The organism is Bartonella grahamii ATCC 700132, from assembly GCF_000518085.1.
In the GTDB taxonomy this organism is placed as follows: domain Bacteria; phylum Pseudomonadota; class Alphaproteobacteria; order Rhizobiales; family Rhizobiaceae; genus Bartonella; species Bartonella grahamii.
The window spans coordinates 1-57,671 of sequence record NZ_JACX01000004.1 but is presented as its reverse complement, the minus strand read 5'-3'; the positions used below and the strand labels follow the sequence as shown (position 1 = coordinate 57,671).

Sequence of the window (57,671 nt, the reverse complement as noted above, 5' to 3'; positions counted from 1 at the left end):
CAGAACCATCTGTTGAACTTTTCTTTGCAATCTCTTCAAAATTTTCGCCTTTATTTAAATGCTTAATGATAGCTTCTGCTTCTTTTCTCGTTTTGACCAAAATATGGCGCGCTTTAACCTCATCTTCTTTAGGTAAAGCAGCGACTTCTTCCTTATAAAGAGCTTCCAAATCAGTATCCGAGATTTTGTCAACAATCGCCTGTTTAAAATAAAGCTGTTGAAGAACATTGTCACGCATGACTGCCATACGTTTATCGTAAGCTTCTGTCTTATCAAGACCTTTGCTTCTTGCTGCTTTTGCAAGTGCCTGCATATCTAAATAAGCTTTTAGAACCATCATACGGCGTTGTTCATCAGGAAAACGTGCTAAATTAGGATTTATTTCAAGCGCTAAATCATCCAATTGGCCTGCTGTAATATTTTTCCCATCAATAACCGCCATAACATGAGAAGGAGAAACGGCTTTTTCAGAAGCTTTCTCCAAAGTCTTTAAATCATTCGACGATGAATTCAAACCTTCTTGGGCTCTCACCCCTAAACTTGTACTTGCCAATAAAGTTGATGCTAAAAAAAGCGTGATAAAGTTAAATTTCATAAATATACTCCTTAAAAATGAAGGCAGGTTCAAGATTCCAATTTTCTTTACCATAACACTTTAACCTTTAAACATAGAGAAATAAATTAGTAATTTTATTTTAAAAAAGTATAAAATTGTCCTTTTATCTGAGTTGCTCCAATCCTATCTAATGCAGATGAAAACATGATAATAGAGAAAAATGACATATTGTATCTTAAATTACTTTGTATTGTATCAGTTAAATAGCGTACCTAAAGTTGACATAGAGCGCTTAGCCTCTTATCTCTACTTTACAATTAAAGTGAAAAATTGCACACCAACAAGTATAATGGTACCATCTGCATTCCATGATGTCTCTAATCATATCAGATAACTTGAAGAAAATGTAGAGTATGGGGAAAGCGTATGAATTACCCAACAAGAGTGACAACAATTAAAAGAAAGGGCCAGAGATGGTCAGTTTAGGTGTTTTTGCCCGTAAGTTTTTTGGTTCAGCTCATGAGCGACGTCTCAAAGCACTCCGCCAAAAAGTTGCACAAATTAATGCTTTGGAAGAACAATTTGTAAAATTAAGTGATGAGCAGCTTTGCCAAAAAACAGATGCCTTTCGTAAACGTCTTAGTGAAGGTGAAAGTGTTGATTTGCTCTTACCAGAAGCTTTCGCAACTGTTCGTGAAGCCGCAAAACGTGTTTATGACATGCGTCCTTTTGACGTGCAACTTATTGGTGGAATGGTCCTTCACGACTGTGGCATAGCTGAAATGCGTACTGGTGAAGGTAAAACATTAATGGCAACTTTACCAATTTATCTCAATGCATTGGAAGGTAAAGGCGTTCATGTTGTGACAGTAAATGATTATCTCGCCAGTCGTGATGCTGAAACAATGGGGAAAATTTTTAGTTTTCTAGGGCTTACAACAGGCGTGATTCTTCATGATCTTGATAGTGATGCCCGCCGAGAGGCCTATGCATGCGACATCACCTATGCCACAAATAATGAACTAGGTTTTGATTATTTGCGTGATAATATGGCCTTCGATCGTAGTCAAATGGTCCAACGTGGACATCATTACGCAATTGTTGATGAAGTTGATTCGATTCTTATTGATGAAGCCCGTACACCCCTTATTATTTCTGGTCCTCTAGAAGATCGTACTGACTTCTATAACCTTATTGATACATTTATTCCTGCCTTAACTCCAGAAGACTATGAAATAGACGAAAAACAAAAAACAACGACTTTTACCGAAGTTGGTACTGAAAAAATTGAAAAAATGCTCGAACAAGCTGGACATCTTAAAGGTGAAAGCCTTTATGACATAGAAAATGTCGCTATCGTTCATCATGTCAATAATGCTCTAAAAGCTCATAAACTGTTTGCTCGCGATAAAGATTACATTGTTCGCAATGATGAAATCGTTATTATTGACGAATTTACAGGGCGAATGATGCCTGGGCGGCGTTATTCTGAAGGACTTCATCAAGCGTTAGAAGCTAAGGAGCATGTTGCTATTCAACCAGAAAACCAGACACTTGCTTCCATCACTTTCCAAAATTACTTCCGTATGTATAGGAAATTATCTGGAATGACTGGAACTGCAACAACAGAAGCCGAAGAATTCAGAAATATTTATGGTCTTGACGTTGTTGAAGTCCCTACAAATTTGCCAATACAACGTATTGATGAAGATGATGAAATTTATCGAACAGCAGAAGAGAAATATCGGGCAATTGTGCGTGATATCCGTCAAGCACACGAAAAAGAACAGCCTATTCTTGTTGGAACAACCTCTATTGAAAAGTCAGAACAATTGGCAGAGCGTTTGCGAAAAGAAGGCATTACCGATTTTAGAGTCTTAAATGCTCGCTATCACGAACAAGAAGCATACATCATTGCGCAAGCAGGAGTTCCTAGAGCTCTCACCATCGCGACCAACATGGCAGGACGCGGTACGGATATACAACTTGGTGGTAATGTTGAAATGCGCATCCGACAAGAGTTACAGGATATCCCCGAAGGTCCAGAGCGGACAGCTAAAATTGAAGAAATAAAAAAAGATGTTCAGAAGCTTAAAGACAAAGCTTTAGCGGCTGGTGGTCTTTACGTCATTGCGACGGAACGTCATGAAAGCCGTCGTATTGATAACCAGCTTCGTGGACGTTCTGGTCGCCAAGGCGATCCAGGTCGCTCAAAATTCTTTCTTTCTCTTCAAGATGATCTTATGCGTATCTTTGGCTCCAATCGTATGGATGGTATGCTGCAAAAACTTGGATTGAAAGAAAATGAAGCTATTATCCATCCATGGATTAATAAAGCCCTTGAAAAAGCACAAAAAAAGGTCGAAGCACGAAACTTTGAAATTCGTAAAAATCTGCTAAAATATGATGATGTCATGAATGATCAACGCAAGGTTATTTTTGAACAGCGTATGGAGATCATGGACGCAGATGATTTATCAGAAATGATCCTTGAAATGCGCAATGAAGTTGTAGAGGATCTCGTAGAGGCTTATATTCCATCAGGGACATATTCTGAAAAATGGGATGTAAAAACTCTCGAAGAAGAACTTCAACAACTCTTTAATCTTGAGCTTCCAGTGGAAGAGTGGGCAAAAGAAGATGGAATTGCCGAGGAGCAAATTTTGGAGCGTGTATCAGATGCTGTTACAAAACTTGAAAATGAACGTACTGAACGCTATTCTCCAGAAGTTATGGCTTATTTTCACAAGGCAGTATTGCTCGAAACTATTGACACGTTATGGCGTGAACATCTGGTGAGTTTAGACCATTTGCGTTCTGTTGTTGGTTTTCGTGGTTATGCGCAGCGGGATCCGCTCAATGAATATAAGACAGAATCTTTTGAACTCTTTCAAAGTATGTTGAGGAATTTGCGCCGAATTGTCACTTCTAAGCTTATGCGCTTTGAAATCATTCAACAACCTACAGAACCGACCATGCCTGAGCAAACTGATGCTGCTTCTTCTGTCTTTAATGATAAAAGTCAAGAAAATGCTCCCACCTTATGGGCACGATCACAAGAAAATAGATTTGTTAATCCACAAGATCGTGACCCTAATGATATAACCACATGGGGAAAAGTTGGACGTAATGAGCGTTGTCCTTGCGGTTCAGAGAAAAAATACAAACACTGTCATGGAGCCTTTGTTTGAAAAGCAAACTATGAAAATGAATAAAAAGCGAAATTATGAGCAAGAATTGCGCACAGCTGGTTTAAGAGTAACACGTCAACGACGAGTTATTCTTGATATTTTGACTGACACAAATGACCATCCCAATGCATTTGAAATTTTTCAGCGTGCAAACAAAATAGATTCGAGTATTTCACTCTCAACTGTTTATCGAACCATGAAAACATTAGAAGGAAATGGAACAATTCATCGCCATAGCTTTAGTGGTGGTCCATCTCGTTTTGAGCAAGCAGATGGGCAACATCATGATCATCTCATTGATATAGAAACAGGACAAGTTATCGAGTTTCATTCTGATGTTATTGAAAAGCTGCAAGAGGAAATTGCAAAGTCCCTTGGCTATGATATTATTCATCACCGCCTTGAACTTTACGGAAAAAAAAACTCTTAAAAAAGTGATTATATATCATTAGATAAAATACCTCAGGGAAATCAAGTTTTATAAAAATTTACCTTTAAGATATAATAGTTTCCATTGGCAAAAAAATTTTTTTGCTCTATTACCCCTTTTTGTATGATGCTATACGGTAATTCATTGTCAGTATTATAACAAAAAATCATTGCAACAAAATATTATAAAAATTGTATTATGAAAAATTAGGCCAATATTATCATGGTTTCTTTGCCACAAGATCGTATGAGACAGCTTGAAAAGCGCTTTGAAATAATTGAACGCCAAATGACGACTAATCCAAATGCTGAAACATATGTCAAATTAGCTTCTGAATATGCAGAACTACAACCCGTTATTGCCTCTATACGCGCATTAAATGCTCTTTACAAAGAGATTACAGAATTAGAAACAATTATCAATGATAAACAAACAGACGTAGAGATGCGTAATCTTGCCCAAGAAGAGCTACCATTGTTATATAAAAAAGTAGAGCAATTTGAAAAAGAACTCCAAATTCTGCTTTTGCCTAAAGATGTTGCTGATGAAAAAAACGCTATTGTTGAAATTCGAGCAGGAACGGGTGGATCAGAAGCAGCACTTTTTTCCGGTGATCTTTTCCGTATGTATGAACGTTATGCCCATGCTCACCATTGGAAAGTAGAAGTTATTTCACTCAGTGAGGGAGAAGTTGGCGGATATAAAGAGATTATTGCTACTATCTCAGGAAAAGGTGTCTTTTCTAAATTGAAATATGAATCAGGGGTTCATCGTGTGCAACGCATCCCCGAAACAGAAACCGGTGGACGTATCCATACATCTGCTGCTACCGTTGCAGTCCTTCCGGAGGCTGAAGAAATTGATATTGATATTCGCCCTGAAGATATTCGTATTGACACAATGCGTGCATCTGGAGCAGGAGGACAGCATGTTAATACAACGGATTCAGCTGTTCGTATCACGCATATTCCAACAGGAATTATGGTCGTACAAGCAGAAAAATCACAACATCAAAACCGAGCACGAGCCCTTCAAATTTTACGGGCACGCTTATTCGATATCGAACGACAAAAAGCGGAAAGTGAACGTTCAGCTTCTCGTAAAAGCCAAGTTGGTTCTGGTGATCGTTCAGAACGTATTCGTACCTATAATTTTCCACAAGGACGTGTCACAGATCACCGTATTAATCTAACCTTGTATAAGCTTGATCGCATTCTAGAGGGAGACCTTGATGAGCTTCTTCATGCACTCATCTCAGATCATCAAACAACACTGCTGATGGAAATGGATAATAATTGAGCAAATATTCTTTCAAGAATGTCATCCAACAAATGCAAGAAAAATTGCGCACGAAAGGAATTGCTGAAGCCGATCTCGATGCGAAAATACTCGTTGAATGGATAACAGGAATAAATGCTGCTGAAAGAATTTCTAAACCAGATATGCATCTGTCTTCTGAGCATATTATACAAATAGAACAGGCTTTACAACGGCGTATTGCAGGCGAACCCGTCTATCGTATTATAGGAGCACGAGAATTTTATGGTATATCTTTTACATTGTCTCAAGAGACGTTAGAACCTCGTCCTGATACAGAAACGCTGATAGATCTTGTTCTCCCTTTTCTCCAAAAACAGGTCGAAAATTCGGGAAGAACAACATTCCTTGATATGGGAACAGGAAGTGGCGCCATTGCCATTACACTCCTTAAACAAATTCCCCAATCCTATGCGGTGGCAGTCGATATTTCTGAAGATGCCCTTAAAACAGCGAAAAAAAATGCAAAGAATGCTGAAGTAGCACACCGCTTCACACCTCTTCTTAGCGACTGGTTTGATGCTGTCGCAGATCGCTTTGATTTCATTGTTTCCAATCCACCTTATATTCCCGCACAAGATATCAAAAAACTTGCAAAAGAAGTGCGCTTATATGACCCATTGCGCGCTCTGATGGGAGGGGAAGATGGACTTTATTTTTATCGAAAACTCGCCCATGAAGCAGCCAACTACTTAAAAGAAAACGGCTATATCGCTGTTGAAATTGGTTACTCTCAAGAAAATGAAGTCTGCAATTTATTTAAAAAAAATGGTTTTCAATGTTTAGAAGTGCGTAAAGATCTAAGTGGAATACCCCGCGCACTTCTATTTGCATGCAAACATTAAAATTCCCAATCATCATCCGTGGTAGCAACCGCCTTGCCAATGACATAAGAAGAACCTGCCCCTGAAAAAAAGTCATGATTTTCGTCAGAGTTTGGTGATAAAGCTGCCAAAATAGCGGGATTAACACGACAAACCTCAGGGGGAAAAAGAGCTTCAAAACCTAAATTCATTAAAGCCTTGTTAGCATTATAATGAAGAAAAATTTTAACATCTTCTGTCAATCCAAGTGCATCATAAAGATCTTCAGTATATTTGCACTCGATATTATAAAGGTCAAAGAGCAGGTTAAAAGCAAAATCTTTAATTTCTTTCTTTTTGGCTTCATCAAGCTTTGCAAAGCCCAATTGGAATTTATAACCTATATAATAACCATGGACTGCTTCATCACGAATGATTAATCGAATGAGATCTGCTGTATTGGTCAACTTAGCGCGACTGGCCCAATACATGGGCAAATAAAAACCAGAATAAAATAAAAAGCTTTCCAGCAAAGTCGAAGCAATTTTTTTCTTAAGTGGATCATTTGCTTCATAACGCTCAAGTACTAATCTAGCCTTTTTCTGCAAATGAATATTTTCTTCTGACCATCTAAACGCATCATCAACTTCTACCGTCGAACAAAGGGTTGAAAAAATAGAGGAATAAGAACGTGCATGAACCGCTTCCATGAAAGCAATATTCGTCAACACTGCCTCCTCATGCTCTGTTATTGCATCAGCCAGAAGCGAAATGGCTCCAACAGTATTTTGAATTGTATCTAAAAGCGTTAGTCCTGTAAAAACACGAATTGTTAATTTACGTTCTTCATCTGTTAAGCTTGACCATGAGGGAATATCATTGGAAAGTGGAACCTTCTCAGGTAACCAAAAGTTCCCAGTTAAGCGGTTCCATACTTCAAGATCTTTCTCATCATGTAATCTATTCCAATTAACAGCGCACACAACAGGATTTTTGGTTGTAATCTTTGTCATATGATGATCTCCTATAAACTGCACGAAACACAGCCATCAACTTCTGTTCCACTTAATGCTACTTGCCGTAATCGTACATAGTAAATACTCTTTATACCCTTTTTCCAGGCATAAATTTGTGCGCGGTTAATATCACGTGTGGTAGCGGTATCAGGAAAAAATAATGTTAATGAAAGACCTTGATCAACATGCTGTGTTGCAGCAGCATAGGTATCTATAATTTTTTCAGGACCAATCTCATAAGCATCTTGGTAAAAATTCAAATTCGTATTATCCATATAAGGAGCGGGATAATAAACGCGCCCAATTTTTCCCTCTTTGCGAATTTCAATTTTTGAAGCAATTGGATGAATAGAAGAAGTGGCATGATTAATATAGGAAATAGATCCCGTAGGTGGAACTGCCTGCAAATTACGGTTATAAAGCCCATACTCAATGACTAATTTTTTAAGTTCCTGCCAATCCTTTTGATCTGGGATAACAATATTGTTCCGTGCAAAAAGCTCTTGCACAAGCGCAAATTGCGGTTTCCATTCTTTTTCAATATATTTTTCGAAAAAACGTCCATCTGCATAAGCTGATTTTTCAAACCCTGAAAACATTTCTTGACGTTCACGTGCAATCAAATTGGAAGCTCGTATGGCGTGATATGTCACAATATAAAAATAGATATTGGTAAAATCTATCGCTTCTGGAGACCCATAATAGATCTGTTCACGCGCTAGAAACCCATGCAAATTCATTTGTCCCAAACCAATCGCATGACTTTCAGCATTGCCTTTCGCAATGGAAGGCACACAAGCAATATTACTCATATCCGAAACCGCAGTAAGAGCACGAACAGCAGATTCCACGGTCTGTCCGAAATCAGGACTTTCCATTGCTTTGGCAATATTCATGGATCCAAGATTACAGGATATATCACTTCCAATCGTGCGATAAGTTAAATCTGTCTCCAGTTCACTTGCCTCACTCACCTGCAAAATTTCTGAACATAAATTGCTCATACTTATGCGCCCAGCTATTGGATTCGATCGATTAGCAGTATCCTCAAATAAAATATAGGGATAACCCGACTCAAATTGAATTTCTGCTAATGTCTGGAAAAAAACGCGTGCACTTATTTTCTTTTTACGAATCTTTGCATTATCAACAAAAGAACGATAATGCTCCGTTAAAGAAATATCGCTAAAGGGCTTACCTGTCACACGCTCGATATCATAAGATGAGAAGAGATACATGTCCTCATTATTCCGTGCAAGCTCAAAAGTAATATCAGGAATAACGACACCAAGCGAAAGCGTTTTGATTCTAACTTTTTCATCAGCATTTTCACGCTTTGTATCCAAAAACTTCATAATATCTAAATGGTGAGCATGCAAATAAACAGCTCCAGCCCCCTGTCGTGCCCCAAGCTGATTGGCGTAAGAAAAAGAATCTTCCAAGAGTTTCATCACCGGTAAGACTCCTGAGGACTGATTTTCTATTTGCTTAATTGGTGCCCCAGCTTCCCGCAAATTCGTTAAACAAAGCGCCACACCTCCACCACGTTTTGAAAGCTGCAAAGCCGAATTAACCGAACGACCTATCGATTCCATATTATCTTCAACACGTAGCAAAAAACACGAAACCAATTCACCACGTTGTTTTTTCCCAGCATTTAAAAATGTCGGTGTTGCCGGCTGAAACCGTCCTGTAATAATTTCATCCACAAAACTTTCAGCAAGAGCTTTATTCCCTTGTGCCAAATATAAAGCTACAAGACAGACACGATCTTCATAACGTTCAAGATAACGTTTCCCATCAAAAGTCTTTAATGTATAGCTGGTATAGTACTTAAATGCGCCTAAAAAGGTAGGGAAACGAAACTTAAATGCATAAGCACGTTTAAAAAGCTTTTTAATAAAAGAAAAATCATAAAGCTCAAATAAAACTTTTTCGTAATAACCTTCTTCAATTAAGTAGTCTATTTTTTCCTTCAAGTTATGAAAAAAAACTGTATTTTGATTAACATGCTGAAGAAAATATTGCCGTGCGGCAAGCCGATCCATATCAAATTGAATATGACCATTTTCATCATAAAGATTAAGCATTGCATTCAGCGCATGATAATCAGTAATCTGATCCGATTTCTGCGATTGTCCTATACCAATTGTTTCCAAAATCTTTCCAATCCCTTTTTTACATAAAGAACGTCTTCATCAGTTCCACGCAGCTCAAAACGATAAAGGCAAGGTACACAACATTTTTCAGCAATGATTTTACTTGCTAAATTATAATAACAACCAAAATTACGATTCCCACCACCAATGACACCACGAATTAATTTTCGGTTCTCGGCTTCATTAAGAAAATGGATAACGGCTTTCGGCACTGCCCCTCTTCCTTCACCATCTGCATATGTAGGAACAACCAGTACATAAGGTTCACCAACCAATGCAGAAGGCTTTCTTTTATCAATTTTGAAGAGTCGTTGACCAAGTTGCGAGACAAAATGTTCTGTATTACCCGTTGCACTCGAATAATAAACAATAAGCCCCATTAAGCACAAAGACCACTAATCATATCTGGTCTAAAACCAGACCAATGATTTTCACCACAAACAACGACAGGAACCTGACGATACCCCAGAGATTGAACAAAACTGTATGCTTGTTCATCACAAGAAATATCAACAACGCGATAATGAATGCCTTTTGCATCAAAAGCACGGCGTGTAGCATCACATTGGACACAAGATGGTTTGCTATAAATAGTGATCGACATTTTCTTCAACTTTCACAATTCCAAATAATCAACCCTAAAGGGTCAATCTAATAATTTTATAAGTACTCAAGAATAACAAAAAAACAGAAATTGTACGCAAAACATGTGGTTATTTTCAAATAGTACACAGCTTCCTGAACATAACAGAATTCCTCATCAAATAACTTCAAAGACTATGATGAGAATAAGCGATCATTCTATAACTTAAATGGCAAAGCCCCCCAGTTATAAAACAATCTTTTTCTTGCATTACAATTCCCTCCTGCTGTCTAAAAAACTAACGTTCTAAACTACCGTTTTTCAAGAGCTCTGTTTTACTCTTTTACGGCAAAAATCAATTACAAAAACGAAAGGAATCCTTCCAAAAGAGATCCTTCAGCAAAAATACTGCTATGCCCTTGGTCAATAAACTCTTTACAATAATGGAAATAACTTAGATACCAAACGAAACACACTAACACCCTCTCTTGTGCTTATTTAGAATCACCAATCATTTTGATACTATATATAGTATATACTCTCTCTCTTTCGTCAAGGTGAATTCAATTATTATTTTTAATTTTCCACGATCTTCACACTAAAATTTTCAGTCCTCAAAACTATGTAATAATATAACATTTTATTGACAAACGTTATATTATTACATAGTTTCCAAAATAATAAGCAACGATGGTAAAAAATATGGATCTGCACTTCAATAAGACAACATTAGGCTATGGAAATAGAATAGCAATAAAGAACTTTTCAGCGAAGTTAAAAGCTGGTTCATTGGTCGCAATAACAGGTGATAATGGCGCTGGAAAATCAACACTGCTAAAAGCCATCGCCGGATTGATTAAACCTCTTAAGGGAAAAATTACAAAACCAAAAAAAAGCCGCATTGCTTATCTTTCTCAGCAATGTGATGTAGATCAAACATTTCCAATTGATGTGAAAACGCTTGTAAAAACAGGACTGTGGTCTTTTTGTGGATTATGGAAAAGCCAGCGCCCTTATGATTCTAAGATTCAAAATGCGCTTGAAATGGTTGGGCTTACAGAACTCGCACCCCGTTCGCTTGAAACATTATCAGGCGGGCAATTACAACGCGCTCTTTTTGCACGTATCATTGTGCAAGATGCCAATATTATTTTGCTTGATGAACCTTTCAATGGTGTAGATCATAAGACCCAAAAAGATCTTCTTGCACTGATTACATACTGGCAACAGCAAGGACGCACAGTTCTCACAGCACTCCATAACCCTCTCATCGTGCAAGAATTTTTCCCCCAAATGATTCAAATTAATCAACAAAACACCTTTTATGGAGAAACAACACAGTTTTTAAACAACACTATTCATCACGTTATGCCACCTCTCACATCCAATTCTTTTCCTATTAGCGCACAAAAACAAAATCTTCCCATCAATGATCCTCTCTTTCTTAGGTTATAAGACGTGTATGCATTTTTTTTTGCCCCCTTTGTTGATTTCCAATTTATGCAAAACGCCCTTATCGGTTCTATTTTCCTGTCTATTAGCGCTTGTCCTGTTGGTGTATTTTTGATGCTCCGTGGAATGAGCTTGACAGGAGATGCTATCTCTCATGCCATTCTTCCTGGTGTTGCAACTGCTTTTCTGATTTGTGGCTTTTCCCTCATATCTATGACACTTGGTGGCATCTTCGCTGGTATTATTGTTGCTTTAGCAACCATTTTAATTTCACGAAATAGCTTTCAGAAAGAAGATGCATCCATGACCGTCTTTTATCTTATTGCACTCGCGGCAGGTGTCATTATTATCTCTCTAAAAGACTCAACAATTGAGCTGCTTCATCTCTTATTCGGATCGGTTCTTGCACTTGATGCACAAGCCCTTTGGTTAATCACTATTATAATGCTGATTACACTATGCAGCCTTTGTATTTTTTGGCGTGCACTTGTTTTAGAAAGCTTTGACCCCCTCTTTTTTAAATCACTCTCTCCGTTGAGTAAATATATTCATATTTCATTGCTTGGACTTGTGGTGTTGAATCTGGTTGGAGGCTTTCAATCACTAGGAACATTACTTTCCGTTGGCATTATGATGATTCCAGCTATTACAGCCCGTTTTTGGTTTTCACGGCTAGGCCCTATTTGCGCGCTTTCCACTCTTTTTGGAATCATTTCTAGCGTATGTGGTCTCCTGCTTTCTTTTCATCTTTCTCTTCCCTCCGGCCCTGCTATCATCATTGCCGCAGGATTTATTTATCTTTTTTCCTGCTTGATAAGTCCACGTGGCTTTATTGTAACATGGTTTCCCCACCTCTTTTATACCTCCTCACTTTAAGGAAAAAATGTGCCTAAGTTTACTCAAAAATTTGTTCTTCTTGGAGCTTTATTGCTTTCCCTTTCTCCATTTTCTGCTTCTGCAAACAATAAAATCAAAGTTGTTGCGAGCTTTTCTATTCTCGCAGATCTCGTAAAAAATGTAGGAGACAACCATATCTCTATGACCACTTTTGTAGGTCCCAATGCGAATACCCACACTTATGAACCTACCCCCCATGATGCTCAAGCTCTTAGAAATGCTCAAATTATTTTCATCAACGGACTTCATTTAGAAGGATTCATTGATCGCCTCATTACAGCAAGCGGTACAAAAGCACTTCTTGTCAAAGTTAGCGCTAACATTCCCTCCCTCGAAATGAAAAATCAAGAACATAATGCCCATCACCACCACAGCGTTATTGATCCACACGCTTGGCAAACAATTCCCAATGTCAAAATCTATGTGAAGAATATCGCTGCTGCTTTTTGTAAAATCGATCCACAATCCTGCACCAGCTACAAAAAAAATGCCGAAACCTACATCCAAAAACTTAAAATAGCACAAGATACCCTGAAAACAAAAATTGCTACCATCCCTAAAGATAAACGTATCATTATCACATCTCATGATGCCTTTGGCTATTTTGCCAAAGAATATGGTTTTACTATCCTTGCTCCCCAAAGTGCTTCAACAGAAGCTGAAGCAACCGCAGCCGATGTTGCTAAACTTATCAAACAAATTAAGGCGAATAAAGCAGCTGCACTATTCGTTGAAAATATCTCTAATCCCCGGCTCATAAAACAGATTGCAAAAGAAACAGGTTTAAAAATTGGTGGGACACTTTATTCTGATGCATTGTCAAATAAAAATGGCCCTGCAGCAACTTATCTCGATATGATGGAACATAATGTGAATACCATCATTGATGCCATCACAAAACATTAAGATCTTCTACAAAAGAGATAAAAAAGCGTTCATAAAATCGTAAGTCTATGATTATATTACTAATGATACCCAACATCTATAATTGATAATATTGATATAAAAAAAGTTACTTTTACAGAGAAATTTATACTCAATAGATGCTAAGATAGATAAAGTAAGTGGATTTATTGCCTCATGGTGCCCAGATCGTCAGCGGCATCATTCTATTTTCCAACGCTTCTTTTACAATAACTCTCGACACTTGAAACGATTCATAAGAAGCATTTGGGTCTCTTTCTTAAAGTATTTTTATCTACCCAACTCCATTTATAACACGCAAGTAGAATGAGTGTATGAATAAAAACCACTTGAAGAAAAAATGCCTCTTATGAAGAGTCTCAACACAATAATTGTTGCAATGTTGGAGACTAGCAGAGAGTGTGATGATGGCCCCAGCTTGCATTTTTATAAGTATAAAGATGGCGATACACAATGGATTTTATGTTATACTACTCATAAACGACTGCGTGAAAAAACAGTTGGAATAACCTTGCAAAATATTTTTTAAAACAAGTGCGTGAATTGGCAACCTAATAGCCTTCTGTTTAGGTATTCTGTTTTGTATGAGAGATGTAATTCTATTCAAAGAACGTAATAAAAAAATGTGTTCGGCAATGCGCAGTCTCCATTATGTAAGAGACATTGGCCCAGATGTTTTTGAAAGTCGCAATATTAAATTAAAAGATGATGCTAAAGATAGAAACTATTTTTTATCTTTCTGCTTTCATATTCCCCCTAAACTAAGCTGTCTCCTCATTTTAGAAATTACATAAGAAGATAAGCTTATTCCACTCTGATATACAAAAACTGAATACAACACTGAGCCGTCTTCATATTTGTCTCAAACATACTGCTGTATAAAGTTTAGGTTGATTTATAAGCAACAAAAAAGCACGCACTTTATAAGAAAGCAATACCATAAAATCATTAATAGACTGGCAATATATTGAAAAAATATACCAGCTTTCATAAAATGCTTTGCAAAACAACAAGATAACTGTCTTTGTCCCTGCTGATTCTTATAGGTGTTCGCACCAATCCCTTATGTCATATTCATAAAAATATGTTTAAGAATGGTCTATAGGCAATTTTTTAACTCAAGAATATAGAAAGATCGATGGGATGTTACAGATGTGTTTCATCTTCTTTTATCATTAAAAGTAATGAAAATTGTAAAACAAGCGCGCCTTCTATCTCTCAGTGATTTCTTTTGCAACTGATCGGATACCCTCGCTGAGAATTGCATAGTGATTTACATGAGAAAAAATAAACTTGCAGCATGCGCGTGCAGATTTCTCTCTAATTTATGTAATTGGTAAAAAAACAGATGCCTCTTATAGGATCTCTGAAACCATTTAAGATCATATGGTCAGCAGTAAAATAGAATATGCCTATTCTCGTACAGACTATTTAGAACAGCGTCGTATTTTTTGGATCAAATAGACTTCTTATGTTAGGGATCAAAGCTACGATATGGGGCGCATCCCCTCTCATCTGTGAATTATTGTTTCCCTCTATTTCTCTCATTTACTTTTTATAAGTTACATAAATTATTACATCAAGAAACATATGATAATATATTGTTTTTTTATGAAAAAATTTATAAATTAGAAAAATATAGTTAATCAATGGTTATTTTATATTGATATTTTTTTATAATAAAAATGATTTTATTATGTTTGAGGTTTGAAAATAATATTCTTCTCACAGACCGTGAAAATGCACATTTTCTTCATATAAATGTTTTGACATTCTCAGCGCCATGGGACAATGGGTCATTACCAAAACTTTTAAAATTTTGTTTTTAATCCCATCGGTTACAACCTGATTTTGTAAATACAATCGAGAAAATCGAAACGCAACATAAAAGAAAGTCGTGTCACATCAATTAATGCTTACTTATTATTTGTGCGCTTTCCAGTGTTTTTGTTAAAAGTATGAAAATTCTGATGAGCGACAGTGAAACTTAGTTTTTGCCCATAGTCGTGTGTCAAGCGTTCTTTTATTTCAATCGTAAAGATGATATTATTCCAACGCGTTAAAACATGGCAACCTGTTCCAATAGGCTTGATAAGCTCAATTTTTGTGTGAAAGACAGGTCCTTTATCTGGATGTTCGCCCAATAAGATTATTTCAGGTCTGAATGCTAAAAGATCAGTTTCTTTGCCATAAGAAAATGAATGCCCTAAATGTTGTTCTAAGACATGGCGATCAAGAAAATTCATAGGAGGAGAACCAATAAAATCAGCAACAAATGTTGTTGCTGGAGTGTCGTAAATTTCCATTGGTGTTCCAATTTGCTCGATAGCTCCTTTATTCAAAACGACTATTCTATCAGCTAATGTCATAGCTTCTAGTTGATCATGGGTAACATAGAGGCTGGTCGTTCCTAATGAACGCTGTAGTGTTTTTATTTCAATACACATTTGCGCCCGCAATTTTGCATCAAGATTTGAAAGAGGTTCATCAAAGAGAAAAACACGAGGTTGGCGTACAATCACACGCCCCATTGCAACACGCTGACGTTGTCCTCCTGATAATTGTCGTGGCTTACGATCAAGAAATGATTCTATCTCCAAAAGTTTTGCAGCATGTGCGATGCGTTTTTTAATTTCTTCTTTAGGAGTTTTACGATTTTTAAGACCATATTCTAAGTTTCCACGAACTGTCATATGGGGATAAAGAGCATAATTTTGAAAAACCATAGCAATATCACGATCAGCTGGTTCACGATCATTGATACGTTCGTTATCAATACATAGTTCACCTGAGGTAACTTGTTCAAGTCCTGCTATAATACGCAATAAGGTTGATTTTCCGCACCCTGAAGGACCGACAAGAACAAGAAGTTCTTTATCTGCAACAGTTAAGTTTAAATCATCAATGACCAGAATGCCGTTGTCATACCGTTTTTTTATATTTGATAACTGGATTATGGCCATAATTACTTCTCCGTTTCAATAAGGCCTTTGATAAAAAGCCGTTGCATGAAGATAACAACAAGAACAGGGGGAACCATGGCAACAACCGATACTGCCATGAGTATATTCCATTGAGGATCATGTTGAAGTGATTCGACAATAAGCTGTTTTAAAATAATAAGGATCGTTTGATGATTTTGATCCGTTGTGATGATAAGAGGCCAGAGATATTGTATCCATCCATAAATGAACATAATGATAAATAAAGCAGCGATATTGCTTTTACTAAGAGGAAGAAGAATATCCTTAAAAAATTTAACTGGACCTGCACCATCAACACGTGCCGCCTCTAAGAGTTCATCTGGAATAGTCAAAAAAAACTGGCGAAATAAAAATGTAGCGGTTGCAGATGCAATAAGTGGAATAATCATTCCACTATAGGTGTCGATCATCCCCAATTTCGCAACAACCTCATAGGTTGGAAGAATACGAACTTCGACAGGGAGCATCAATGTAACAAAAATAAGAACAAAAGCAGTTTTTCGGAAAGGAAAACGCATGTAAACAATTGCATAAGCAGACAAAAGTGAAATAATAATTTTCCCAATACTAATCCCAAGAGCCATAATAAGTGAATTCATTAAGAGTGGCCAAAGGTTGGGAAGACCGAGTTGTGCAAGGCCATCACCAAAGATTGTTTTATAATTTTCCAAAGTATATTTCCCAGGTAAAAGAGGAAGTGTTCCTGAGTTGAATGCTGCTGAACTATGGGTTGATGCAATGATAGCAACATAAACTGGAAAGAAAATAATGATAATGCCAACAATGAGAGTAAGATGGGTCAGAAATTTCAAAATAGGGCGATTTTCAACCATAATTTACTTCCTAATATTGTACACGGCGCTCAATCCAGCGAAACTGAATAAAGGTTAAGACAATAACCATCAACATCAATATTGTTGATTGTGCTGCTGATGCACCGATTATTTGATTTCTAAAGCCATCGTCATATACTTTATAGACGAGGATGCTCGTTGCACGCGCAGGACCTCCAGAAGTTGTATTATCAATAATACCAAAGGTATCAAACATAACATAATTGACATTGACAATAAGAAGGAAAAACGTCGTTGGTGAAATTTGCGGGAAGACCACAGTCCAAAATCGTTTAAAGGGACCAGCACCATCAATGGCGGCTGCTTCTATTTGAGAACGCGGAACAGACTGAAGCCCCGTAAGAAAAAAGAGAAAATTGTAAGAAATTTGTTTCCAACTAGCTGCTATGACAATAAGAATCATTGCTTGAGTGCCATTAATACGATAATTCCATAGCACCCCTATTTTCTCGAGAAGAAAAGGGATAATTCCGATAGTGGGATGAAAGATAAACAGCCATAATATACCTGCCAATACTGGAGCAACAGCATAGGGCCAGAGCAAAAGCATTGTATAAGCCTTTTTTGCACGGATGACACGATCAACACAGACAGCTAAGAGAAGTGATATTGTCATTGAAGCGACAGTAACTGAGATGGAAAATACTGCGGTTGTAAGAAGTGATTGCAGATAAGTAGGATCAGAAAGAACGGTTAGATAATTTTCAAAACCAATAAAGGTTGTTGTAAAGCCAAAAGGGTCTTCACGCTCAAAAGATGATTTTATTGCTTGAGCAGCAGGCCAAAAGAAAAATAAAAAAGTCACAAGAAGCTGAGGAAAAAGCAGTCCGTAAGAAAGTAGACTATTTTTAAAATATGCATGTTTTTCTTGCATTCGTAGGGCTCTTTAAATGTAGAGACTTAAAAAAGATAAACAAAAAGAACTCAACTGTTTTTGTTGAGTCTTTAATGTTTAACAATAAAACGAGATTAATGATTAGATTTTTCAAATTCACGCAAGAGTTTATTTCCACGTTCAACGGTCTCATCTAAACCATCTTTCGGTGTTTTTGAACCACTAAGAACAGCTTCCAACTCTTGATCAAGAATGGCACGGATTTGTGGTAAATTACCAAATCTTATCCCTTTCGAGTTAACTGTTGGTGGATTAAGATTAATCTGTTTGATAGCTATATCCGCACCTGGCGTTTTTTCATAGAAATGTTGTTTTTTGCTCAATTCATAAGTCGCTTTTGTGGTTGGAAGATAACCTGTTTTCTGATGCCATTTTGCTTGGTTTTCAGTTTTTGAAAGAAATTTAAGAAAAGCGGCTGCCCCTGCATATTCCTTTGGGGTATGTCCCTTGAACGCCCAAATAGAAGCTCCACCAATAACTGAATTTTGTGGTGTTCCTTCTGCATCCTTATAGTACGGCAGCATACCAACTCCCACATCAAACTGAGCTTCAGAAACAATTCCAGCATGTGATCCTGAAGATTGCATAAAAATTGCACAATTTTGTGCCATAAACATTGGTGTTGAATCCAATGCGCCCGCTGGACCACCATAACGGAAAATACCTTGATCAGACCACTTTTTCAGGTCAGACCACATACGCACTTGTAAAGGTCCATTAAATGTAAGTTCTGAATCAAGTCCTTTAAAACCATTCTCCTTGGTTCCAAAAGGAACATTATGCAACGCTGAAAAATTTTCTATACCAATCCATTGAGCGGCATAAGTCATTGTAAAACCGCAAGTTGCCGCTTTAGTCTCAAGAATTTTTTTGGAAAAGTCTTCTATATCTTGCCACGTTTTAGGAGGCTGTTCCGGATCAAGCCCCGCTTTTTTAAAGATATCTTTGTTATAATAAAGAATGGGAGTTGAAATATTGAATGGCATAGAGATGATACGTCCCTGTTCATCGGAGTAATAACCACTAATAGCAGGGAAATAATCTGTAGGATCAAATTCTTGTTTCGTATCAGCCATAAGTTGATAAAATGGATAGATTGCGCCTTTTGCAGCCATCATAGTTCCAGTACCAACGTCATAAATTTGGGCAAGCACTGGCTGTTTCTTTCCACGAAATGCTGCAATGAGTGAAATCAACCCCTCTTCATATTCGCCGCGAAATGAAGGAACAACTTTATACTCAGATTGACTTGCATTAAAATCGTTAATGAGACTTTCAGTTTGCTTTCCTAATTCACCACTCATCGAATGCCAAAAGCTGATTTTTGTCTGCGCAAAACTTGCTGTTATTCCCGCTGTAGACATTATGATAGCAACCGTGGCCGCTATGGAAAGATAAAAACGACTCATGGCTCACCCTTTCTGAAGTGATGGAATACAAACTACCCCTAAATTTATAGTATTACACATGAATATGCTATGACAGTTTTATTTCAGAAATATATTCTCTCATTTAAACAGGAACCACAAAAAGGTCAAATGAATTTGTTTAAATTTATTCGTTTTCTTTTATAAGCTTTCTGATGTATTAACGAGATACGCATTTGTAGCTATCTGAAAAAAGTGAGATGGCTTAAATAAGCAAAGTCAATTGGTAAAAATATAGATCGTAAATGTCATTCAATGACTATTTTAATATCTGGATTTACTTTTTTTTAAAAGAATTGTTTATTCTTTTGCTATTTGTCTTATAACTTTCGGCTTATAACTTTAACACGGTGTTGCTACTGAATTTAACGAAGAGACAAATAGAATTTTTCTTAAAACTAAGAAAATCATTTTGAAGCGCTTAATAGTCCCCTTTCCTGTAGTGAGATCACGCCCCTCACGCAAAACAAAATGACATTATATTACCAATTTTCATGCTGTAAAAAAATCTTTCAATACATCTACATTCCATGATAGCTCCTATAAAATAAGCCATAAAGTCTCTCCACTAAATTATATAAGACTTTTTGTATGCCATCATATGAGACCCTAATGCTTCAAAAAATCTTGCATTTGAAATACGTTAAATGAATATTTTTATTCTTTTCTCAATAACTTTTTATCCACACACCAACCCTGCTTGTAATGTGCAAACGAATGATTTGAATTGATTCATTGTAAAAAGATTTGAAATAAGAAAATCTTACGTATTAAGGTCTCTTATTCACATAAATAAACCATTAATTATCATTATAAATCAATGTATTATTGTTATATATTAGATAATTTTTCTTCTTTCATTACGCTAGCTTTATGAGGATATATAGTTCCCTTTGTATTGATGTATTTTTACCTTTGTGCACGCAATTGCAATGCGAGATCGGGTTGATCTGTCGTAATATAATGTACAGGCATGTCAAGCCAATGTGATAACCGAGCTTTTCCATTAATTGTCCATACCCCTACAGTAAAACCAGCCTCAAGAGCTGATTCAATAAAGTCCTGTGAAACAATAGAGCCATCTAAACTTAGATCAGAATAACCTAATTGCTTCCATTCAGAAAAATGAAGGTACATATCACCTTCAAAATTATCAACACATGGACCAGATGGTATTCCTGCTTCAATAAAAGGACGAAGGATCAAAGGATCAAAACTAATTGCAGAAACCCGTTCTGATAAATTTCGGCTTTTTATTAGCGCAAGCGCTTTTTGGGATAATATTGTTTCACGCTCCACTTCACCACATGTCTTGATTTCAAGATGCAATGCGATATTCGTTGGTGCTAAAAGATCAAGCACCTCTTCTAATAAGGGAGGTGCTTCTTGGCTTCCTTTTACGCAGAGTTGTTTGCGTGTTTCATTATCAATGTCGTGAATATACCCATTTTTTCCAACCAATTGGTCTAGACGGAAGTCGTGAAAGACAACCACTTCACCGCTTCTCAGCAAATGGACGTCGCACTCAACTTCATCAACACCTAACGCTATAGCATTATTAAATGCCGAAAGAGTATTTTCAGGATAAAGATGAGCTCCACCACGGTGTGCAACAATTTTTTTCTCAGACATGCAAAATTCCACACTTCTCAATTTTAAACGATATTAGCGTACAGATTGCCAGATAAAGGCTTACATCATATGAAAATACACAATCATTTTTAAATGATTTTTTCTACACTTTTCGAATATCAAATCCTCCGTCATATTTTATTCTTAAAAAGACTTATCCTTCATTTTAATTATTCCCATTCAATAGTACTAGGAGGCTTTGAAGTTACATCATATACAACACGATTAATCCCTCTAACTTCGTTAATAATACGTGCTGCCGTCTTACCTAAAAACGCCATATCATAGGGATAAAAATCAGCAGTCATTCCATCTACAGATGTGACGGCACGAAGAGCACAAACAAATTCATAAGTGCGACCATCCCCCATCACGCCAACAGTTTGAACAGGAAGAAGAACAGCAAAAGCTTGCCAAATTTCGTCATAAAGACCGGCTTTACGGATTTCCTCAAGATAAATAGCATCTGCTTCACGTAAAATTTCTAATTTTTCACGGGTCACAGTACCTGGACAGCGAATTGCAAGACCTGGACCTGGAAAAGGATGGCGACCAATAAACTGCTCTGGTAATCCTAACTCTCGCCCTAGCAAGCGAACCTCATCCTTAAAGAGCTCACGCAACGGTTCTACAAGTTGCATATTCATCTGTTCTGGCAGCCCACCCACATTATGATGGCTTTTAATGGTTACCGTTTTACCAATAGCAGATACACTCTCAATAACATCTGGATAAAGTGTTCCTTGTGCTAAGAACTCTGCACCTCCTATTTTTTTAGTTTCTTCTTCAAAAACTTCAATAAAAAGGCGACCAATCGTTTTGCGCTTTTTTTCTGGATCTGTCTCACCCTCTAAAGCATTAAGAAATATATCGGCAGCATTAACGTGAATAAGCTCTATATTATAATGATCACGAAAGAGCGTGAGAACTTCTTCAGCTTCATTCTTGCGCATCAGCCCATGGTCTACCAGAATGCATGTCAGTTGATCTCCTATGGCTTCATGAAGGAGTACCGCTACAACAGATGAATCTACCCCCCCTGAAAGACCACAAATCACACGACTTTTCCCAACTTTTTGTCGTATCGTAGCAATTGCCTGCTCACGATAAGAAGCCATTGACCAACCACCTTTAATAGCAGAGATTTTATGAATAAAGTTTTGCAAAAGTTTTGTACCATCTGGTGTATGGATAACTTCAGGATGAAACTGTACTGCATAAAAACGTCTTTTTTCATCAGCAATAGCCGCATAAGGAGCTCCGTTTGAGGTCCCTATGACACGAAAACCTTCTGGTAAAGCTGCCACACGGTCACCATGGCTCATCCATACTTGATAACGAGAACCTTTTTCCCACACTCCATCAAAAAGAGCACTCTCTTCTTGCACTTCCAAAAAAGCACGCCCAAATTCACGCTCATGTCCAGCTTCAACCTTTCCTCCAAGCTGAACACACATGACTTGTTCCCCATAGCAAATACCCAGAATCGGAATACCCGCCTCAAAAATTTCCATTGGAGCACGCGGAGAGCCCTCATCAATAACGGAATAAGGACTCCCTGATAAAATAATAGCTTTAGGATTTATGCGTCGCACAGCTTCTAAAGCCAATTGAAAAGGAGCAATTTCACAATATACCCCCATTGCTCGTACCCGTCGTGCAATAAGTTGTGTAACTTGTGAACCAAAGTCAATAATAAGAACCGTATCTGGATGTGATATGCTCATAGAAAACCAATCAACAATTGTAAAAGAAAACTTATGAGAGTTATGTTTCAATCTTTCTCTTTTCACAAGCCTGTTTTCTTAAGAAAAAGATTATTCTCGTAAAATTTATGATAAAAAATGCAAAAATATGGATCAATGTTTTTTTTGCAACACAGATAAAAAGAACCCATCTGTTTGTGTTGTGGCCGGCGACAAAGTAAGTCCATAATTTGAAAAAACTGGTTGCACAGGAAAAAAACTAAAATGTTTCTGCCAAAGCGCTGGCATATCTATTGGAGCAAAATGAGAATGTTGTTGAAGGAAACGGGAAATTTGTTCCTCATTTTCATCTGTAAAGAGAGAACAGGTAATATAGACTAGGCGCCCATTTGGCTTAAGATAAGCTATCGCTTCATTCAAAATAGACCTCTGTTCTGTTTGGCGTTGTTTCACCTGTTCTAATGTTAAACGCCATTTCGCATCTGGACGACGACGCCATGTTCCTGTCCCACTACATGGTGCATCTAGTAGAACTCTATCCATCTGACCTGTTAATGGTTTTAATTCTTCTCTTTGCACTCGTGTTTGTACATTACGAACACCAGCGCGTCGAAGACGATCAAAAATAGGAGCCAAACGAGCTTTGTCTGAATCATAAGCATAAATTTGCCCACGATTGTTCATATCGGAAGCTAAAGCTAATGTTTTACCCCCAGCACCTGCGCAATAATCTAATACCTGCATGCTTTCTCGCGCTTCCACAAGATGAGCAACAATTTGAGATCCTAAATCCTGTATTTCAAAATGTCCTTTTTGAAAAGCTGGTTCCACTTGAACATTAGGATGACGGTTAAACTTTTCAATCGGTGCAATTCTCAAAGCTTGCCCAAACCATGGCAAAGATTTAAGTTTGGTTTTTGCTAATTCTTTCAACACCTTTTCTGGTGTTGCCTTTAGGTTATTTACCCGTAGGTCTAAAGAAGGACGCGTTGCTAACGCAGCCGCTTCAGTGATCCAATTATCACCAAATAAAGGACGCAGATGCGCTTGACACCATTGTGGAATATCACCACGAATATAGTCTGGAGCATCCACTAATTGCTGACCTTGCCACGATTTACGCTGTTTAGCTCCTAATAACTGCGGCGCAAACCGATCTTCTGCTAACTCACTGTCAATTTGCTCCAGCGTCATTTTTCCAGAATCTAATAAGGCACCAAAAACGATATCTCGGATATCATCACTCTCCATACGCCATTGTAAAGAATAGCGTCGTCTTAAAACATCATAAACGATTGTACCAATAGCTGCGCGATCACCTGCTCCAGCAAAGCGATGAGAAAGACCCCAATCCTTTAAAGCTTCTCCTACTGGGCGATGCTTCATTTCTATCTCTTTGAGAACATCTATTGCTGCTTGCAAACGCCCACCTAATCGCATTCATTTCTCCCATTAAAATAATAAAATTTTAAATCATCTAAAAAAATAATATTATCTTCTTCTTGCCAATAAAACCTTCTCAAAGCCATTAAAAATTTACATTCAACATTAAAATGATCTGATCATACTTTTTATAAGATCCAATATTAGAGTATCTAGATTTTTCCTTTCATCTTCTGCCCATTCACTTTTTATCCCTCTACCTCTTATACTAAAAGATACGCAGTTATCCATAAAGACCTTATTTCCGCCATGCATTACGAAAAAAATAAACTCTTTAAATAAAATTTATGAGGATTATCTGAATAACAGAAAAAATCAAATATCTCCCATCTTTTATGGCTATCCTTCTGAAAAAATAGAAAAAATCTTCTCATAAAATTAAAAAAGTTTATCTTACGTTCACCAAAAAATTAACTTTTTAGAAAATGCTTGGAACCACTATTTGGCATGACCGTTTTTACTCTACTGGCAACTGCCAGACAATTTAAAAGGAGAAAATAATGACTTATAATAATGAAAAAACAACTTCATCTAAAAGCCGTCATAACACAATGCCCTCAAACAACGGAAAGAAATCCGTCCAAAGTGATCAGACAAACACTCGCCAACGTGCGTCAAAAACAGGACGGAAGACTACAAAAAGTTAATTCTAATTTTATATAACTTATTTCATATAGTCTTAACAGAAAGAGTTAGAGTTTTGACCTCTAATTCTTTCCTTTTTGGGATTATTACACCAAATCACAAACAGAAAAAAGTGCAGTCTCTTTTTCTTGTTCTCGAAAGATTTTATATTTATGCGATATGACATTATGCTCTTATATCTTTAAACTGGCCCACGATAGTTGGGACTCTCCCGTGTAATAGAAACATCATGCGTATGACTTTCATGGAGTCCCGCATTCGTAATACGTACAAATGTTGCTTTTTCACGAAACTCTACGAGATCTTTTGCTCCAACATACCCCATTGAAGCACGAAGTCCACCAGCAAGCTGATGTAGAACTGATGCTATAGGACCTTTATAAGCCACCTGCCCCTCCACACCTTCAGGAACCAACTTAAGTTCATCACGAACATCATCTTGAAAATAGCGATCTGCCGATCCTCGTGCCATAGCACCAACAGATCCCATACCACGATAGGCTTTAAAAGATCGACCTTGATAAAGATAAACTTCACCAGGACTTTCTTCTGTACCTGCTAAAAGAGATCCAATCATCGCTGCACAAGCCCCACCAGCTAAAGCTTTAGCAAAATCACCTGATGCTTTGATTCCACCATCTGCAATAATGGGAATGCCCGCTTTTTCAGCAACTTCTGCGGCATTCATAATGGCTGCAAGTTGAGGAACACCAACACCAGCAACAATACGCGTTGTGCAAATAGAGCCAGGACCAATACCAACTTTTACCGCATCTGCACCACTGTCAATCAATGCCTGCGTTGCTTGAGCGGTTGCTACGTTCCCAGCAATAACAGCTGGAGAGGAAGCCATCTTTTTAATTCGTTCAACAGTTTCTAGCACATGTTGAGAATGTCCATGCGCTGTATCAATGACCAACACATCAACACCCGCGTCTATGAGGCGTTCAGCACGCTCAATCCCTCCATTCCCAACACTACTGGCCGCTGCAGCACGCAAGCGCCCTTGAGAATCTTTAGCAGCATTTGGATTTAATTTTGCTTTTTCAATATCCTTAACTGTTATCAGTCCGACACAACGATTTTGTTCATCCACAACTAATAATTTTTCAATACGATGATGATGTAAAAGATATTTTGCTTCATTAAGTTGGACATTTTCACGCACTGTGATCAAATTTTCATGCGTCATTAATTCATAAATTTTTTGTTTTGGATCCGATGCGAAACGGACATCTCTATTGGTCAAAATGCCAACAAGTCGTCCCGCTGTTTCACCTTTAACACTATTTTCAACAACCGGAATACCTGAAATGCCATGAGAGCGCATCAAAGATTTCGCTTCTTCAAGTGTTGCATCTGGTCCAATTGTGACTGGATTAACAACCATTCCAGATTCAAACTTTTTTACTTGTCTGACTTCTTCTGCCTGCTCTGCAGGAGACATATTACGATGAATAACCCCAAGTCCTCCAGCCTGAGCCATAGCAATTGCCAAACGCGATTCTGTTACCGTATCCATTGCAGCAGAAAGCAATGGCAAATTGAGCTTAATATCCGCTGCAATGCGCGTACTGAGATCCACTTGACTAGGCATAACAAGAGAATGACCGGGCTGTAAAAGTACATCATCAAAAGTCAGTGCCAATGCACCTGTCCCCGTTTCAACAATCTTTGCCATAGCAAAATTCCTTTTATAATAAAACACCGCAAGGAGCTTTAAAATACAACTGCGGTTCTCATACATGGTAGATTGGCAAAAAATTATGCCATGCTACAAACAAAATGAAAAGAAAAATAAATATTTTTTTAAGTGTGGTTTATAAAAATTTACAATTGTGATTCAATAGGTAACCAACTTATTATTTTTGCAAATGCGCGACGCCAAAAATTGCTTTCTGGCTCATGGTCAATGCTATATTTTTTTTCATTTTCAATAAAATCCCAATAAATACGATTATTATTACCAAGACGCAGATGATAGCTCATTTCCCCTGTAGTTTCTTCAGAAAACAACAAATCTAATCTTGCTGTAATGGGAGCACATTCAAAAAGAATGCCCATTTCTGTATTTAATGATGCTGATCTGGGATCAAAATTTAAAGATCCAATAAAAGCTGTTTTACGATCAATTAAAAAAGCTTTGGCATGTAAACTTGCCTTACTCGATCGAAACAACCGTAACCCATGGGTGTTGCCCTCCGCTTTTAATTCATAAAGCTTAACACCACTTTTCAACAACGCCTTACGATACGATACATAACCACCATGCACCAATGCTACATCAGTAGCTGCTAAAGAATTCGTCAGAATTTTGACATCAACACCCTTTGAAACCAAATTACTAAAATTCTGCGTTCCAACCTTACCAGGAACAAAATAAGGTGACGTAATCTGAACCGTTTTTTGGGCATTTCCAATAACCTTTGAAAGCGCCTTCATAAGCCAATTGCTTGCTTTTTTACGCAATGCTTTTTCTGGAGGGTCAGAAAGAACAACAACTTTGTCTGCTAAAAATAACCGCCTTCCTGTTTGAATAAAACAATCAAAATTAATGTGCTCTTTGACATAATCTAAATAAACTTTTGCAACCTTGGAATCCCGAAATTTTTGTAATTTATCCCTCCAATAGCTAAGATCACTTGCGCTTTTAGGAATAACCAAAGTATGAATTGGCAAAACAACAGCACTATTCCAAAAATCATCAAAAATACTTTCCACCTTTTTAACAGAGGGTCCGATTAACATCAAATCTAAATCTCGAAAATGGGATTCTTCACCAGCATCAAAATAAGAATCTGCAAGATTACGTCCTCCTACAAAAGCGATCCTACCATCAACAATAAAAGCTTTATTATGCATTCTACGTGTAACAGTAATCGCCCGTAATATAATCTCTAAACCACGGCGTAATCCACCTTTACGCGATCGTCCTGGATTAAACACTCTCACCTCGATATGAGGATGTTTATCTAGCGCAATATAAGCTGGATCACGTGCTTGAGCGTTAATATCATCCAAAAGAAGTCGTACCCGAACACCCCGATCCGCTGCCTTAACTATTTCACTTAATAATAGACGCCCTGTTAAATCATCATCCCAAATATAATACATCAGATCAAGGCTACGCCCAGCCTCTGCAGCTCCTATTGCACGAACACAAAACGCATCCAAATTGCTGATAATGAGGGAAAGGGCATCTTTATCAATTCCCAATCCATTTTCTTCCTCAGCTAATTGACTAATGATACGATCAAGCTTAGTTTCATCTTTCTGAATAGGTAGCGCATAAGAACATTGCCCCCTAGCATTTTTCATAAAACGCCCATAGGTGTAGATTGCCAACATAGATGCAATTAAAAAAAAGAGGACAAAACCAATAACAATATGTAAAAGAGTCAAAGAGGACAAACTTTCTATTTTAAGCTATCGCATCATCAGTAATGCAAACAATAATACCAATCACTTTATCTTAACCGTGTAGCAGATAAAATGCCACCTCTTGCTTAAGAGAGTATAAATTTAATATTGATGATACAAAAATTTTAGCGGTAGTATTTAAAAGTTTTTAAAAATGCCTCTCTGCTTTAATAAATGTAAACTCAACTAAAATTGTATAAACTGAAAAAGACGATTAAAATAGTCACATAAAATTTATATTTGATTTAAATCTACAAAATCATCCTCTATAGATAAATTTTACAATAAATGATTGTTTTCTTAAGCCCCCCCACGGACTTTATCAAAATCCACTCTATTTTTTTTGAAACTCATACTTGTCATGAAGAGAGATTTGTTATGAATTTTACTTTCGTTCTTGATTTCTTATTGCTCGCAATTCTTCCATTTTTCTATAAAGTGTAGAGCGACCAATATGAAGGCGGCGCGCAATCTCACTCATATGTCCTTTATAATGTTTAACCGCTTTCTCGATAATATCATGTTCCATCTCTGCAAAAGTACGCACATGCCCATCAGTATTCAAAAATTTTATAGATTCTTGTTCATTATCTTCTTGCATATTATCCTCAATGATATTGGGAACATTCATTAATGGATTTCCCATTAATTGCGGAAAATCTCGAACAGTTAATAACGGTCCTTCACTGAGTAAAATCGCACGAAATAAAAAGTTTTCAAGCTCATTTCTATTGCCAGGCCAATCATACTGCATAAGCAAGGAAAGAGCAGATCCTGCTAAACCATGGACATGTGACCGCCCTGTTTCGGTGATAATGCGATCAATCAAACGTTGTGTGATCTCTGGAAAATCATCCCTTAATTCTCGTAAAGCAGGGACGCTAATAGACAAGTGAGAAAATTGTTCAAACAAACTATGCAAAAAAAAGTTCTCTTTAACCAAATCCTTTAAACGCGATGTTGAAATAGCAATGATCCGAAAAGGGAAAAACTCTCCTTTTGTATCCCTTTCCCTTTCTTTAAGGTAATGAGCAAACCGTTTTTGCTGTATGGGCTCAAGTCGATCAATATCACAAAGGCAAAGTGTCCCTTTTTCAAGAGAAGAAACCAATGGTAGGAATTCTTTAAACCACTGCTGATTTTCTTCTTCTGGATCAACGATGGCTGAACATTGAAAGCGAATAAAAACACCTTCTGAGAATAATCCCTCATGATGAATAATCCGAGCTAATGTCTCACGTCCTGTTCCAACTTCCCCCTCTATCAAAAGATTCTGTAAAGAAGTTGCTGCTTGTCTCGATTGTTCTAACACTACCTGCATAGCTCTACTTTTTATGCAAAGATCAGAAAACCGTAAATGATTCTCTTTTTTTCGCCGAATATCTCGAACTTCATGCTCCAAGGCAGAAATAAGAGCAAGAATATCCAAAGTAACCCTTACGCGTAATAATGTTACTGGGTGGATCCAATAATCAATAGCTCCAGCTGTTAAAGCTTTCTGGAGTAAATTCTGATTCTCTTGTTGTGCTATAACGACAATAGGAACAGAAACACCAGCAACTCTAATCATTTTAATCAAATCGCTCACACTCAAATCACTCATAACGACATCAAGGAGTGCAAGCACAATGTTTTTACGCCTGTGTAAAAGATCAATCGTACGGAGACCATTTTCTGCTTCAATGACACGATAACCAAAACCTCGCAACATAGCAGAAAGTTCTATACGTCTTCCATAATCTTCACTCGCAACAAGAATGGGACCAACCATAATGTCAATAATCTCCTTTGAGACTACTCAGCAGCTTAATATAAAAATTGTTGTAAACCATAAGAAATATTTCACCTCTTGTGTTTCACTTACGAACTTCATCAAGCTGTTAATTAAATACAACATTAAGGCATTTTTTTCCATTTTTTTGCTTTTTCATTGATTTTCATTAAATTTTTCATATTGACTCATGGGAGAATTTAATAATGTTATAAAAACTAGAGAGCAAAATAATCTAAATAGAGTGCAATAAATGAAACATACCTATCATATTTTATGTCTTACAATTACCACCTTGCTGTTAAGTGCCTGTAGCTTTTCGCAATATTATAACTCAAATATGCCAACTGGAATTGATGGAAAATGGGTTGATGAGAATGGTATTATTTCTTCTTTCCACAATGGTGTTTTTGAAACGCGTGCAGCAGATACAGAAGAAAAACTATCAGAAGGGGCATATAATTATCTCAATGCCCAAAATATAGAAATTGAAATACGCTCTATTCTCCGTGGAACAATTTCTAGAGTCAATTGTACAGTGTCATATGACGCCACACAACTTCTCTGCACATCACATACAGGAGCACAGTTTTTCCTTAAGCGGAAATCTTAAACAAAGTACAAGGAAAGTCTCTCTTAAGAACAGAGGGAGCACATACATTAAGCAGGAGGTGATCTTTTCTCCTCCTGATAGAAGGTCCTCTCTAAAATACGCAAAGAGACTGATATAATCTTTACCTTGAAAATTTTCTAAACATTATGAAATGCGTAAAATAATCATTTTCTTCCACAAAATATCCGTAAAGCCACCTTACAATAAAATTGTTACTTTGTACCATTCAATCTATTTTAACCTAAAATAACATTTTATTTGATAGAGAACTTTAATCTAAGCAGCGCCAATGCGCAAAAGATCATGAAAATGAACAATTCCTATCGGTTTTTTATCTTCAACTACGAAAAATGCACCAATATGATGATCATTAATAAAAGCTGTTGCTGCACCAACAAGTGTATTTGGTTTTACAACTTTAGGAGCCTTGGTCATCACCTCGTCAACATTAAATTTTGATAAATTAAAATGCATGTTACGTGCAAGATCGCCATCGGTTACAATTCCGATTAGTTCACCTTCTTGATTCACAACACCAACACAACCAAAATGCTTTTCCACCAAAACATTCATCGCTTCAGTCATAGATGTTCCCTGCATAACCAAAGGAATATTATCACCCTCATGCATAATATCACACACGTATTTAAGGCTTGCACCAAGAGAACCACCAGGATGATATATTTTGAAATCCGTTGCGGTAAAACCACGCATTTCTAAAAGAGAAACCGCTAATGCATCTCCCATTGCCAATTGCATAATTGTTGAAGTTGTAGGAGCAAGCCCATGGGGGCAAGCCTCTTCTATCTTTGGTAATAATAAAACAATATCAGCTTGTCGTCCTAATACAGAGTACTCACTTGATGTCATCGCAATAAGGGGGATGCGAAAACGCGCCGCATAACTCATGATACCACTTAACTCTTGAGTTTCACCAGACCATGATAAAGCAAGAATAACATTATCAGATCCAATCATACCAAGATCACCATGATTGGCTTCTGCAGCGTGAACAAAAAAGGCAGGCGTTCCAGTTGAGGCTAGGGTTGCTGCAATTTTTGTCCCTATATGACCACTTTTCCCAAGACCAGTAATGACCACATGTCCACGAGCATTTCTAATAGTTTGAACGGCCGCTTCAACAGAAGAAGAAAGAGTTCCCAGAAGAGATTTTTCAAGGGCTTCAAGCCCCTGCTTTTCACTGGCAAGTGTTTTAAGTGCTGATGCAACTGCACCTTGCAAAGCCATATGAGTAGAGGGTGTTATCATAATAAAATTCGATCAATAAAATTAAATGAGAGATCTATATCATTTTTCAACATTAATGGTTTCCAGTAAATTTTTCAATGAGGCAGAAACATGGCTGTGCATATCAGCGCGTGCCAAAGAAAATGCAACGTTGGCTTCAATGAAACCAGCTTTAGAACCGCAATCAAAAGTGCGCCCTTCTATTTGCAAACCCCAAAAATCTTGCTCATTTGAAAGCCGTATCATAGCATCTGTTAATTGAATTTCATTTCCTGTTCCTCGTTCTTGAGTGGAAAGAATATTAAAAATTTCTGGCTGCAAAATATAACGTCCATTGATGTACAAATTTGATGGTGCCGTTCCTAACACTGGTTTCTCTACCATTTTTGTGATTTTAAAACCATTTGCAATCTGTTTACCTTTGCCAACTATACCGTATTTATGTGCTTCTTTAAGATCGCATTCCTGAACGGCAATAATATTTCCCCCACCCACCTTTTCATAAAGACTAATCATCTCAGAAAGACATCCCTTTTTGGCTTGAATCAGCATATCGGGTAATAACAAAGCAAAAGGTTCCCCTGCAACTAATTCACGCGCACACCAAAGAGCATGCCCTAATCCCAAAGGTTGCTGTTGCCTAGTGAAAGAAGTTGACCCTGGTAATGGCTGTAAACGGTATAAATGTGCAAGATCTTCTTTCTTTCCACATTCAGCCAGTGTCGTGTATAATTCAACTTGCGCATCAAAATAATCCTCAATGACTGCTTTGTTACGTCCGGTCACAAAAATAAAATGCTCAATACCAGCCTCCCTCGCCTCATCCACAACATATTGAATGACAGGTTTATCAACAACTGTTAGCATTTCTTTAGGAATTGTTTTTGTCGCAGGAAGAAAACGCGTACCAAGACCTGCTACTGGAAATACAGCTTTCCGGATTTTACGCACACTCACCCTCCTCAATGAATTCATATATTTTTTGTTTTATTTAACATATGTTTTTACGAAATGGTAAAAAAGATATCTTATTGTTTTGATTATCATTATAATGGACAATCAAAAATGTAAAAGAGAATATGAAAATTTATTGCAAGGATTAAAACGAATTATTTATTTCAGTTTTCTCCTCTTCTTGATCATATTATCGATTAAACTAAATACAAAATAAAGTTATTGCACACCTAATAAATTGAATATTAATGGGGATTTCAAAATGCAAAAAACAGAATTGAAGACTTTCTCTTTTTTAGAGAAGTCAAGAACTTGGAGGACTCTTCTCACTGGCTCTGCCGTTATTTTTTCTGCTTTTTTAATGTTTTTTGTATCCCTTTCATATGCTGATAGCGGATTTAAACACTGGATTAAAGAATTTAAAAAAATAGCTATTGCTCACAATATTACCCCTTCTACGTTTCATATGGCATTTAAAGGTGTTAATGCCATTGATCCAGAAGTTCTAAAAAGCGCCGCATACCAACCGGAATTTGTTGCTCCTTCATGGAACTATTTCGATAATCGCGTCCATGATATTGCAATTGTAGAAGGACGGCGCCAAACTCAAAAATGGAACAAATGGCTTCTTCAAATTGAAAAACGTTTTGGTGTTGACCGCAATATTCTGCTTGCTATTTGGTCAATGGAAAGCAACTATGGAAAAGTTTTAGCCAATAAAAGTGTAATGCGTGATACCATTCGCTCTCTTGCAACTCTAGCCTATGCTGATAAAAAACGTGCAAAATATGCATATACACAGCTGATTGCTGCTATGAAAATTCTACAAAGTGGCGAAATTAAACGCTCTCAACTCACTGGATCTTGGGCCGGTGCATTGGGGCATACACAATTTATTCCAAGCAGTTATCTCGCCTATGCAGTTGATATGGACCAAGATGGACGGCGTGATATCTGGAACTCTGTTCCAGATGCTCTGGCTACTGCTGCTAACCTTCTCCACAAAAATGGCTGGCAACCTAATCTTATTTGGGGAGTAGAGGTAAAAGTGCCGCAGGGGAAAAACCTTCCTGAAGGGTGGTATTCCTTTGAACAATGGAAAAAATTAGGTGTAAAACACGCAAATGGGCGTCCTCTTCCTACATTAGCTGAACAAGCAATATTAAAATATCCAGATGGAGCAAAAGGACCTATATTTTTAGTCACAAAAAATTTCTTTGTTCTGAAACATTATAATAATGCAGATCGTTATGCGTTTGCTGTTGCTCTTCTAGCTGATCGCATCGCTGGACATCCTGGATTGGTGCATGATTGGCAAAGACCTTTTCAACCTCTTACTTTCCAAGAATGCAAAGAACTGCAATCTCGCTTAAGTGCACTGGGCTATTATAAAGGGAATGTTGATGGAAAAATCGGAACAGCTTCTCGCAAAGCAATTAAAGCCTTTCAACTACGTCACGGTCTAAAAGCAAATGGATATCCGTCATCTCAAGTGCTTTTTCTCCTTCGCAAACAATAATGGAGACTACGGTTTTGTCTTCTGTTCGCCTGATATACTTGACATTATTGCTAGTTTCACTTTCTATTGTGGGGATCATACAGCCATCCCCAAGTAAAGCAACGAACTTCTTCAAATGGTTATCACAACATAACAAACAGACGCAACAACCACCGCAAATTATAGAACAAAAAATAGACAAGCCGCAAAAAAAGATCGTAACACAAAAAAATATACAAAAGCTAAAAAATGAGAATGCAAAGCGCATTCTTGTCATAGGGGATTTTACAGCTTCTGCTGTTGCCGATGCACTTAAGAAGTTTTTTATAAATAATAGCGATATCGTTATCATGAACAACACAATGCCAGCTTCCGGCTTAGTTCGAACGGATTATTATTCTTGGCAAAGCAATATTTCTAAACTCATTGATCAAAATAACCCCGATGTTATTATCATGATGATCGGTGCAAATGATAATCAACCAATCACAGACTCTTATAGCACAATTAACACAGATCAATCAGAATGGATGCACATCTACAAACAAAGAATTATCGAAATTGCTGAAAGTCTTCATGCCTCTAGAAAATCATGGATATGGATAAGTCAACCTGCCTTTAGAAATGACCTTTTGACACAAAAAATGAAAAATTTTAATGCGCTCTATAAACAAGAAACAGAAACAGCAGGAGGATATTTCCTCGATATCTGGAGCGGCTTTAGTGATGAAGAAGGAAATTTTTCTTTTTCAGGCTATGATATTAATGGAAGAATAACCAAATTACGCACCAATAATGGCGTGCATTTCACCTCTGAAGGAAAGAAAAAACTTGCCTCTTATTTAGAAAAACCATTGAAAAATATTTTAAATTTTTATGCCTTTTCTCATGAAAATCCTTACTCAACCGATCAAGCTATTCAAAAACTTATACAAGAATCAGAGAATAAAGTGCAGAGTAATATTATGCGTCAGCCTCCAATGAGCCTCGATGATATGGCACAACAAAACACTCAGCTTTTAGGCAAAAGAAAGTCAAGTTTTATAAAAAAATCATGGTTTCCACCAAATGGGCATCAAAAAGATCGAGCTGATAATTTTTCTTTCCCATAATGTCTCTTTAAAAGACAAATTCTAATTTCCTCCATAAACAAAAAGCGAATAAGGTAAAAAACACTGTTTACAGAGCTATAATGAAGAGAATTTTTGCATAAATCACAACTGCATTTTTCGAATAATATGAAAACGGCATGGTATTAACCATACCGTTATATCTTATAGTCCACGTTTGTTAATCATTGCCTCTGGTAAAGGCATCCGTCCCCGAAAAGCTTTATAAAGCTCCTCTGGATCACGACTTCCCCCAGCAGAGTAAATAAAACGTTTCAACTTATCAGCAAGCTCTGAATTAAAAACATCTCCCGTTTCTTCAAAAGCCTGAAAAGCATCAGCATCAAGGACTTCCGACCACATATAAGAATAATAACCAGCGGCGTAACCATCACCTGAAAATACATGCGTAAAATGTGGAGGACGATGGCGCATAATAATTGTATCAGGCATTTGCAGATTTTCTAATTCTTGGCGTTCAAACACTGTTGGATCAGTTACCTTTTGTCCTTTATGAAAAGCCATATCTACAAGAGCTGATGAAGTAAATTCAACTGCAGCAAAGCCAGCATTAAATGTCTGTGCTGACAAAACCTTATCCATTAATGCTTGCGGCATAGGATGTCCTGTTTTTGCATGCGTAGCATAAGTTTGTAAAATCTCTGGTACAGTTAACCAATGTTCGTAAAGTTGAGAAGGCAGCTCAACAAAATCACGCGAAACCGATGTTCCCGATACAGATGGCCATGTGACATCAGAAAGCAAACCATGCAATGCATGCCCAAATTCGTGGAAAAGCGTACGCGCATCATCGAGTGATAAAAGAGCAACCTCCCCTTTAGAAGGTTTAGAAAAATTACAAACATTGTAGATAATAGGCTTTTGTCCGCCATCCAATTTATATTGTGATTGCAAACTACTCATCCACGCACCGGACCGTTTTGAAGAACGTGCAAAATAATCACCAATGAAATGCCCAAGTAGACTTCCATCAGACTTTTTTACTTCCCACAAACGTGCATCAGGATGCCAAAGTGCAACAGCGTTTTTTTCTTCAAATGTAATGCCAAAGAGTTTTTCTGCTACCCCAAAAGCCGCTTTAATCATACGATCAAGCTGAAAATAATATTTAATCTCAGCGCTATCGAAAGAAAGTTGTTCAGTGCGAAGTTTTTCAGCATAATACCGCCAATCCCAAGCAGCTAAAGATTCATTGCTGCCCTGATTGTTGGCAAAATTTTGTAATTCAATTTGCTCAGTAGAAGCCTTCGCTCTTGCGCGCTCCCATACAGGCATAAGCAAATCCATAACGGCATCAACACTTTTAGCCATGGTATTATCGAGTTTCAAATCTGCGAAAGATTTATATCCTAATAATTTAGCCTGCTCATCTCGAAGCGCAACAATCTCTACAATAATTGTTTTATTATCATTCTTGTTATTATTTTCACCACGTTTAGCCCAAGCTTGGAATGCAACCTCACGCAAATCACGACGATCAGAGAATTTTAAAAAAGGTTCAACAATCGAACGTGCTAGTGTTAATGCATACGCTTCTTCATTACCTCTTTCACACGCAATTTCCTTCATTGAATCAATGAGATCTTGCGGTAAACCAGATAAGTCGGTCTGTTTAAAAAACAGAATCCATTCAGCTTCATCATTTAAAACATTTTGTCCAAAAGTAGCATTTAAAAAAGCAAGTCTTTCATTAATTTCCAAAAGCCGTTTCTTAGCTTTTTCATCGAGTTTTGCCCCATGACAAACAAACTTTTTCCACCATAATTCAAGAACACGTGTTGTTTCACTCTCAAATATGCCCAGCTGCGACTGTTTATAAAGCGCATCTATTTTCGCAAATATCCGTGCATCCATCATCATTTTTGAAGAATACCGAGAAAGTTTTACAACGAACTCTTGCTCTAGCTGTTGAATTAATACATTCGTATGAGCACTGGTGCGCAAGAAAAATATTGAACAGACACGATCAAGCGCTTTGCCACAAAGCTCAAAAGGCTGCAAAAAATTCTCAAGCGTTGGTGGTTCTTGCACCATCGCAATCGCCTCTAGTTCTTCTTCGGCTTCTTGAAGTGCCTGTTCAAAAGCGGGTTTAAAATCTTCATCACTGATAGAAGAAAAATCAGGAAGACCTGAAAATCCCTTCCAGTCCAGCACTGCTGCTTTTGTCATAATACTTTATGTCTCCATTATAAATTTAAGCTGTAATGATTATCTTTACGACACAAATTGATAATATACTAAAACTATTTCGTGAGTTTCAAAACGGCCTTTCCAAACGCTATTGAATAAAAAACCTAGAAATCGTAAAATTCTTTCATTTCAAAACATATTATATTGGAGAAATAAAGATTATTCGCTCGCACACCACAATAGAATTGCATATTAATAAAAACACTTGAAGAAAGGCATAATCTCCACTCTTTACAAAATATTGCTGTAGATTCTTTTGAAAATCACAAAACTACATTAAAGAAATGATGGTAAAAATCAGAACTGATTTTTATATTATATTATCCTCAAATTAAGCTGTATTCTCGTTTTAGTGATTCAGAAATTTGTTTATAACTTATAATTCACCCTTGACTTTACTTAAAATATTAACAATTGGGAATATAGCTGGGGAGTTTTTTTAAATCTTCCATAAACTTTTATTTTTATCTCATCTATTATCTAGATTTACAACTCTCCAACTCTTCAGGAGGTACTTTATCATGACTGAAATTAAAACGACCTTCGACTTCAAAAATTTTTCTCCTGAAGCTCTCGCTGAAAAGTTAAAAAATCAGCATTTTGCAGACTCTATTGATATCATCAATGACCTCGATATCATGGAACGTGTAACCATTCTTAGTCTTCTGCCTCTTGATTATGTTATCGAACTTTTTGATAAACCAGAGCTTGAGCAACCTGCTTCTATCCTAGAACTTCTCCCTATAAATCGTGCTGTTGAAATTCTTGATGGCATGTCTGCCGATGCTGCTGCAGACGTCTTTCAAGAAATGGATAAAGAAACCCGCACACGACTTTATGCCTTGCTTAAACCCTTAACGCGCGCTGAACTTAAAAAACTTACCAGTTATCCTGATCATACAGCAGGGGCACTGATGACAACAGAATTTATAGCCGTTCCTTCAAACTGGACTATACAAAAAACTTTGGATCACATTCGTGAGGTCGAGCGAACACGTGAAACCGTTTATACCAGCTATGTAATTGACCCTAAAACAGGTATTCTTCTCAAAGCTGTTTCACTGCGTAACCTTATTCTTGCCTCACCTGATGAACAAATTCTTAATGTCCCTACCCATGACTCGCCCATTACAATATCGCCCTTCACACATCATGAAGATATCGCACGCCTTTTCCAGCGCCATGATCTTCTCTCTGTGCCTGTAGTTGATGAAAGTAACCATGTCATTGGCATTGTAACCGTCGATGACGTGCTTGATACTATGGTTGATGAGATGAATGAAGATGCCTATAAATTTGGGGGTATGGAAGCGCTTAATAAGCCCTATATGCAAATTAAGTTTCCTGAAATGATGAAAAAACGCGGCGGATGGCTCGCTTTACTCTTTGTCGGTGAAATGCTGACAGCAAGTGCTATGCAACATTTCGAAACAGAACTCGAAAAAGCGATTATTCTTACACTGTTCATACCTCTCATTATGAGCTCAGGAGGAAATTCCGGCTCACAGGCTACATCCCTTATTATCCGTGCATTGGCTTTACGTGAACTCACGTTGAAAGACTGGTGGAAAGTGTTCATTCGTGAAATTCCAACAGGACTATCTCTTGGTCTCTTACTCGGAATTATTGGCATTACGCGCATTGCTCTTTGGCAACAATTCGGTATCTACGACTATGGGCAACATTGGATTGCTGTTTCGACAACAGTAGGTACAGCTTTAGTCGGAATCGTTACCTTTGGTTCTCTTTCTGGATCTATGCTGCCTTTTATTCTTAAAGGTTTAAAATTTGATCCAGCAAGTGCTTCTGCGCCTTTTGTGGCAACTTTAGTAGATGTCATGGGCATTATAATCTATTTTTCTGTAGCTTCCATCATTTTGTCAGGAACTCTTCTTTAAACATGTAAAGTAAAAACTCTTTCTTCTGGAAAGACTTTGTCATGTAACCTAAGATCTTTCCAGAAGAGAATAAGCTCCATTAATTTATTTTCTAGCGCACCGCTCCATAGACAATTTATTATTTTTATTGAATAACAGCTCCGAATATCGTAAATTTGCCTCATCATAAAGCTTCTCATATTAAATGAATTAAAGTTATCTTCTTGCCTGTCACAAACGGGATTGGTGTATAGCTAAAAACTATTCAAGAAAAAATTAAATACTTCTTATATCCTCTCTCTCTCGCATCAAAAACTGTTGCAATATTGACAGTGGAGAAAGAATAATAATGATATGCTCAATAGGCTTTATATTTCTTCACAACGGTGTTGATAGTATACTATTCGCGTATATTATATCATTTATGAGCCCTATCATGAAATGGATGTAGTGTACGTTCAAAAATCTCTCTTAAGTACATGAATATGCAACAACAAGTCTAGTCTGTTTAAAGCGTTCTGTTTGGCATGAAAAGCATACTCCTATTAGAGAATGCGATTAACAAAAGTGTGAGGCAATGCACTATCTTCATGGTTTTAAAGATATTGCTTAGATGCTTTTGAAAGCATAAATTTGTCTTAACGGCAAAGATAAGAATTTTCTTTTGATGCCTTCATATTCCTTCTAAATAAGACTGTATTCCGGTTTCATAAATAAATAAAACAGATATAACTCTTGCCCTAATCTGGCATACAAAAGCTAGAACTTCTTATAAAATGCTTAATCATCTCAATATTTACCTCAAATACACGGTTGCATTAGATCTGGATTTTGATTGACAAGTTATAGAATAAGAAAAAGCTTTGTTAGAATAAAAATGTCGTACAGTCGTCAATAAATTAGCTATGGATTGAGAGATCTTCCGGATTTTTATCAATCTCTTTGCAAAACGACAACAATAAATACAGCTAGCTTTATACTTACTTATTCTTACAAGCGTTCATATAAATTTCTTACATCATATTGATAAAAATAAAATTGACAGTGATTTTTATGGACAATTCTTAGCTCGAGAATAGAACATCCGTACTATAAAAAACTTTTTACGAAGCTCCAGCAATTGAAGCTTAATAGAGCCTTAAAGACTTGGATGAGTAGTTTTACCATAAAAATATTACCTCCATCTTCCAAAATTATAAAAAAACATGTAAAAGGTTTTGTAATAGTCAGGCAAAGAATGTAAAGACTCTGCCTCAAATGAAATTTCATTAAACGAAAAGAAGAAAATTTATGCAATTGCGTAACATTGCCATCATTGCCCACGTTGACCATGGGAAAACAACGCTTGTAGACGGACTACTCAAGCAATCAGGAAACTTCCGTGATAATCAGCGTACAAGCGAACGTATGATGGATTCAAACGATATTGAAAAAGAACGTGGTATTACAATCCTAGCGAAAGTGACATCTGTTGTTTGGAAAGATACTCGAATTAATATTGTTGATACACCAGGACACGCCGACTTTGGTGGAGAAGTTGAACGCATTCTAAATATGGTTGATGGAGCCATTGTACTTGTTGATGCTGCTGAAGGACCAATGCCACAAACAAAATTTGTTGTTGGCAAAGCATTGAAAGTGGGGTTGCGCCCTATTGTTGCTATTAATAAAATTGACCGACCTGATGCACGCGTTGATGAAGTCATTAATGAGGTTTTTGACCTTTTCGCTGCTCTTGATGCAACCGACGAACAGCTTGATTTTCCTATTCTTTATGGATCTGGACGCGATGGATGGATGGCTGAAGCCCCTGAGGGACCAAAAGATCAGGGATTAGGTCCTTTATTTGATCTTGTGACGCAGCATGTCCCTTCTCCTAGTGTAGCAGAAGGACCGTTTCGCATGATTGGAACTATTCTTGAAGCGGATCCGTTTTTGGGACGAATTATTACAGGACGGATTCATTCTGGCTCTCTAAAACCCAACCAAAATGTCAAGGTTCTTGGACAAGATGGAAAACTTTTAGAAACTGGGCGTATTTCAAAGATTTTGGCATTTCGTGGCTTAGAACGGCAACCTATTGAAGAAGGAAGTGCTGGTGATATTGTTGCGATTGCAGGTCTACAAAAAGGTACCGTTGCTGATACTTTCTGTGACCCTACTGTTAATGAACCACTTACTGCCCAACCAATTGATCCTCCTACTGTTACTATGAGTTTTCTCGTCAACGATAGTCCCCTTGCTGGAACTGAAGGCAATAAAGTAACAAGTCGTGTCATTCGTGACCGATTGTTAAAAGAAGCAGAAGGCAACGTCGCTCTTAAAATTGAAGAATCAGCCGATAAAGATTCTTTCTACGTTTCAGGACGAGGAGAATTACAACTTGCAGTTCTCATTGAAAATATGCGCCGTGAAGGATTTGAGCTTAGTGTTTCACGCCCACGTGTTGTTATGCAAAAAGATGAAAATGGAATAACTCTTGAACCAATCGAAGAAGTTGTTATCGATGTTGATGAAGAATATTCCGGTACTGTTGTACAAAAAATGTCTGAACGTAAGGGCGAAATGGTGGAATTACGCCCTTCTGGGGGTAATCGTGTCCGACTCGTTTTTTATGCGCCAACCAGAGGACTCATTGGTTATCAATCTGAACTTTTAACGGACACACGTGGTACAGCAATTATGAATCGCCTTTTCCATGCTTATGAACCTTATAAAGGAGACATTGCTGGTCGTGTTAATGGTGTTATGATTTCAAATGACAATGGTGAATCTGTCGCTTATGCTCTTTTTAATCTTGAAGATCGTGGACCTATGATCATCGATGCGGGTGTGAAAGTCTATCAAGGTATGATTATTGGCATCCACTCACGAGATAATGACTTAGAAGTTAATGTGTTAAAAGGAAAAAAACTCACCAATATGCGCGCTTCCGGAAAAGATGAAGCCGTAAAGCTAACGCCCCCCATTAAAATGACATTAGAACGTGCCTTATCGTGGATACAAGATGATGAACTTGTAGAGGTAACCCCTAAAAATATTCGTCTCCGCAAACTCTATCTTGATCCTAATGAACGTAAACGTTTTGAAAAAACACGTGCATCAATTTTAAGCTAATTTCATAATCTCTTTGGTAAAATATTTAATTGTATTGAGCCTCACTATATCCCAGAAAGGATGTCTCTATGAATATTAAGGAAATACCCGTAGGCAAAAATCCACCAGAAGATATTAACGTTATTGTGGAAGTCTCCCTTGGTGGTCAACCAATAAAATATGAGATGGATAAAAAGTCGGGCGCATTATTTGTTGACCGTTTTCTTCATACATCAATGGTTTATCCTGGAAATTACGGTTTTGTCCCTCATACACTTTCAGATGATGGTGATCCTATTGATGTCCTTATCTGTAATACCCGTCCACTTATGCCTGGTTGTGTTATCAATGTTTGCCCCATCGGAGCTCTGATGATGGAAGATGATGGTGGTAAAGATGAAAAAATTATTGCCATTCCCACTCCAAAATTAACAAAACGCTATATCAATATTCATGACTATACCGATCTTCCCGAGATTACACTCAAACAAATTGAACATTTCTTTAAGCATTACAAAGATCTGGAACCTGGAAAATGGGCTAAAATTGAAGGATGGCGTGATAAAAACTTTGCTCATGAATTAATTAAGCAAGCTGTTGAGCGCAATAAAAAAATATAACGATTTTAATAAAATAAAGCCTGTTTTTTAAAAAGCCTGTTTTTTTAATAGGCTTTATTATTTATTTTTTCTACGAGATGCAATCTCTAAAGGATTGCCATATCTGCTTTAGCTCTTCTAAATGTGTTGAAAAGTAAAGTTGTTTGTAGCGAGATATTGCGCCGTTTTTCAGAGAAATAGAAGAAGATGGTATTTTCCACTGCTTCGCAAGAAATTTAATGAGAGCTTTATTCGCTTTTCCATCTTCAGGAACAGCACGAAGGCGTATAACCAGATATTGTTTTTCACCGTCCCTACATTCAACCCCTATTATTTTGTCAACGGATGATTTAGGAATGAGATATACAAACAAAATCAAGTTATTTTTATCAACTTGATAAAACATGTATTCGCCTCAAGTAATATTTCTATAAATACATGTTTGCGTAAATGCGCCACATGAAAGTACGAATAAAATAAATAATAACGAACACTACAATAGGTGAAATATCAATTGTTCCAAAATTTGGTAAAATTTGCCGTACACGGCTTAGAACAGGATTTGTAAGACGATTTAGAAAGCTTCCTATCAAAACAACAAAGCGATTGCGCGAATTTATGATATTAAAGACATAAAGCCAAGAAAAAATGACACTAGCGATTAAAATATCAATATAAATATCAAAAATCAAATCAATCGTTCGAAGCAATGCATAAATCATGCGTCATCCCTTTCAATCAAGGAAACAGAAGAGCGTATAGAAAACCTTCATTAAAGCAGGTTTGTGTATCAAAAAATGGTTTTATACTTCAATACTCTTTTTCTTGAATAAAAACCAGACATCTAGATTCTTCATCTCTCTATTTAATGACGATGCAGCTAGAAAACAAATATCAAAATTAAAAATAGCATATGAAAATAGAAGAAACAGCAAAAAATCTGAATATCCCTTATAGGATTAATCTTAAATCTCATCGTTTTAATTATTAATATATAAAAAACAAACAAACTAAAAACGGCCTTTTAAAGGCCGCTTTTATTTTTAAAATTATTTCTGCAAAGCAGTCAAACGGTTAAGAGCACTGCTAAAACCATTGAGCTGAACAAATAAATCATTCAAAGCTGGTTCACCTGCAGCAGCAATTGTCATTGCCAACTTTAACTGTTTTCCAGAACGTAAAGCTGCTACGTGATTTTTGTCAAAAACGACAGGAACCATGCAACCTGCTGGTACACAAGTCCGAATACCAGTTTCGATAACAGCTTTTCCCTCATCAACTTGTAAACGAACAGGCTTAGAAACCAAAATACCAAAAGGAACTGTTAAATTACCAGATACAACACCCTCAGCATTGAGAATAAGGCTCATAGCCACAACAACACGCCCCTGCTCATTTACTTCTTGACGGTGCATAAAACAAATTCTTTTCCCTTCTTGTATACCACAATTAATAGTCCACAAACCGTAGGTTTCAGTCAAAGAAGAAGCTCCATTTGGCAATGTCGCTGCCGCATCTTTTGATGCAGGAGTTTTTGAATTTGTCGCAAATGCAACAGATGAAATACTCAAGAGAGTAAAAACTATAAGTAAATTAAATAATTTTTTCATTTTATATTCCTGTTCTTTACATAAAAGAGAAACATGTTTATTATTTATAAATGGTATAAAGCGTCTTAATAAAAAAGCTTTCTCATAATCATATAGCTTTTATAATGGTCTAAGGCTACCTCGAAATTCGCTGACAACTTTCATATAGACATGCTTTTTAAAAGAAACAGCGATCAACGGAAGGTTTTCTAGATCAATCCATTTCCATTGATCGAATTCCGCTTTATTGCCATCTGGTGGCGGATTAATCGCAATTTCAGAAAGCTTTCCCGTAAACTGGAAAGCAAACCACTTTTGTATTTGTCCACGATATTTATTGCTTAATGTACACCCAATAAGTTCTTGTGGAAAATCATAGTGGAACCAATTTTGTGCTTCTTTAATCAACTTTACAGATCGAATACCCGTTTCTTCATAAAGTTCACGATATGCTGCATCTAACGGTTTTTCATCTTCATCAATCCCTCCTTGAGGAAGCTGCCAACGATGAGATATGTCAATATCTGCATGAATGGGCGTCATTAAACGACGCCCAACCCAAACTTTACCCTCATGATTAAAGACAACAATCCCAACACATTTGCGATATGGAAGAATCTTCAAATTAATACCTGCATCCATTTAATATTCCTCAAAATCGCAAGCTATAGATATCATTTCTCACTTTAACACATCCTTATTGGGATCTGGTGGAAATGCTGCATTTGCCATTTCACCTCGTAACAGCTTATAGGCCTCATTCAATTGAATATCATCTTTAGGATCTTTCGGAACAAAAGCAGCTGAACCAGATCCTTTATTACTCTCTCGTTTTCCTTTGATATGTCCTTTTAATGCAGACTCACCAACTTTTACATCATAACCCTTATATTTTTCAGGGAGTGGTTGCTCTACAATAATATCAGGCGTGATCCCTGTTCCTTGAATAGAAGTGCCAGATGGCGTGTAATAAAGTGCTGTTGTTAAGCGTAAAGCTCCATTTTCACCCAAAGGAATAATTGTTTGAACAGATCCTTTACCAAAAGACTGCGTCCCTAAAATTGTTGCACGACGATGATCTTGTAATGCACCCGCAACAATTTCAGAAGCACTTGCCGAACCACCATTAATAAGGACAATGAGCGGTTTTCCATGGATAACATCACCTGGCTTCGCATCAAATCTTGTCACATCACTCTTTTTGCGCCCACGCGTCGACACAATTTCACCTTTATTGAGAAAAGCACTCGAAACATTAACAGCTTGATCTAAAAGCCCACCAGGATTAAGTCGCAAATCAAGAACGTAACCTTTTAGCTTATCTTCAGGAATTTTAGATTGGATATCTTTAATTGCCGCCAGAAGATTACCTAATGTCTGCTCAGAAAACTGGATAACTCTTAAATATCCAATATCGCCCTCAACCCGATACTTCACCGCTTTTACCTTGATAATATCACGAACAATCTTCACTTCAAATGGCTTATCAACGCCAGAACGAATAATTGTTAAGGTAATTGGTGTTCCAGGAGCACCTCGCATCTTATTAACAGCTTCGTTCAATGTTTGACCATTCGTTTGTACATCATCAATTTTTGAAATAAGGTCTCCTGCTAAAATACCTGCTTTTGAAGCGGGAGTATCATCCATTGGTGAAACAACTTTAATCAAGTTTTTTTCCATAGTGACCTCAATACCAAGACCTCCGAACTCTCCTTTCGTAGAATCCCGCATATCCTTGGCTTCTTCAGCATTCAAATAAGATGAATGAGGATCCAGTGATGTGAGCATGCCATTGATAGCATTTTCAATGAGCTTTTTATCATCTGGAACTGTAACGTACTGCATACGCACGCGCTCAAAAACATCGCCAAATATAGCTAGCTTTTTATATGCATTATCTTCATTATTCGCAGCAACAGACTGCACCATAATCATTGAACAGGCGCCGAGCAATACCCCAGCGACCAAAAGAATAACTTTACGAATCATTTTGGCTCCTTCTTATTTTTTCAGTCTGCCACCAAGGAGTTGGATTTACAGGTTTTCCCTGCTTTCTAAACTCAATGTAAAGCATTGGAGAAGTTTTTCCTATATCCAATGCAACACTGTTTGAAATAAATTGCATCTCCATTATACCCAGAGGCTCACCAGAAAGGACAAACTGCCCCTGTTTTACATTAATTCTCGACATTCCAGTAAGAATAATATGATAACCATTTCCAACATTAAGAATAATTAACTGTCCGTAAGAACGAAATGGCCCAGCAAAAGCAACAAAAGCATCTACAGGTGATATAACAACAGCTCCTGACTCTGTTTCTATCGTTTCACCAAAGCGCGTAATCTGCGAATTTTTGTTAGAGCGATGTATTCTTTTTCCTGAAACAGGAAAAAGTAAAGAACCTTTTCGGCTTTCAAAATTGGACTGTTCTAACAATTGCAAACTTTTCCGTACCTGTACTGATGCATCAGAGCTAAGTTTTGACTGACGGTCGAGCTCTAAAATCAATTCTTCCAAAGACTGCGCTTTTTTAGCAAGAGCAATATTTTTTTGTTGCTGTTCTGTAAGTTCTTTTTCTGATTTTTTTTGTAGTTTGTTTTTTTTGTCTAATAAAAGCTCTAGACGTTTTCGCTGCTCTGCTTGATTTTGCAGTTTTGTCTTTAATGCCGTATATTCCGTAGTAATGGAATTACTCAAATTGGTCAACTCCTTGAGTTTCTGTGTTAAATCTCGTGTTTTCTCTTGCATCTGAGGAATAACAGTACCTAATAAAACAGAACTACGTATAGAAGCCAACGCGTCCTCTGGCTGTATCATAAGAGCAGGAGGCGGATTCAGTCCCATACGTTCCAAAATTGCAAGAACTTCCGCAAATTCAGTGCGACGATTTTTTAAACTTTGATAGACTTGTACCCGCTCTTCTATCATTTTTTTAAGCTTTTCTTCCCTTTTAGCAATATCATCTGCTACTGTACGTTCTTCTTTAGCCGCCTTTATGAGTGCATCACTCAAAACACGTTGATCTTTTTTTAAATGCTCAACCTGATGCGTAAGAAAAGCAACACGCTCACGCGAAAGTGAAATGTTTTGGCGAATTTCTCCTAATTCTTTATGTGCTTCCGTACTCCTCATTGTATCTTCCGCATGCGATACAGAAAAGCCAAAAAACATACTCAAGAGCAAAATGACAAATATCACGCACTCCCCATATAAATATAGCATCTTTCTATGAAGAAGCTTTTTCATTTGCCCAACCATGACACCTCATCGTATACATTAGAGATGCTTTAAATGGTGTCAGCTAAAACAATATTAATAAATATATAAATAAGTGCTAAAAATTGCACAAAAATATTAAAAACGATGATACGGATGATTATTTTCGATTGTCACAGCGCGGTAAAGTTGTTCTGTAAGAAGAATACGTGCAATTTGATGTGGCCACGTCATCAAACCAAAAGATAAAAGAAAATCAGCATGCTTCCTTATTTGTTCATTATGTCCATCAGGTCCTCCCAAAGCAATGACGACATCTCGAATGCCTTCATCACGATAACACCTCAATTTTTCAGAAAAAGAAGTTGAAGAAATCGATTCTCCACGCTCATCTAACACAATTAATCGACATTTTTCAGGTAAAAATTCAATAAGTCTTCTCCCCTCCTCCTCCATACGTTGACACGCTGTTTGAGCACGACTTTCTGGTATCTCTTGTAACTTTTTTAAATGAAAGCCTACAACTCCAGAAATTTTAGAAAAACGATCCAAATAATGCTGAACTAATTTTTGCTCCGCCCCACTTTTCATACGACCAACCGCAAAAATAGAAATTTGCATTTTAATGATCTCCGAAGAGAAGCAAAGCTGTATCGTTTAAATCCGGAGACATCCATATTTTTTCTAAATTATAAAAAAGACGAATTTCTGGACGAAAAAGATGAATGATAATATCACCTGTATCAATTAATACCCAATCACCTCCAGCAAGCCCTTCTACACGCGCAAGCCCCTGCCCACTATTTTTCCAAGTATGTAATAAATGATCAGCAACAGAAGATACATGACGCTGCGAATTTGCTGAAGCTATGACCATATAATCAGCCAAAGATGACTTCCCCCGAATATCAATAGCAACAATATCTTCTGCTTTTGTATCTTCTAAGCTCTTGAGAATAACTTCAAGACTCTCTCTAACAGAAAAAACTTTTTTTTCTTTTGAAAGCATACTATCGTAAGAGTGTTTGTGTGCAATATTTTTCAGATCAATATCCTTTCTTATCATTGTGGAATCTAAAAAGAGATTTCTCTAAAGAGAAGCAGAATCTTATGAAATGTTCAAGAAAAATCATTCTTTTTCAAACGCAGGTTTGTTGAAGATTGAAAAGATAAAGGTCCATGCAAATAAGTCCAAACTGGTGGCTTGATAAAAGGTAATCGCTTACTTTCTCTCTCATCCAAACGAAAACGACGATAAATATGTGCCATAGGAGAAGAAAGTGCCGACCGATTGCCTAAAGGACGATCAATAATCGCAATAGGAAGCATAGAAACGATATCATGCCATCGATACCAATGATGTATCGTCGTAAAACTATCTGCCCCCATAATCCATACAAAATTTACGCCACTGTAATGGGTAAGAATATGAAAAATTGTATCTATTGATACTTTGCTCCCTATAGCCTGTTCAAAACCTGTTAAGCGAATTTTCGGATGGTCAATAAGTTTAAAACTTAATTGCATTCTCTCCTCTAAAGAGAGCAACTGTGTACGATCCTTTAAAGGATTTCCTGGAGTGATCATCCACCATAACTGATCAAGATGCAAACGCCGAATGGCAATTTTTGCAACAAGAAGATGCCCTGCATGCGGTGGATTAAAGGAACCACCAAAAAGACCCACAACATTGGATCTTTCAACATGTGGCATACAATTTTTCCATGGAAAAAATGGTGTTCTCAAGCTCTAACCTGACCATTTCCTTTAACATGATATTGAAATGAAGTTAGCTGTTCAACACCTATCGGGCCACGTGCATGCATTTTTCCTGTTGCAATACCAATTTCCATTCCAAAACCAAATTCACCTCCATCAGCAAATTGTGTGGACGCATTGTGCAGCAAAATAGCTGAATCTAAATGATTAAAAAAATTCTTCACCACTTCCAAATCCTCAGCAATAATCGATTCCGTATGTCCTGATGAATAACGCTTGATATGAGAAATGGCTCCCTCAACACCCTCAACCGTTTTAACAGAAAGAATAGCATCAAGATATTCATGCGACCAATCTTCTTCAGAAGCTAATTTGACATCTGGCATAAGAAAAACAATATCTTCTGTGGCACGAATTTCACACCCCTTCTCCTGTAAAGCAGTTAAAACAGGAAGAAACTTTTTTAATGCTTGGCTGTCAATGAGAACTGTCTCAACAGCGCCGCATATCCCTGTCCGCCGCAACTTTGCATTTAAAACAATATTGCGTGCCATAGCTAAATCTGCCGATTTATCAATATAAATATGACAAAGTCCCTCCAAATGAGCAAAAATTGGAACACGTGCATCAGACTGAACGCGGGCAACAAGGCTCTTTCCACCACGTGGTACGATCACATCAATCGCTCCATCCAATCCTTTGAGCATTTCCCCAACGGCAGCGCGATCTGTCGTTCTAACTATTTGAATAGCATCTTTGGGTAAACCAGAGCGCTCTAAACCTTGTACCAAAGCTACATGAAGAGCATGAGAAGAATGAAAGCTATCCGAACCACCGCGCAAAATCGCAGCATTGCCTGCTTTTAAGCACAAAGAACTCGCATCAACTGTAACATTTGGACGACTTTCATAAATAATACCAATCACACCAAGAGGTGTTCGTACACGACTTATATGAAGCCCATTTGGACGTTTCCACGCGCTCATGACCTGTCCAACAGGATCAGATAAACGAGCAACTTGGCGAACACTGTCTATCATTGCACGTAAACGCAAGTCATCTAATTTTAGTCGATCAATCATTGCAGCTTTCAAATTATTCTGAGCAGCATTCTCTAAATCTTGACAATTCGCCCGTAAAATCTCATCTGACTGAGCCTCCAGACTTAAAGCGATCATTTCCAATGCATTGTTCTTTTGCTCAGAAGAAGCAACAGCCAACGCTGCAGCGGCATAGCGCGCTTTTTGTCCCATATCTTTCATTTGTTCTTCTAAAGTCATCGTATCATCCACTCTGCCAAAACAATAAAAACAAAAGTAACTTTTTTAAACAGAATTGGTCAAGCAACGTAGAATCATATCATTACGATGCACCATAGCAGAGCGCGCCTCATACCCAAGAATAGCTTCAATTTCTTCACTTTTATGTCCTATAATGCGTACAGCCTCATCTTTGTCATAGCTTACAAGTCCACGCGCAATCTCAACTCCATCTGTACCAACAATTGCAACCGTATCCCCACGCTGGAAATTTCCCTCAACGGCAATAACCCCTGCAGCTAATAACGATTTTCCTGTTTCAAGGGCCCTAATGGCTCCTTGATCAATCGTCAAAACACCAGATGGATCTAAATGACCAGAAATCCATGTTTTCCAAGCACTGACAGATTTCTTACTTGCCGCAAAAAAACTCTTGCGTTCACCTTTGTCAATTGCAGCAAGGGGATTCATACGCTTGCCTGAGGTGATAATCATCGCCGTTCCAGCAGCATTAGCGATTTTTCCGGCATCAAGCTTAGTCTTCATTCCTCCCCGTGAAAACTCTGAAACAGCAACATCTGCCATTTTTTCGATATCATGCGTAATGGATGCAACAAAAGGTATAAATTCAGCCGTAGGATCACTATGGGGAGACTTTGTATAAAGGCCATCAATATCAGATAAAAGTATTAAAAGATCTGCCCTCACCATTGTTGCCACACGTGCAGCTAAACGATCATTATCACCATAACGAATTTCAGTTGTTGCAACAGTATCATTCTCATTAATAACAGGCACAGCTCCCAAATATAAAAGCATCTCAATCGTTGCACGTGCATTGAGATAACGCCTTCGCTCCTCCGTATCAAATAAAGTGAGCAAAATTTGGCCTGTTTTGAGCCCATGTTGAGCAAGCGCATCACCATAGGTTTTCGCTAACTCAATTTGCCCCAAAGCAGCACATGCCTGACTTTCTTCCAATTTCAAAACGCCCTTAGGAAGCTGTAGCAATGTCCTTCCTAAAGCAATAGCGCCTGAAGACACCAACAATATCTCTACGCCTTTTTTGTGCAATTCAACAACATCACTGATCAAGCTTTTAAGCCATTCAACCCGTAAACCTGTCTGAGGATCAACCAAAAGGGCAGATCCAATCTTGACCACAATACGTTTATAGTGTGTAAGTTTTTGCGATCCAACAGCCATCTCAATCAACCTTGCTATCCCCACTGATCTCCTCTTTGCGTGACATTTCAATAATATGTGCACCAGCCCGCAGCACATTTTCTAAACCTTCGCGGCTAACCGCAGAAAACATCATAACAGATTGACCCGCAGCTCTTTGCAAAGCTTCCTGTTTCGTTTTACGCTCTTCAATTGTCAGAGTATCTATCTGGCTTAAAGCGACAATTTCAGTCTTATCACTTAAATTATTTCCATATGCCTCAAGTTCATGACGCACAATTTGATATGCTTTTGCTACATCTTCTTCTTGAGAAGAAATCAGATGAAGCAGTACGCGACAACGTTCTACATGTCCTAAAAAACGATCTCCAATTCCCACACCTTCATGCGCTCCTTCAATTAATCCTGGAATATCAGCCAAAACAAATTCACGACCATCAATACGTACAACACCAAGATGAGGATGTAGAGTGGTAAAAGGATAACCTGCAACTTTTGGTTTTGCAGCCGTTACAGAAGCTAAAAAAGTTGATTTTCCAGCATTAGGTAAACCAACAAGCCCAGCATCAGCAATTAATTTCAAGCGAAGCCATACTGCGCGCTCTTCTCCAGCCAAACCTGGATTTGCACGACGCGGTGCCCGATTTGTCGATGTTGTAAAATGAAGATTACCAAAACCGCCATTCCCTCCTTTTGCAAGACGATAGCGCTGTCCCACTTCCGTTAAATCACAGATTAACGTTGTATTATCTTCTTCAAAAATTTGCGTCCCAACCGGAACTTTAAGGATGACATCGTCACCCTTTTCACCCGTCATATTACGACCTTTGCCATGCCCCCCTGTTTTTGCTTTAAAATGCTGTTGGTAGCGATAATCAATCAGCGTGTTAAGCCCATCAACAACAAGAGCCCAAACATCACCACCCCGTCCTCCATTCCCCCCATCAGGTCCCCCAAATTCTATGAATTTTTCACGACGAAATGATACTGCTCCAGAACCTCCATTACCAGAACGAATATAAACCTTAGCTTGATCAAGAAATTTCATTGGAAGCACTCTCTGAGGAATCAATCTCTCTACCTCTATAGGCAATACATTAGTTTTACCAGTTTTTCATCATTGATAACAGAAAAACTGTCAGTATCGCCGATAACTCTTTGAGAAAAAAATCATCACATCTAAATAGGTTAAGTAAAGTTAAATCTTCTTAAAAGAAGGCGCTATTCTTGTATTTTTGTTTTTCCCTTAAATTCAAGTGCTAGAAGATAAAGCTCTACTGATTCTGATCGGCTTGCAGGCGGTTTAACATGATAGACTTTTTTAAAATGCTGTTTTAGTATCGTGAGAAGAGTGTTTTCTGCTCCTCCTTGAAAAGCCTTTGCTAAAAAATGTCCCCCAGGCTTAAGAACCGAAAGAGCAAAATCAGCCGCAACTTCACATAAATAAATCGTTCTTAAATGATCCGTCTGACGATGACCTGTTGTTGGTGATGCCATATCAGAAAGAACCACATCCGGTTTTGTCCCTAAAGTTTCAATTAATTTCTGCGGTGCATCTGTATGCAAAAAATCCATTTCCAACATGGCAACTCTAGGCAATGGATCAACATGTAAATAATCAATACCAACAACGCTAGGATCTTCATCACTTGACTCTACTATACGCTCAGCCACCTGACACCATCCCCCAGGTGCTGCTCCTAGATCAATAACCTTTTGACCTTTTTTCAAAAACCTATAACGCTCATTAATTTCAATGAGTTTATAAGCCGCACGCGAACGATAACCATCTACTTTTGATTGATGGACATAAGGATCATTCAGATGCCTCTCTAACCATCGTCGTGATGAAGCTTTAATGGTTCCTGCTTTCTTTTTTACGCGCTGATATAATTCATGTGACCCTGAACCTCCGTAGCCACCCCTCGGTGTTTTTGTTGTTTTTTTCATCGTTATTCATTGTCTCCATATTTAATTCTCTAACGCTTGAAATCTCCGCTCTTTCTATGACGACACCATACCCCATCGCGTAACATCAGCTCTATCAAAATTCCTTCCCTTAATCCACGATCAGCAACTCTTAAACGCTGACTTGGCCAAACTTCCCGAATAACATCTAAAATTGCACAACCAGCTAAAACTAAATCTGCTCTCTCGCGCCCAATAAAAGGACTTACGACACGTTTTTCTATATCCCATGATAATAGGCGTTGTGTCATAAGAGTAATGTCTGCATCATTCATCCAAATGCCATCCACTTTTTTCCTATCATAACGCTCTAAATTAAGATACATTCCTGCTAAAGTCGTAACCGTACCGGAGGTTCCCAAAAGATGGAACTTCGAACCTTGCGCTAACTCTCCTAATTTATGACGATCTGAAAAATTATTTAATAACCCTCGCACATAGCTTTTCATTTTTTCAAAATCGTCTAAGCTAATATCATTCCCTCCAAAACGTTCAGCAAGCGTAACAACACCAACAGGAAGAGAAGTCCAAGCAATAATTTGTCTAGCTAAACGAAAAGAACGCTTTTGAGAAACATCAAGTAGCACAATTTCTGATGATCCCCCTCCAATATCAAAAAGCACAATTGCGTCAGTATTTGGTTCAACAAGTGTACTACACCCTGTAACAGCAAAACGCGCTTCTGTTTGCCGATCAACAATTTCCAATTCAAGACCTGTCTCCTCCAAAACACGCTGAATAAAATGTTTACCATTTTCTGCAGAACGACAAGCTTCTGTTGCAATCAAGCGATAACGCTTAATATGCCTTTGTTTTAGCTTTAAATGACAAATCTTTAATGCTTCAATCGCACGATCCATAGCTCGTGTATTAAGAAAACCATTATTTATTAAACCTTCTCCCAATCTTACAATACGAGAAAAAGCATCAACAACACGAAAATATCCAGGTTTACTGGGAGATGCGATAAGAAGACGACAATTATTCGTTCCGAGATCAAGTGCTGCATAAAGAGGTGGAGACTTTACTGGAGGGAACCGTCGAAGAAAAGGCGCTTTGAGTTTTTTTGTTTTTTGAGCACCTATCATTATCTGACTATGAAACTCAAAAGCTGTCTCAGATTGAACAAAAGCCTGTTTCTGTTCATAATGTTTTTTTCTCTGTTGTCTCTTTATATCAACAAAGACAGAGTATGCTTCTGTTCGTGACAATGCAGAACGATTATTTGTATTACTACCGCACTGATCATATAACTGATCTGCTTTGGTGTCGTATATTTCTCCTCGCTTTAACTCTTTTGAACCATAATTTAACGGGGTCATTTCTCTTATCCCTTGAGCGTTCCCCCCAATAAATAAACGCGAAAACTCTTCTTCTCATTCCTAAATAAAGCAATAATGCAGCATCAAATGATAAATACAAGAAATCATTCTTTCTTTGCCTATCATTAAAATTTTCTAAACTAGCATCATTCAGATTTTTGTATAATCTTTTGGTTGTTTCCGTGAAATCATGCTTCTCTTTATGAACTTAAAACTATAAATTAATCGTTTACGTTCGCATCAATTTTTATAAATTTTGCTCTTTTCTTTATACCATTTACACGGAGCACACTTCTATTGTAACAAACCTACATTATCATACTATTTGCTGACTCTTAAGGTCACAACAACCTATACATTAGTACGGTTTATAAAAAATTTTTTCTTTTTTCAATCTCGTTATCCACACACGAGCCTTATTTGTTGTATGCAATGAAATGGCTTTGATTATGCTGGAATAAAAGTTCCATAATACTACAAAATGCAATTACAATAGCTGTTATTTTGTGAATACCAATTAAAACTATCGTTCAAAAAATTCTCTAGGATTATAAATTTATCTGAAAAATATTAATGCTTAATCAGACCGCTCTAAAAATCCATTTAAAGCTTTAAAAAAGAATTTAGCCTACTTATTATTATAAGGAATCTATCTTTTTAATTATTTTAAATCGAGTATTTCTAATCTTTTTTACTTCTAATAACTCACGAAACCACTCTTTAAGCTTTATGGAAAATACTAACTTTATTTTCTATTACATATAAAGAACTTATTGTGACTTTATATTCATAAAACTCTCACTCTTTCCAATAAATCAGCTCGATGTCATATTATATAAAAATTCTTACTTATTTGACCTTATAATTTACACTCAAAAATATAATACAACGATTTATGAAAAAATGACTCTTGTTAAAAATACTCGATGGATTCTAAGGACGTAAAGAATTAAGTGCTGCATTTAACCCTTTAAATGGTACAGTAAAAGAAAATACCTTTCCTTCTTTAAGTTTATAGGAAATACGTACTTTATTGTCCTGCTCTATTTGTTTAGTCAAAACCGGCCCTACAGGCGATTGTGCCAAACAAACGGTTTCATTGCATTGCGTATAATGAATAAGAACAGGTTTTTTAACACCTTTTACAAACATTTGAATCGGAACATTTATATCAGAATTTGGTAATGTTCGAAAAAGCATCACTGCTTGACCACTTGTCGTAGACACAAGAGACCAACTAAAAATGGTATTTCCTTCTTGATCATGAACAGTCTGTGTCACATTACATATACCTTGCTTATGTTTAAGCTTTTGTTTTTCGTCACAAATCAAAGTCCAGTCATAAAACTGCATAATAATTCGACGTGTTTCACCAGGTTCTCCCTTAGGTATCGATAAGTGCGGTGGATGCACTGTATAAATATTATTGTTCTCGTTAGCAAAGCTTTCGCTCTTGCCTATTAAGGCAAGAGCAAACAGAACCTTTACTAACATTCTTCTCTTTTTTACAATAACAGCCATTTTTTCTATTATCATCTCAACCTCAGAGTAATTCCTGCACCTATCCCCCAGTGACCTCCAGCACTCGTAATAGATACATTCGAGCGAATATTTCCATCTTCAGATGTATAACCAGCCCCAATAGCAAATGCGGATTGACTGCGCCACAAACCACTACCAAATGAAACACTTAAAGATCCTGGTATATCATAGTAACGTAAGTTGGACACCGCTAAACCAATCGCTGCTGCTTGTCTTGCTTCCTTGCGAACATCCTCAACAGCATAACTTAACGTCTCAAACTTCATATCCGTATAGGATTTCGCCTCGTTAACGCCATTATTAACTATAGTATTGACTTTCTCATCCGTATACTTATTGGCATCTTCAAGAACCGTCTTCATCTGCTGTTCTGTGTAATCATGTAACTGACCTCCATTAACAGCTTCTTTCGAATCCTTTTCAATCTTTCCATCCGCTACATTGTCTATTAATACGGGAGAACTGTCATCTCCACCAACTAATGTAACTTTATTGGTCTTTTTGCCTGTTTCATCTTTATCATATTGTACAGATCCCTCCGTAACTTTAGTTTCAAT

General features: G+C 37.3%; 48 protein-coding genes (1 of these 48 running past the window's edge). 14 read left to right on the top strand and 34 right to left on the bottom strand.

The genetic code is table 11. The features are described 5' to 3' along the window. A protein-coding gene (locus tag U736_RS0101625; RefSeq protein ID WP_012754614.1) for a peptidylprolyl isomerase crosses the window boundary here: on the bottom strand, positions 1–595 show its 5' portion. The gene continues 359 nt to the left of window position 1, outside the view; only the first 595 of its 954 coding nucleotides appear in the window; the start codon lies at positions 593–595; the stop codon falls past the left edge of the window. A 434-nt stretch (positions 596–1,029) separates the two neighbouring features. Between U736_RS0101625 and secA the strand changes: the two genes are divergently transcribed. From secA to prmC, 4 genes are all read left to right on the top strand, one after another. Continuing rightward, positions 1,030–3,747: a preprotein translocase subunit SecA gene (gene secA / locus U736_RS0101620; protein WP_012754613.1), complete on the top strand. Its 2,718-nt coding sequence runs from the start codon at positions 1,030–1,032 to the stop codon at positions 3,745–3,747. Then, positions 3,686–4,177 carry a Fur family transcriptional regulator gene (locus U736_RS0101615; RefSeq protein WP_026500203.1) on the top strand — a complete coding sequence of 164 codons (492 nt, stop codon included), beginning with the start codon at positions 3,686–3,688 and terminating at the stop codon, positions 4,175–4,177. The genes secA and U736_RS0101615 overlap by 62 nt, the downstream gene beginning before the upstream one ends. A gap of 222 nt (positions 4,178–4,399) precedes the next feature. Then, positions 4,400–5,476: a peptide chain release factor 1 gene (gene prfA, locus U736_RS0101610; protein ID WP_012754611.1), complete on the top strand. Its 1,077-nt coding sequence runs from the start codon at positions 4,400–4,402 to the stop codon at positions 5,474–5,476. Beyond that, positions 5,473–6,339, top strand: coding sequence for a peptide chain release factor N(5)-glutamine methyltransferase (prmC, locus tag U736_RS0101605; protein ID WP_026500202.1), 867 nt, complete (start codon positions 5,473–5,475; stop codon positions 6,337–6,339). Before prfA ends, prmC begins: the two co-directional genes overlap by 4 nt. Here prmC and nrdF read toward each other — a convergent pair. Genes nrdF through nrdH form a run of 4 tightly spaced genes read right to left on the bottom strand, consistent with a single transcriptional unit; the run spans position 6,336 to position 10,076 of the window. Beyond that, positions 6,336–7,310, bottom strand: a complete 975-nt coding sequence (gene nrdF, locus U736_RS0101600; RefSeq protein ID WP_012754609.1) for a class 1b ribonucleoside-diphosphate reductase subunit beta — start codon at positions 7,308–7,310, stop codon at positions 6,336–6,338. The genes prmC and nrdF overlap by 4 nt on opposite strands. Before the next feature lie 11 nt (positions 7,311–7,321). Beyond that, the gene (nrdE, locus tag U736_RS0101595; protein WP_012754608.1) at positions 7,322–9,472 is read right to left on the bottom strand and encodes a class 1b ribonucleoside-diphosphate reductase subunit alpha; all 2,151 of its coding nucleotides are present in this window, start codon (positions 9,470–9,472) and stop codon (positions 7,322–7,324) included. Then, complete coding sequence (gene nrdI, locus U736_RS0101590; protein WP_012754607.1) at positions 9,454–9,852, bottom strand: class Ib ribonucleoside-diphosphate reductase assembly flavoprotein NrdI; 399 nt, start codon at positions 9,850–9,852, stop codon at positions 9,454–9,456. Before nrdI ends, nrdE begins: the two co-directional genes overlap by 19 nt. Continuing rightward, the gene (gene nrdH / locus U736_RS0101585) at positions 9,852–10,076 is read right to left on the bottom strand and encodes a glutaredoxin-like protein NrdH (protein ID WP_005774163.1); all 225 of its coding nucleotides are present in this window, start codon (positions 10,074–10,076) and stop codon (positions 9,852–9,854) included. The genes nrdI and nrdH overlap by 1 nt, the downstream gene beginning before the upstream one ends. Before the next feature lie 681 nt (positions 10,077–10,757). Here nrdH and U736_RS0101580 point away from each other — a divergent pair. The 3 genes from U736_RS0101580 to U736_RS0101570 are packed head-to-tail and all read left to right on the top strand — an operon-like array spanning position 10,758 to position 13,310. Beyond that, on the top strand, positions 10,758–11,510 hold the full coding sequence (locus U736_RS0101580; RefSeq protein WP_026500201.1) for an ABC transporter ATP-binding protein: 753 nt from the start codon (positions 10,758–10,760) through the stop codon (positions 11,508–11,510). Positions 11,511–11,513: 3 nt separating this feature from the next. After that, entirely contained in the window at positions 11,514–12,383 is an 870-nt protein-coding gene (locus U736_RS0101575) for a metal ABC transporter permease (RefSeq protein ID WP_012754605.1), read from the top strand. A 9-nt stretch (positions 12,384–12,392) separates the two neighbouring features. Further along, entirely contained in the window at positions 12,393–13,310 is a 918-nt protein-coding gene (locus U736_RS0101570) for a metal ABC transporter solute-binding protein, Zn/Mn family (protein ID WP_026500200.1), read from the top strand. 1,934 nt (positions 13,311–15,244) lie between these two features. Here U736_RS0101570 and U736_RS0101555 read toward each other — a convergent pair. The 7 genes from U736_RS0101555 to U736_RS0101525 all read right to left on the bottom strand — a co-directional run bounded on the left by U736_RS0101555 (position 15,245) and on the right by U736_RS0101525 (position 24,266). Continuing rightward, a complete protein-coding gene (locus tag U736_RS0101555; protein ID WP_012754603.1) occupies positions 15,245–16,291 on the bottom strand; it encodes a sn-glycerol-3-phosphate import ATP-binding protein UgpC in 1,047 nt (348 codons plus the stop codon). Positions 16,292–16,293: 2 nt separating this feature from the next. Next, a complete protein-coding gene (gene ugpE / locus U736_RS0101550; protein ID WP_026500199.1) occupies positions 16,294–17,145 on the bottom strand; it encodes a sn-glycerol-3-phosphate ABC transporter permease UgpE in 852 nt (283 codons plus the stop codon). 10 nt (positions 17,146–17,155) lie between these two features. Further along, positions 17,156–18,040, bottom strand: a complete 885-nt coding sequence (gene ugpA / locus U736_RS0101545) for a sn-glycerol-3-phosphate ABC transporter permease UgpA (protein WP_012754601.1) — start codon at positions 18,038–18,040, stop codon at positions 17,156–17,158. A 95-nt stretch (positions 18,041–18,135) separates the two neighbouring features. Next, positions 18,136–19,470 (bottom strand): sn-glycerol-3-phosphate ABC transporter substrate-binding protein UgpB, encoded by a 1,335-nt coding sequence (gene ugpB, locus U736_RS0101540; protein WP_026500198.1) that lies wholly within the window; start codon positions 19,468–19,470, stop codon positions 18,136–18,138. 927 nt (positions 19,471–20,397) lie between these two features. Next, on the bottom strand, positions 20,398–21,120 hold the full coding sequence (locus U736_RS0101535; protein ID WP_012754599.1) for a glycerophosphodiester phosphodiesterase: 723 nt from the start codon (positions 21,118–21,120) through the stop codon (positions 20,398–20,400). Positions 21,121–21,290: 170 nt separating this feature from the next. Further along, positions 21,291–22,847, bottom strand: coding sequence for a glutamine-hydrolyzing GMP synthase (gene guaA, locus U736_RS0101530; protein WP_026500197.1), 1,557 nt, complete (start codon positions 22,845–22,847; stop codon positions 21,291–21,293). 132 nt (positions 22,848–22,979) lie between these two features. Beyond that, complete coding sequence (locus U736_RS0101525) at positions 22,980–24,266, bottom strand: RsmB/NOP family class I SAM-dependent RNA methyltransferase (RefSeq protein ID WP_012754597.1); 1,287 nt, start codon at positions 24,264–24,266, stop codon at positions 22,980–22,982. 503 nt (positions 24,267–24,769) lie between these two features. On the opposite strand from U736_RS0101525, the gene U736_RS12480 reads away from it, so the two are divergent. Next, positions 24,770–24,916: a hypothetical protein gene (locus tag U736_RS12480; RefSeq protein ID WP_169728634.1), complete on the top strand. Its 147-nt coding sequence runs from the start codon at positions 24,770–24,772 to the stop codon at positions 24,914–24,916. A 179-nt stretch (positions 24,917–25,095) separates the two neighbouring features. Here U736_RS12480 and guaB read toward each other — a convergent pair whose 3' ends face one another. The 3 genes from guaB to U736_RS0101500 form a co-directional block, all read right to left on the bottom strand. Next, positions 25,096–26,595 (bottom strand): IMP dehydrogenase, encoded by a 1,500-nt coding sequence (guaB, locus tag U736_RS0101510; RefSeq protein WP_012754596.1) that lies wholly within the window; start codon positions 26,593–26,595, stop codon positions 25,096–25,098. Between the two features lie 149 nt (positions 26,596–26,744). Beyond that, the gene (locus U736_RS0101505) at positions 26,745–28,316 is read right to left on the bottom strand and encodes a phospholipase D family protein (protein ID WP_012754595.1); all 1,572 of its coding nucleotides are present in this window, start codon (positions 28,314–28,316) and stop codon (positions 26,745–26,747) included. A gap of 403 nt (positions 28,317–28,719) precedes the next feature. Beyond that, positions 28,720–30,105: a sigma-54-dependent transcriptional regulator gene (locus U736_RS0101500; RefSeq protein ID WP_012754594.1), complete on the bottom strand. Its 1,386-nt coding sequence runs from the start codon at positions 30,103–30,105 to the stop codon at positions 28,720–28,722. A gap of 253 nt (positions 30,106–30,358) precedes the next feature. Here U736_RS0101500 and omp10 point away from each other — a divergent pair, with 253 nt between their 5' ends. Then, positions 30,359–30,718, top strand: a complete 360-nt coding sequence (gene omp10, locus U736_RS0101495; RefSeq protein ID WP_012754593.1) for an outer membrane lipoprotein Omp10 — start codon at positions 30,359–30,361, stop codon at positions 30,716–30,718. Between the two features lie 276 nt (positions 30,719–30,994). Here omp10 and U736_RS0101490 read toward each other — a convergent pair whose 3' ends face one another. Beyond that, on the bottom strand, positions 30,995–31,987 hold the full coding sequence (locus U736_RS0101490; RefSeq protein ID WP_012754592.1) for a KpsF/GutQ family sugar-phosphate isomerase: 993 nt from the start codon (positions 31,985–31,987) through the stop codon (positions 30,995–30,997). Between the two features lie 39 nt (positions 31,988–32,026). Further along, positions 32,027–32,917 (bottom strand): UTP--glucose-1-phosphate uridylyltransferase, encoded by an 891-nt coding sequence (locus U736_RS0101485; RefSeq protein WP_026500196.1) that lies wholly within the window; start codon positions 32,915–32,917, stop codon positions 32,027–32,029. Between the two features lie 265 nt (positions 32,918–33,182). On the opposite strand from U736_RS0101485, the gene U736_RS0101480 reads away from it, so the two are divergent. Both U736_RS0101480 and U736_RS0101475 read left to right on the top strand, forming a co-directional pair. Further along, a complete protein-coding gene (locus tag U736_RS0101480; RefSeq protein ID WP_012754590.1) occupies positions 33,183–34,439 on the top strand; it encodes a lytic murein transglycosylase in 1,257 nt (418 codons plus the stop codon). Positions 34,440–34,453: 14 nt separating this feature from the next. Further along, a complete protein-coding gene (locus tag U736_RS0101475) occupies positions 34,454–35,530 on the top strand; it encodes an SGNH/GDSL hydrolase family protein (RefSeq protein ID WP_026500195.1) in 1,077 nt (358 codons plus the stop codon). 162 nt (positions 35,531–35,692) lie between these two features. On the opposite strand, the gene U736_RS0101470 is transcribed toward U736_RS0101475, so the two are convergent. Beyond that, positions 35,693–37,717 (bottom strand): M3 family metallopeptidase, encoded by a 2,025-nt coding sequence (locus U736_RS0101470; protein WP_012754588.1) that lies wholly within the window; start codon positions 37,715–37,717, stop codon positions 35,693–35,695. Between the two features lie 542 nt (positions 37,718–38,259). Between U736_RS0101470 and mgtE the strand changes: the two genes are divergently transcribed. The 3 genes from mgtE to ppa all read left to right on the top strand — a co-directional run bounded on the left by mgtE (position 38,260) and on the right by ppa (position 43,331). After that, on the top strand, positions 38,260–39,636 hold the full coding sequence (mgtE, locus tag U736_RS0101465; RefSeq protein WP_012754587.1) for a magnesium transporter: 1,377 nt from the start codon (positions 38,260–38,262) through the stop codon (positions 39,634–39,636). 1,269 nt (positions 39,637–40,905) lie between these two features. After that, positions 40,906–42,732, top strand: coding sequence for a translational GTPase TypA (typA, locus tag U736_RS0101455; RefSeq protein ID WP_012754586.1), 1,827 nt, complete (start codon positions 40,906–40,908; stop codon positions 42,730–42,732). A gap of 68 nt (positions 42,733–42,800) precedes the next feature. Then, positions 42,801–43,331, top strand: a complete 531-nt coding sequence (ppa, locus tag U736_RS0101450; protein ID WP_012754585.1) for an inorganic diphosphatase — start codon at positions 42,801–42,803, stop codon at positions 43,329–43,331. Between the two features lie 70 nt (positions 43,332–43,401). Here ppa and U736_RS0101445 read toward each other — a convergent pair whose 3' ends face one another. The 16 genes from U736_RS0101445 to U736_RS0101370 all read right to left on the bottom strand — a co-directional run. Then, a complete protein-coding gene (locus U736_RS0101445) occupies positions 43,402–43,716 on the bottom strand; it encodes a DUF167 domain-containing protein (RefSeq protein WP_012754584.1) in 315 nt (104 codons plus the stop codon). 22 nt (positions 43,717–43,738) lie between these two features. Next, a complete protein-coding gene (locus U736_RS0101440; RefSeq protein ID WP_012754583.1) occupies positions 43,739–44,032 on the bottom strand; it encodes a YggT family protein in 294 nt (97 codons plus the stop codon). Positions 44,033–44,359: 327 nt separating this feature from the next. After that, positions 44,360–44,920: an invasion associated locus B family protein gene (locus U736_RS0101435; RefSeq protein WP_012754582.1), complete on the bottom strand. Its 561-nt coding sequence runs from the start codon at positions 44,918–44,920 to the stop codon at positions 44,360–44,362. 99 nt (positions 44,921–45,019) lie between these two features. Then, the gene (locus U736_RS0101430) at positions 45,020–45,541 is read right to left on the bottom strand and encodes an RNA pyrophosphohydrolase (RefSeq protein ID WP_012754581.1); all 522 of its coding nucleotides are present in this window, start codon (positions 45,539–45,541) and stop codon (positions 45,020–45,022) included. A 39-nt stretch (positions 45,542–45,580) separates the two neighbouring features. Continuing rightward, on the bottom strand, positions 45,581–46,891 hold the full coding sequence (locus U736_RS0101425) for a S41 family peptidase (RefSeq protein WP_012754580.1): 1,311 nt from the start codon (positions 46,889–46,891) through the stop codon (positions 45,581–45,583). Next, positions 46,881–48,161, bottom strand: coding sequence for a murein hydrolase activator EnvC family protein (locus tag U736_RS0101420; RefSeq protein WP_012754579.1), 1,281 nt, complete (start codon positions 48,159–48,161; stop codon positions 46,881–46,883). The genes U736_RS0101425 and U736_RS0101420 overlap by 11 nt, the downstream gene beginning before the upstream one ends. 96 nt (positions 48,162–48,257) lie before the next feature. Further along, complete coding sequence (gene rlmH, locus U736_RS0101415; protein ID WP_026500194.1) at positions 48,258–48,740, bottom strand: 23S rRNA (pseudouridine(1915)-N(3))-methyltransferase RlmH; 483 nt, start codon at positions 48,738–48,740, stop codon at positions 48,258–48,260. 1 nt (position 48,741) lies between these two features. After that, on the bottom strand, positions 48,742–49,185 hold the full coding sequence (gene rsfS, locus U736_RS0101410) for a ribosome silencing factor (RefSeq protein WP_012754577.1): 444 nt from the start codon (positions 49,183–49,185) through the stop codon (positions 48,742–48,744). A gap of 53 nt (positions 49,186–49,238) precedes the next feature. Further along, complete coding sequence (locus U736_RS0101405) at positions 49,239–49,832, bottom strand: nicotinate-nucleotide adenylyltransferase (RefSeq protein WP_012754576.1); 594 nt, start codon at positions 49,830–49,832, stop codon at positions 49,239–49,241. 29 nt (positions 49,833–49,861) lie between these two features. Further along, on the bottom strand, positions 49,862–51,118 hold the full coding sequence (locus U736_RS0101400) for a glutamate-5-semialdehyde dehydrogenase (protein WP_026500193.1): 1,257 nt from the start codon (positions 51,116–51,118) through the stop codon (positions 49,862–49,864). Positions 51,119–51,163: 45 nt separating this feature from the next. Then, entirely contained in the window at positions 51,164–52,303 is a 1,140-nt protein-coding gene (gene proB / locus U736_RS0101395) for a glutamate 5-kinase (protein ID WP_012754574.1), read from the bottom strand. A 1-nt stretch (position 52,304) separates the two neighbouring features. Then, positions 52,305–53,330 (bottom strand): GTPase ObgE, encoded by a 1,026-nt coding sequence (obgE, locus tag U736_RS0101390; protein WP_026500192.1) that lies wholly within the window; start codon positions 53,328–53,330, stop codon positions 52,305–52,307. Positions 53,331–53,503: 173 nt separating this feature from the next. Then, entirely contained in the window at positions 53,504–54,232 is a 729-nt protein-coding gene (locus U736_RS0101385) for an RlmE family RNA methyltransferase (RefSeq protein ID WP_026500191.1), read from the bottom strand. A 29-nt stretch (positions 54,233–54,261) separates the two neighbouring features. Continuing rightward, on the bottom strand, positions 54,262–55,572 hold the full coding sequence (locus tag U736_RS10745) for a Ppx/GppA phosphatase family protein (protein ID WP_012754571.1): 1,311 nt from the start codon (positions 55,570–55,572) through the stop codon (positions 54,262–54,264). A gap of 933 nt (positions 55,573–56,505) precedes the next feature. Further along, a complete protein-coding gene (locus U736_RS0101375; protein WP_026500190.1) occupies positions 56,506–57,108 on the bottom strand; it encodes an invasion associated locus B family protein in 603 nt (200 codons plus the stop codon). After that, the coding region (locus U736_RS0101370) for a YadA-like family protein (RefSeq protein WP_210164513.1) at positions 57,105–57,671 on the bottom strand (567 nt) is incomplete at its 5' end. The genes U736_RS0101370 and U736_RS0101375, both read right to left, overlap by 4 nt.

Bases quoted from the DNA above. Each gene is read 5' to 3' on its own strand.
- secA (WP_012754613.1), top strand. From the start codon at position 1,030: ATGGTCAGTTTAGGTGTTTTTGCCCGTAAGTTTTTTGGTTCAGCTCAT.
- U736_RS0101615 (WP_026500203.1), top strand. From the start codon at position 3,686: ATGAGCGTTGTCCTTGCGGTTCAGAGAAAAAATACAAACACTGTCATG.
- prfA (WP_012754611.1), top strand. From the start codon at position 4,400: ATGGTTTCTTTGCCACAAGATCGTATGAGACAGCTTGAAAAGCGCTTT.
- nrdF (WP_012754609.1), bottom strand. From the start codon at position 7,310: ATGACAAAGATTACAACCAAAAATCCTGTTGTGTGCGCTGTTAATTGG.
- nrdI (WP_012754607.1), bottom strand. From the start codon at position 9,852: ATGGGGCTTATTGTTTATTATTCGAGTGCAACGGGTAATACAGAACAT.
- nrdH (WP_005774163.1), bottom strand. From the start codon at position 10,076: ATGTCGATCACTATTTATAGCAAACCATCTTGTGTCCAATGTGATGCT.
- U736_RS0101580 (WP_026500201.1), top strand. From the start codon at position 10,758: ATGGATCTGCACTTCAATAAGACAACATTAGGCTATGGAAATAGAATA.
- U736_RS0101555 (WP_012754603.1), bottom strand. From the start codon at position 16,291: ATGGCCATAATCCAGTTATCAAATATAAAAAAACGGTATGACAACGGC.
- ugpE (WP_026500199.1), bottom strand. From the start codon at position 17,145: ATGGTTGAAAATCGCCCTATTTTGAAATTTCTGACCCATCTTACTCTC.
- ugpA (WP_012754601.1), bottom strand. From the start codon at position 18,040: ATGCAAGAAAAACATGCATATTTTAAAAATAGTCTACTTTCTTACGGA.
- ugpB (WP_026500198.1), bottom strand. From the start codon at position 19,470: ATGAGTCGTTTTTATCTTTCCATAGCGGCCACGGTTGCTATCATAATG.
- U736_RS0101535 (WP_012754599.1), bottom strand. From the start codon at position 21,120: ATGTCTGAGAAAAAAATTGTTGCACACCGTGGTGGAGCTCATCTTTAT.
- guaA (WP_026500197.1), bottom strand. From the start codon at position 22,847: ATGAGCATATCACATCCAGATACGGTTCTTATTATTGACTTTGGTTCA.
- U736_RS0101525 (WP_012754597.1), bottom strand. From the start codon at position 24,266: ATGCGATTAGGTGGGCGTTTGCAAGCAGCAATAGATGTTCTCAAAGAG.
- U736_RS12480 (WP_169728634.1), top strand. From the start codon at position 24,770: ATGACTTATAATAATGAAAAAACAACTTCATCTAAAAGCCGTCATAAC.
- guaB (WP_012754596.1), bottom strand. From the start codon at position 26,595: ATGGCAAAGATTGTTGAAACGGGGACAGGTGCATTGGCACTGACTTTT.
- U736_RS0101500 (WP_012754594.1), bottom strand. From the start codon at position 30,105: ATGGTTGGTCCCATTCTTGTTGCGAGTGAAGATTATGGAAGACGTATA.
- omp10 (WP_012754593.1), top strand. From the start codon at position 30,359: ATGAAACATACCTATCATATTTTATGTCTTACAATTACCACCTTGCTG.
- U736_RS0101490 (WP_012754592.1), bottom strand. From the start codon at position 31,987: ATGATAACACCCTCTACTCATATGGCTTTGCAAGGTGCAGTTGCATCA.
- U736_RS0101480 (WP_012754590.1), top strand. From the start codon at position 33,183: ATGCAAAAAACAGAATTGAAGACTTTCTCTTTTTTAGAGAAGTCAAGA.
- U736_RS0101470 (WP_012754588.1), bottom strand. From the start codon at position 37,717: ATGACAAAAGCAGCAGTGCTGGACTGGAAGGGATTTTCAGGTCTTCCT.
- mgtE (WP_012754587.1), top strand. From the start codon at position 38,260: ATGACTGAAATTAAAACGACCTTCGACTTCAAAAATTTTTCTCCTGAA.
- typA (WP_012754586.1), top strand. From the start codon at position 40,906: ATGCAATTGCGTAACATTGCCATCATTGCCCACGTTGACCATGGGAAA.
- ppa (WP_012754585.1), top strand. From the start codon at position 42,801: ATGAATATTAAGGAAATACCCGTAGGCAAAAATCCACCAGAAGATATT.
- U736_RS0101445 (WP_012754584.1), bottom strand. From the start codon at position 43,716: ATGTTTTATCAAGTTGATAAAAATAACTTGATTTTGTTTGTATATCTC.
- U736_RS0101440 (WP_012754583.1), bottom strand. From the start codon at position 44,032: ATGATTTATGCATTGCTTCGAACGATTGATTTGATTTTTGATATTTAT.
- U736_RS0101435 (WP_012754582.1), bottom strand. From the start codon at position 44,920: ATGAAAAAATTATTTAATTTACTTATAGTTTTTACTCTCTTGAGTATT.
- U736_RS0101430 (WP_012754581.1), bottom strand. From the start codon at position 45,541: ATGGATGCAGGTATTAATTTGAAGATTCTTCCATATCGCAAATGTGTT.
- U736_RS0101425 (WP_012754580.1), bottom strand. From the start codon at position 46,891: ATGATTCGTAAAGTTATTCTTTTGGTCGCTGGGGTATTGCTCGGCGCC.
- U736_RS0101420 (WP_012754579.1), bottom strand. From the start codon at position 48,161: ATGGTTGGGCAAATGAAAAAGCTTCTTCATAGAAAGATGCTATATTTA.
- rlmH (WP_026500194.1), bottom strand. From the start codon at position 48,740: ATGCAAATTTCTATTTTTGCGGTTGGTCGTATGAAAAGTGGGGCGGAG.
- rsfS (WP_012754577.1), bottom strand. From the start codon at position 49,185: ATGATAAGAAAGGATATTGATCTGAAAAATATTGCACACAAACACTCT.
- U736_RS0101405 (WP_012754576.1), bottom strand. From the start codon at position 49,832: ATGCCACATGTTGAAAGATCCAATGTTGTGGGTCTTTTTGGTGGTTCC.
- U736_RS0101400 (WP_026500193.1), bottom strand. From the start codon at position 51,118: ATGACTTTAGAAGAACAAATGAAAGATATGGGACAAAAAGCGCGCTAT.
- proB (WP_012754574.1), bottom strand. From the start codon at position 52,303: ATGGCTGTTGGATCGCAAAAACTTACACACTATAAACGTATTGTGGTC.
- obgE (WP_026500192.1), bottom strand. From the start codon at position 53,330: ATGAAATTTCTTGATCAAGCTAAGGTTTATATTCGTTCTGGTAATGGA.
- U736_RS0101385 (WP_026500191.1), bottom strand. From the start codon at position 54,232: ATGAAAAAAACAACAAAAACACCGAGGGGTGGCTACGGAGGTTCAGGG.
- U736_RS10745 (WP_012754571.1), bottom strand. From the start codon at position 55,572: ATGACCCCGTTAAATTATGGTTCAAAAGAGTTAAAGCGAGGAGAAATA.
- U736_RS0101375 (WP_026500190.1), bottom strand. From the start codon at position 57,108: ATGATAATAGAAAAAATGGCTGTTATTGTAAAAAAGAGAAGAATGTTA.